At 43.7% G+C, this 55,020-nt stretch carries 44 protein-coding genes; 23 read left to right on the plus strand and 21 right to left on the minus strand.

The genetic code is table 11. The features are described from left to right. The coding region (locus BCU12_RS03185) for a HAMP domain-containing sensor histidine kinase (protein ID WP_133153803.1) at positions 1-800 on the plus strand (800 nt) is incomplete at its 5' end. A 45-nt stretch (positions 801-845) separates the two neighbouring features. Here BCU12_RS03185 and BCU12_RS03190 read toward each other — a convergent pair. Then, positions 846-2,390 (minus strand): DUF3369 domain-containing protein, encoded by a 1,545-nt coding sequence (locus tag BCU12_RS03190; protein ID WP_102402944.1) that lies wholly within the window; start codon positions 2,388-2,390, stop codon positions 846-848. A 281-nt stretch (positions 2,391-2,671) separates the two neighbouring features. On the opposite strand from BCU12_RS03190, the gene BCU12_RS03195 reads away from it, so the two are divergent. Continuing rightward, on the plus strand, positions 2,672-3,055 hold the full coding sequence (locus BCU12_RS03195) for a hypothetical protein (protein ID WP_102402945.1): 384 nt from the start codon (positions 2,672-2,674) through the stop codon (positions 3,053-3,055). Positions 3,056-3,324: 269 nt separating this feature from the next. Further along, positions 3,325-5,232, plus strand: coding sequence for a sensor domain-containing diguanylate cyclase (locus BCU12_RS03200; RefSeq protein ID WP_102402946.1), 1,908 nt, complete (start codon positions 3,325-3,327; stop codon positions 5,230-5,232). Between the two features lie 313 nt (positions 5,233-5,545). On the opposite strand, the gene BCU12_RS03205 is transcribed toward BCU12_RS03200, so the two are convergent. After that, positions 5,546-8,686, minus strand: coding sequence for a glycosyl hydrolase family 18 protein (locus BCU12_RS03205; protein ID WP_102402947.1), 3,141 nt, complete (start codon positions 8,684-8,686; stop codon positions 5,546-5,548). Positions 8,687-9,082: 396 nt separating this feature from the next. Between BCU12_RS03205 and BCU12_RS03210 the strand changes: the two genes are divergently transcribed. The 3 genes from BCU12_RS03210 (at position 9,083) to msrB (ending at position 13,032) form a co-directional block, all read left to right on the plus strand. Beyond that, a complete protein-coding gene (locus tag BCU12_RS03210) occupies positions 9,083-9,715 on the plus strand; it encodes a lysoplasmalogenase (protein WP_102402948.1) in 633 nt (210 codons plus the stop codon). A gap of 219 nt (positions 9,716-9,934) precedes the next feature. Next, complete coding sequence (locus tag BCU12_RS03215) at positions 9,935-11,683, plus strand: formate--tetrahydrofolate ligase (RefSeq protein ID WP_102402949.1); 1,749 nt, start codon at positions 9,935-9,937, stop codon at positions 11,681-11,683. Between the two features lie 284 nt (positions 11,684-11,967). Then, complete coding sequence (gene msrB, locus BCU12_RS03220) at positions 11,968-13,032, plus strand: peptide-methionine (R)-S-oxide reductase MsrB (protein WP_277871250.1); 1,065 nt, start codon at positions 11,968-11,970, stop codon at positions 13,030-13,032. Positions 13,033-13,143: 111 nt separating this feature from the next. Here the strand turns inward: msrB and dbpA are convergent, their stop codons facing one another. After that, the gene (gene dbpA, locus BCU12_RS03225; protein ID WP_102402951.1) at positions 13,144-14,523 is read right to left on the minus strand and encodes an ATP-dependent RNA helicase DbpA; all 1,380 of its coding nucleotides are present in this window, start codon (positions 14,521-14,523) and stop codon (positions 13,144-13,146) included. Positions 14,524-14,761: 238 nt separating this feature from the next. Further along, positions 14,762-15,415 carry a GTP cyclohydrolase I FolE gene (folE, locus tag BCU12_RS03230; RefSeq protein WP_102402952.1) on the minus strand — a complete coding sequence of 218 codons (654 nt, stop codon included), beginning with the start codon at positions 15,413-15,415 and terminating at the stop codon, positions 14,762-14,764. Between the two features lie 151 nt (positions 15,416-15,566). On the opposite strand from folE, the gene moeA reads away from it, so the two are divergent. The 4 genes from moeA (at position 15,567) to BCU12_RS03250 (ending at position 20,507) form a co-directional block, all read left to right on the plus strand. Beyond that, entirely contained in the window at positions 15,567-16,802 is a 1,236-nt protein-coding gene (moeA, locus tag BCU12_RS03235) for a molybdopterin molybdotransferase MoeA (protein ID WP_102402953.1), read from the plus strand. A gap of 9 nt (positions 16,803-16,811) precedes the next feature. Further along, entirely contained in the window at positions 16,812-17,564 is a 753-nt protein-coding gene (gene moeB / locus BCU12_RS03240) for a molybdopterin-synthase adenylyltransferase MoeB (protein ID WP_102402954.1), read from the plus strand. A 273-nt stretch (positions 17,565-17,837) separates the two neighbouring features. Next, complete coding sequence (locus BCU12_RS03245; RefSeq protein ID WP_102402955.1) at positions 17,838-19,949, plus strand: LruC domain-containing protein; 2,112 nt, start codon at positions 17,838-17,840, stop codon at positions 19,947-19,949. Between the two features lie 69 nt (positions 19,950-20,018). After that, complete coding sequence (locus BCU12_RS03250; protein ID WP_102402956.1) at positions 20,019-20,507, plus strand: hypothetical protein; 489 nt, start codon at positions 20,019-20,021, stop codon at positions 20,505-20,507. Positions 20,508-20,637: 130 nt separating this feature from the next. Here the strand turns inward: BCU12_RS03250 and BCU12_RS03255 are convergent, their stop codons facing one another. From BCU12_RS03255 to BCU12_RS03270, 4 genes are all read right to left on the minus strand, one after another. Then, on the minus strand, positions 20,638-20,889 hold the full coding sequence (locus BCU12_RS03255; protein ID WP_102402957.1) for a hypothetical protein: 252 nt from the start codon (positions 20,887-20,889) through the stop codon (positions 20,638-20,640). After that, on the minus strand, positions 20,873-22,591 hold the full coding sequence (locus tag BCU12_RS03260) for an SgrR family transcriptional regulator (protein WP_102402958.1): 1,719 nt from the start codon (positions 22,589-22,591) through the stop codon (positions 20,873-20,875). The genes BCU12_RS03255 and BCU12_RS03260 overlap by 17 nt, the downstream gene beginning before the upstream one ends. Before the next feature lie 65 nt (positions 22,592-22,656). Then, positions 22,657-22,893: a DUF3389 family protein gene (locus BCU12_RS03265; protein ID WP_102402959.1), complete on the minus strand. Its 237-nt coding sequence runs from the start codon at positions 22,891-22,893 to the stop codon at positions 22,657-22,659. 2 nt (positions 22,894-22,895) lie between these two features. Beyond that, a complete protein-coding gene (locus BCU12_RS03270) occupies positions 22,896-23,333 on the minus strand; it encodes a hotdog fold thioesterase (protein WP_102402960.1) in 438 nt (145 codons plus the stop codon). Between the two features lie 83 nt (positions 23,334-23,416). Here BCU12_RS03270 and BCU12_RS03275 point away from each other — a divergent pair, with 83 nt between their 5' ends. Next, the gene (locus BCU12_RS03275) at positions 23,417-24,205 is read left to right on the plus strand and encodes a M48 family metallopeptidase (protein ID WP_102402961.1); all 789 of its coding nucleotides are present in this window, start codon (positions 23,417-23,419) and stop codon (positions 24,203-24,205) included. Between the two features lie 132 nt (positions 24,206-24,337). Here BCU12_RS03275 and BCU12_RS03280 read toward each other — a convergent pair whose 3' ends face one another. Further along, positions 24,338-25,420, minus strand: a complete 1,083-nt coding sequence (locus tag BCU12_RS03280) for a site-2 protease family protein (protein ID WP_102402962.1) — start codon at positions 25,418-25,420, stop codon at positions 24,338-24,340. Positions 25,421-25,656: 236 nt separating this feature from the next. Here BCU12_RS03280 and BCU12_RS03285 point away from each other — a divergent pair, with 236 nt between their 5' ends. Both BCU12_RS03285 and BCU12_RS03290 read left to right on the plus strand, forming a co-directional pair. Beyond that, positions 25,657-26,214, plus strand: a complete 558-nt coding sequence (locus BCU12_RS03285) for a PhnA domain-containing protein (RefSeq protein WP_102402963.1) — start codon at positions 25,657-25,659, stop codon at positions 26,212-26,214. Between the two features lie 314 nt (positions 26,215-26,528). Further along, positions 26,529-27,125, plus strand: coding sequence for a hypothetical protein (locus tag BCU12_RS03290; RefSeq protein ID WP_102402964.1), 597 nt, complete (start codon positions 26,529-26,531; stop codon positions 27,123-27,125). Between the two features lie 108 nt (positions 27,126-27,233). Here BCU12_RS03290 and BCU12_RS03295 read toward each other — a convergent pair whose 3' ends face one another. Continuing rightward, the gene (locus BCU12_RS03295; RefSeq protein ID WP_102402965.1) at positions 27,234-28,337 is read right to left on the minus strand and encodes a 1-acyl-sn-glycerol-3-phosphate acyltransferase; all 1,104 of its coding nucleotides are present in this window, start codon (positions 28,335-28,337) and stop codon (positions 27,234-27,236) included. A gap of 191 nt (positions 28,338-28,528) precedes the next feature. Here BCU12_RS03295 and BCU12_RS03300 point away from each other — a divergent pair, with 191 nt between their 5' ends. Beyond that, complete coding sequence (locus BCU12_RS03300) at positions 28,529-29,140, plus strand: hypothetical protein (protein ID WP_102402966.1); 612 nt, start codon at positions 28,529-28,531, stop codon at positions 29,138-29,140. Between the two features lie 149 nt (positions 29,141-29,289). Here the strand turns inward: BCU12_RS03300 and BCU12_RS03305 are convergent, their stop codons facing one another. Further along, the gene (locus tag BCU12_RS03305) at positions 29,290-30,642 is read right to left on the minus strand and encodes an alpha-amylase family glycosyl hydrolase (RefSeq protein WP_102402967.1); all 1,353 of its coding nucleotides are present in this window, start codon (positions 30,640-30,642) and stop codon (positions 29,290-29,292) included. A gap of 358 nt (positions 30,643-31,000) precedes the next feature. Between BCU12_RS03305 and BCU12_RS03310 the strand changes: the two genes are divergently transcribed. Both BCU12_RS03310 and BCU12_RS03315 read left to right on the plus strand, forming a co-directional pair. Next, positions 31,001-31,636 (plus strand): DsbA family oxidoreductase, encoded by a 636-nt coding sequence (locus tag BCU12_RS03310; RefSeq protein ID WP_102402968.1) that lies wholly within the window; start codon positions 31,001-31,003, stop codon positions 31,634-31,636. A gap of 121 nt (positions 31,637-31,757) precedes the next feature. After that, positions 31,758-32,687: a M14 family metallocarboxypeptidase gene (locus BCU12_RS03315; protein WP_102402969.1), complete on the plus strand. Its 930-nt coding sequence runs from the start codon at positions 31,758-31,760 to the stop codon at positions 32,685-32,687. A 62-nt stretch (positions 32,688-32,749) separates the two neighbouring features. Here BCU12_RS03315 and BCU12_RS03320 read toward each other — a convergent pair whose 3' ends face one another. Together BCU12_RS03320 and BCU12_RS03325 are read right to left on the minus strand one after the other, a co-directional pair. Further along, entirely contained in the window at positions 32,750-33,178 is a 429-nt protein-coding gene (locus tag BCU12_RS03320) for a helix-turn-helix domain-containing protein (protein ID WP_102402970.1), read from the minus strand. A gap of 124 nt (positions 33,179-33,302) precedes the next feature. Then, positions 33,303-34,289 (minus strand): LD-carboxypeptidase, encoded by a 987-nt coding sequence (locus BCU12_RS03325; RefSeq protein ID WP_102402971.1) that lies wholly within the window; start codon positions 34,287-34,289, stop codon positions 33,303-33,305. Positions 34,290-34,455: 166 nt separating this feature from the next. On the opposite strand from BCU12_RS03325, the gene BCU12_RS03330 reads away from it, so the two are divergent. Beyond that, positions 34,456-34,761, plus strand: a complete 306-nt coding sequence (locus BCU12_RS03330) for a helix-turn-helix domain-containing protein (protein WP_241909735.1) — start codon at positions 34,456-34,458, stop codon at positions 34,759-34,761. Between the two features lie 244 nt (positions 34,762-35,005). On the opposite strand, the gene BCU12_RS03335 is transcribed toward BCU12_RS03330, so the two are convergent. Together BCU12_RS03335 and BCU12_RS03340 are read right to left on the minus strand one after the other, a co-directional pair. Next, positions 35,006-36,004 carry a 2-oxoacid:ferredoxin oxidoreductase subunit beta gene (locus BCU12_RS03335; RefSeq protein ID WP_102402972.1) on the minus strand — a complete coding sequence of 333 codons (999 nt, stop codon included), beginning with the start codon at positions 36,002-36,004 and terminating at the stop codon, positions 35,006-35,008. After that, positions 36,001-37,845, minus strand: coding sequence for a 2-oxoacid:acceptor oxidoreductase subunit alpha (locus BCU12_RS03340; protein WP_102402973.1), 1,845 nt, complete (start codon positions 37,843-37,845; stop codon positions 36,001-36,003). Before BCU12_RS03340 ends, BCU12_RS03335 begins: the two co-directional genes overlap by 4 nt. 168 nt (positions 37,846-38,013) lie before the next feature. Here BCU12_RS03340 and BCU12_RS03345 point away from each other — a divergent pair, with 168 nt between their 5' ends. After that, complete coding sequence (locus BCU12_RS03345; protein ID WP_102402974.1) at positions 38,014-38,949, plus strand: LysR family transcriptional regulator; 936 nt, start codon at positions 38,014-38,016, stop codon at positions 38,947-38,949. 326 nt (positions 38,950-39,275) lie between these two features. Here BCU12_RS03345 and fecE read toward each other — a convergent pair whose 3' ends face one another. The 6 genes from fecE to BCU12_RS03375 form a co-directional block, all read right to left on the minus strand. After that, positions 39,276-40,040, minus strand: a complete 765-nt coding sequence (gene fecE / locus BCU12_RS03350) for a Fe(3+) dicitrate ABC transporter ATP-binding protein FecE (RefSeq protein ID WP_102402975.1) — start codon at positions 40,038-40,040, stop codon at positions 39,276-39,278. 2 nt (positions 40,041-40,042) lie between these two features. Next, positions 40,043-41,014, minus strand: a complete 972-nt coding sequence (locus tag BCU12_RS03355; protein WP_102402976.1) for an iron chelate uptake ABC transporter family permease subunit — start codon at positions 41,012-41,014, stop codon at positions 40,043-40,045. Further along, positions 41,014-42,048, minus strand: a complete 1,035-nt coding sequence (locus BCU12_RS03360) for an iron chelate uptake ABC transporter family permease subunit (RefSeq protein WP_102402977.1) — start codon at positions 42,046-42,048, stop codon at positions 41,014-41,016. The genes BCU12_RS03355 and BCU12_RS03360 overlap by 1 nt, the downstream gene beginning before the upstream one ends. Next, complete coding sequence (locus BCU12_RS03365; RefSeq protein ID WP_102402978.1) at positions 42,045-42,968, minus strand: Fe(3+) dicitrate ABC transporter substrate-binding protein; 924 nt, start codon at positions 42,966-42,968, stop codon at positions 42,045-42,047. The genes BCU12_RS03360 and BCU12_RS03365 overlap by 4 nt, the downstream gene beginning before the upstream one ends. Positions 42,969-43,055: 87 nt before the next feature. Continuing rightward, positions 43,056-45,194: a TonB-dependent siderophore receptor gene (locus tag BCU12_RS03370; protein WP_102402979.1), complete on the minus strand. Its 2,139-nt coding sequence runs from the start codon at positions 45,192-45,194 to the stop codon at positions 43,056-43,058. Positions 45,195-45,314: 120 nt separating this feature from the next. Then, entirely contained in the window at positions 45,315-47,345 is a 2,031-nt protein-coding gene (locus BCU12_RS03375) for a TonB-dependent siderophore receptor (protein ID WP_102402980.1), read from the minus strand. Between the two features lie 267 nt (positions 47,346-47,612). Here BCU12_RS03375 and BCU12_RS03380 point away from each other — a divergent pair, with 267 nt between their 5' ends. Genes BCU12_RS03380 through BCU12_RS03400 form a run of 5 tightly spaced genes read left to right on the plus strand, consistent with a single transcriptional unit; the run spans position 47,613 to position 54,870 of the window. After that, positions 47,613-48,824 carry an ATP-grasp domain-containing protein gene (locus BCU12_RS03380; RefSeq protein ID WP_102402981.1) on the plus strand — a complete coding sequence of 404 codons (1,212 nt, stop codon included), beginning with the start codon at positions 47,613-47,615 and terminating at the stop codon, positions 48,822-48,824. Next, positions 48,821-50,632 carry an IucA/IucC family protein gene (locus tag BCU12_RS03385; RefSeq protein WP_102402982.1) on the plus strand — a complete coding sequence of 604 codons (1,812 nt, stop codon included), beginning with the start codon at positions 48,821-48,823 and terminating at the stop codon, positions 50,630-50,632. The genes BCU12_RS03380 and BCU12_RS03385 overlap by 4 nt, the downstream gene beginning before the upstream one ends. A 6-nt stretch (positions 50,633-50,638) precedes the next feature. Continuing rightward, positions 50,639-51,838 carry an MFS transporter gene (locus BCU12_RS03390; protein WP_102402983.1) on the plus strand — a complete coding sequence of 400 codons (1,200 nt, stop codon included), beginning with the start codon at positions 50,639-50,641 and terminating at the stop codon, positions 51,836-51,838. Further along, a complete protein-coding gene (locus tag BCU12_RS03395; RefSeq protein WP_102402984.1) occupies positions 51,810-53,675 on the plus strand; it encodes an IucA/IucC family protein in 1,866 nt (621 codons plus the stop codon). Before BCU12_RS03390 ends, BCU12_RS03395 begins: the two co-directional genes overlap by 29 nt. Then, complete coding sequence (locus BCU12_RS03400; protein WP_102402985.1) at positions 53,668-54,870, plus strand: type III PLP-dependent enzyme; 1,203 nt, start codon at positions 53,668-53,670, stop codon at positions 54,868-54,870. Before BCU12_RS03395 ends, BCU12_RS03400 begins: the two co-directional genes overlap by 8 nt. The last annotated feature ends 150 nt before the right edge of the window (positions 54,871-55,020 follow it).

The following is a 55,020-nucleotide window of genomic DNA, read 5'->3' on the forward strand; positions in this document are numbered from 1 at the left end:
TGCAAGAAACACAAGAACAGTTAATAGAGTCTGAAAAACTGGCCGCACTCGGTGGCCTTGTTGCGGGTGTCGCTCACGAAGTGAATACCCCACTAGGAATATCAGTGACCGCTGCGTCTGTTATACGAGATGTCACTGCAGAGCTTAATTCCGCATTTTCTAATCAAACCTTAACCAGCAAGCAATTTTCTGAACTCATGGCTCAGCTTGATGAAGGCAACAATATGCTTGAACATAATCTTTACCGGGCCGCGAAACTGGTTAAAGACTTTAAAAGAACAGCCGTGGATCAGGTGTCTGAAGCTCGGACTCAGTTTGAAGTTAAGCAAGTTTTGGAAGCATTGATTGCAAGCCTTCACCCTGAAACTCGGCGTGTACCCGTCACCCCAACGATTGAAGGTGATCCACTCATCTCAATGAATAGTTTGCCAGGCGTATTAACGCAGATTGTTTCTAACCTTGTGATGAACAGTATTAACCACGCGTTTGAAGATGTGGATGATGCGGCAATTTCGATTGCATTTTGTCTGGTTGATACAAACATAGTGTTGGAATACAAAGATAATGGGATTGGTGTCCCAAGCGAGCTACATCAAAAGATATTTGAACCTTTCTTTACGAGTAAGCGAGGGAAAGGAGGGAGTGGACTTGGGTTGAACTTGGTATTTAATCTCATTAAACAGAAGCTTAATGGTGATCTGGTGTTTGAATCTCAGCCTGGTGAGGGCGTAAAATTTGTCATTACGTTGCCACAAAATCTCTCAGTTTCGCAAGAGGTTCCGGCGATTAGTGACCTGTAAAGATCAAACTTTATCGATCAAACAAGTGCTTTCAACAATGATGTGTTAGTCAGGGAGACTATTTCTTATCTCTATGAAGTCTTCCCAATTGTCGATCATAATATCCACCAACGCAGGATCGAAGTGTTGACCTTTTTGAGTGAGTAATTCCCGCATGATTTCGCGATCCGGCCACGCTTCTTTATAAGATCGTTTTGAACCTAGCGCGTCAAACACGTCCGCTAACGCCACGATTCTTCCACTAATTGGAATGTCGGCGCCTTTCAAGCTATACGGGTAACCTGTACCGTCCCATTTCTCATGATGACTTTTTACTATCTCAGCGCCAACGACAATGAGGCGTCGTTTAGAGGAACTTAATATATCGACGCCGAACTCGACGTGTTTCTTCATGATCTCCCATTCTTCAGCGTCTAATTTTCCAGGCTTATGCAATATATTGTCAGGAATAGCGACTTTACCAATATCATGAAGTGGCGCGGCATCTTTAATCAGGGTGACAGTTGTCGCCGATAGTCCATATAGTTCGGCCAATCGCCCGCTGATCATAGAAACCCTTTGGACATGCGCGCCAGTCTCTTTACTTCGAGCTTCAACCGCATTCGCGAGGTTATGTACCAGTTCTTTAGACGTTTCGCGCAGGTCAATCAGCAAGTTGAGGTTCTCAAACGTTAAACTGATATTGCGCATGTAAATTTCTAGGAGGTGTTCGTCCAATTGGTTCAGTGTTCGGTTCAAGTTGACGTAAAGTAGACTGTCTGCGCCCTCGTCTGTTCGTGTGTAAAGGACAAACGCATCATCAAAATGTTCACTTTGTTTTGCATTAAGTACCTGGCGGCAACGGTCTGACACTAACGTAGGTAACTTTTCTAGGACACAATCGTAATAAAAATCAACGAACTCCCCTGTTGCGGCAAGTGTTAACGCTCTTGAGGCCTCAGTTTCTGGCCCCGGTTGGACAACACAGTAGAACGCGGATTTTTCCAATTTTAACAGTGAAGTTAACTGCCCTAAAACGGATGAAGCGTACTCTTTAAGGCTGCAGGTATTCTGTACCCGCGCAGATGCTTGAATGACATGTTGTAGACCGGCTTTTTGCTCTTCAATCAGGCACAGGTCACGATATGATCTGAGCATTGAGTAGAGCAATGTCTTTAGTTTTTGTGTGGTGAGTTCGGTTTTTTCTTTATAGTCATCGATTTCATACTCTTGAATGACTCTATCTTCAGGTGCTTGCCCTGCTTGCCCTGTTCTCAATACTAGGCGAATTAGGTGATTGTTATCGATTTCTCTAATATGTCTGACAAGATCAAGCCCCGCATGCTCTGTTTCCATCACCACATCAACCAGTGCTAGAGCAATCTCATCGTTACTGGCCAGTAGATCTTTCGCTTCTTTCGCTGATAAGGCCGACAGTATTTCTAAAGGTCTGTTTTGGAATTTGAATTGCTTTAAAGCCAAACGAGTAATTTGGTGCATTTGTTCGTCGTCATCGACAAGTAACACGCGCCACGGCGTTTCATTTTTCTCTTTTACTTCAGAGGAAATGTTGACTGCGTTTTCACTATTATCATCTGCAAACAATTGCATTGGTACCTCAATAACTCATTGCAAACACCTTTTAAGTACTAGCACAAAACAGGATCTTTTCCTGTATCAGAGATCCATACGAAACAAACAAATCACGATCTAAATCAACTATTGATAAACAATTTAGTAACATTATGCGTCTTTACGAGTAAGATCACCTTGTTGTTGGCTACACTAATAATTGTCACCAGACACAAAATAATAGTGAAAACAAATACAACGTTAGAGGCTTTATGAAAAACCTACTCTAGCGCTTCCCGCTTTATATGGTGGTATCCGTTATGGCGGGCGTTCCTCTTCTGATCGCCATTTCTATGTCAATTTCTCTCATACTTGATCGTAATCAGGTCGCTACGAATATGGCGGTTCAGAACATGAATCAGAGTAAAGAGGCGACGGACGAAACATTTAAATCTGTCGATGCGGTTAACAAAAGTATTATCGAACTTGAAACCGTCATTGAGCAAGTGAACGAGCACATTACGAGTATCGCAAACTCAACAACTGAACAATCCAATGCAAGTGAAGCGGTGGATAAAGATATCGACGTTTTATCTGAAATTGCTCAACGCACCGGAGAGCTAACCGATAGTATGAACCAGACTGTCTCGGACTATCAACGAGAGGTTGTGCAAATAGATGGGCAGCTAAGAGAATTTAACTGAGTTGATCGAAGCGAGTGTCTACCAAACAAGAAACAGTGCCGAATAGCACTGTTTCTTGTTTGGTGCGGCCTGCGATTTTCTGGCTTGAGTCGTGTTGTTTTTCATATTCTAAGTTCGCCAAAAAGATCAAACTAGGACGCTAATTGACCACTAAATTTCCTAAAACAATGAACTAGAGCAACATCTAACAATTCAATATGCCACAAGTGTCACCGAAAAGAATAATAGATTCAGCTAGTATTGCTGTACCTAATACATGATTGCTTAATATGATTGCCCAACTACATTCTCGCACTGTTTTATTCCCAGTCGTCTTCTTTATCTTAAGTCTTGTCCCAACATTGTTCATCGTTAATGAATGGCAGCGCGTAGAGCAAAGAGCCATCACTTTAGTAGAGCAAGAAACGCGGAATCAATTAGAGTTCAATCATCTGTCATTACAGGCCATTTTTTCCGATATAGAGACGTCTATCTCCCTTCTATCCAGTAATCGCTTATTGCATGCGGCTTTGCGCGAAAACAGCTCATTTGATTTAGGCGCTATTGAAGACCTATGGATACTCATTGCACAATCTAAAGGCTACTTTTCCAAGCTACGTTTCATCGACAATCAAGGTATGGAAGTGATTCGAATAAATAGTGTCGATAACTTCTTGGAAATCGTGGGTACAGAGTACTTACAAGACAAATCACAACGTGACTTCTTCCAGTATGCACAGCAATTGAAACCCAATCAGACGGGTACTTTTGGTATTGACGTAGAATACGAACATGGAAAGGTAGTCACGCCTATTACGCCTGCTTTTCGTCTCATCACTCCGGTTGATATTGACAACAAGCGGTATGGTTACTTTGTAGCCAATTTGAATTTCAGTGCTATTTACAATGCAATGAACAAAGGTATAGAAAGTCGAAACAAGCCAGATATTATTACGACAGATGGTTATTACCTACAAAGCGAGACCTTTAGTCAACTGCTCGGAAACATCATCAGCGAACATAAGAGATACAACGTTAAGAATCTTCTGCCCAAGGTTTGGAAGCACTCAACGAGCAATCAAACAGGAAGCGTATTTGATAAAGGATCTTGGTGGTCATATTCCAATGTGACTTTCTCTAACAGTTTGATTGGGGAAAACCTTTTATTCGTATTGAACGTGCCTGACGACAATATGCACCAGTTTATTGACGAGGAGTATCAAGATCTCTCATTTGTCGCTATCGCTATTTATACCATTATCCTCTTACTGACGATCATTTTTTGTACATGGTATTTAAGACATCAAACTCACTCGGTTGAAAGTAAAATAGCGCGAGCCGCTATGAATGGGATGTCCGCTGTACTCATTTCAGACCGCAACAATCGAATCATTTCGGTAAACCAAGAATTTACTCGATTGAGTGGCTATACGTTGGAGGATGTAAAAGGCAAAAGCCCTTCTATATTTGCATCAGGTAAACACCAGCAACAATTCTATATGAAAATGTGGCGCCATTTGCTTAGTGAAGGCATTTGGGAAGGAGAAGTGGTAAACCAACGAAAAGATGGGTCAAGAATAACCGAGATACTGAGAATACAAACGGTGAATGATCGTAATGGCGATATTCTGTTTTATGTCGGTTCATTTGTTGACATAACTCAGCGTAAAGAGCTCGAAAACCGCCTGAGAGAGCTCAGTGAAAAAGATGCACTCAGTGGTCTTTGGAACCGACGTAAATTCGACAAGCAGATGCTCCGTGAAACGCGACGCGCACGTCGATATCCAGACAAATACCACTCTTGCCTGGCCATTATTGATATCGATGACTTTAAAAAGATAAACGATGAGCTCGGACATGACGAAGGTGATCGAGTCATTAAAAAAGTGGCTGACAAGTTGCTCGAACAGATCAGAGATACGGATTTCTTGGCACGTATTGGCGGAGAAGAATTTGGTCTAATCATGCCTCATACCCAGCTCGATGAAGCGGAAAGAGTGCTAAATAGGCTAAGAGAAGCGGTGAGTTTAATGAGTGAATATGAGATCACCGTGAGCGGTGGTGTGAGTGACATTGATAATAGTGTACCGGGTACCTATAAACGATCGGATGTCGCCCTTTATCGTTCAAAAACATCGGGTAAAAACCTGATATCGGTCATGACAAAAACCAAAGAAACTGAAAGCCAAACAGCTTAGCTGTTGTACTCAATGTCCTGATACAACTCGTTATTTGATAAAGCTAATCTACGAAATGCTCGTGAGGTTTTTATCCAATAGACGATACGTCAGCGTTAGTAAAAATAGGCCTTTAGAGAGGTCAGTGGTGCCCTTCTCTCTTCTTATTAAATATCTATTTTGATGGCCACCAAGCCTAATTGGCCCATCATCATTTAATGAAGAAATAGATGTAGACATAAGCATAAAAAAATAGCCTTAATCATTCGATTAAGGCTATAAAAGATTCTTCACTTGGTAAACCAGTCACCAGTAATGAATGTTATTTAACAAGTTATGGACAAGTTACCTCATCCCAGAACCAATTTGATGTTGTCGGCGTTTCCCAACTTCCAGGGTTATTTTTTGCTGTAAAGCATTTACCTGCATTGGAATAGGTCGATCCGTTGACTGCTTGAGTAGAACCTGCCGCCCATGGCGTAACGGAACCCGGTGTTGTATTACCTCCACCATTATCTCCGCCTCCGTTTCCTCCATCACCATTACTTATGTCACCTAAAGGCAGCTCTGGTTGTTCGAAGCTAAAGGCATAGTCAACGCCATTGACGCTCACGGTATAATTTGAAGGGCCAGATATTGGTAGGTAATACACCATATCTAACTCATAAGTACCACCAGCAGGCAGATCTTTCCAATTCGGCAGTGAGAATGATGCGCGATGCATTGGTCCGTCTAAACCACCAATGTTGTTTGCACGAGTATGCCCTGACGCAATGACACTCAAGCCGCCACCAGACTGGTCCTTCGCGTTATCTGGCGCAGACACCGGAATATCAAATTGGAATTCCGTGCCACCAGGGAGTGATTGACCTGTATTGTTGGTGAACGTGACTTTCGGGTTTATTGGGTAGTTTTGATCGCCCACTTTAAAACCGCCGACACTGACAGAAACATCGAGTGCTTCAGTTGGAACCGGCGACGTGGCGACTTTATTACCATATGGCGTTGCTGCTTTGAATTTCTCGTAAATGGCCTTTGTCATAGTGTTACCCATGTGGTATTCACCATTACCAGACACACAAGCTTGCTCTGTCGTATCAACAGCCGCTCTATTCCCGTTAGCGTCTAATGTGTAACAGTTATAGTCGCCTGCTAGCTCCCAGAACATGATACCGCCAATTTCTTTATCAATGACGTAGTCCGCTTTAATATTGATTGAGCCTTTGTCTTCTGTAGATAAGAACACGGATTTCTCAGCATTCCACAGCCACGGTGAGACAGCGACACTATCAAAGTGGCGTGTATAGGAACCCACGATAGGATGTGTTGTTGGATCAAGATTGTATGCGGCTGCATAAGAACCCCAAATACCTTTCTCTAGGTTCTTCGCATGCCACATAGGGTTTGAACCCGCGCCCATTTCGACACCTTTAGGATCGGTATCATGCCACATGTTATCTATGCCTGTTGCACCGTAACCACAGTTGTTTTTCTCACCTTCACCTGTACCCGGTTGACACTGTGACTGGTTAGGCAGTGCTGCTCTACCCCATAAGCCATTTTCCCCACCAGTAACGCCTTGCCAGCCACGAGTGTAGTAAGGGACACCGATATTGATGCGACCAGCCGGCATAGAGCCACGGAAATAATGATAAGCCCAGTCAGTGTTTAGGTATCCAATACCGCCATAAGCAGCAGTACCGTACACGTTCCAAGCAGCCAACTCCGAATCTTTTCCTGTATCGAATAGGGCCGCGTTATGGCCGACGTGGTCATTCCATGCACCGTGCAAGTCATACGACATGATGTTCACGTAATCTAGGTATTGGGTAACGTCGAAGGTTTCCATACCACGAAGTAAATAACCTGAAGATGGCGCTGCAATGGTTAACATGTAGTGCTGACCGTCTTTTGCAGATTCGGCGTCCAGTTTTTCACGCAGTACTTTCATTAACACTTGGTAAGAAGCCCACAAATATTGACGACGCGGTTCCATGAAATCTTTATCGTAAGGGTTCCCTGCCCCTGCCATTGACGTTGGGTACTCATAATCGATATCAAGACCATCAAATTTATACTTCTTCATCATCTCGACGGCTGATGTAGCAAACGTTTCAATACCCTGATGATTGATCGATCCATCTGCATTGGTTGTCATGGTGTAGAAACCACCATCCGCTATTCGACTTCCGTCGGTTGCAAAATGGCCACCTGTTTCTGCCCATCCGCCAATAGAAATGAGCGTTTTAACGCCGTGCTTTTCTTTAGCTGTTGCTAAGGCTCCAAAGTGTCCTTTAAACCCTAAAGTTGGATCGATTTCGACCCCTTCCCACTCCATACCGACTGCGGCATTGGTTGGGTCGTTGACATCGCCAATGTTCGTTTTCCCGTCGGAACCAATACTGACAAACGCATAGTTGATGTGTGTAAGCTGATCCCATGGAATATCTTTAACCAAATAAGCTGACTGAGGATCGTTTCCTGCGCGCCAACTCGTAAAGTAACCGATAACACGTCTTGGGTGATCCGCTCCCATCAGCTCACGACCTTGTTCATCGTAAGTTGTGCAATAAGGGACATTAATTCCTTCTGTTTGATACAAACCATCAGGGCGACATGTACTCACGGTTGGCAATCCGTTGACGGTGAGCGTTTGAAGAGCCGAATCAGTGGTTGCGCCTTGATTATCGGTTGCTTTCGCATAAACGGCTAAGGAACCCGCTTGTGTGGTGGTGTAATCTAGAGAATAGGGTTCGTTAACCACTGTTCCGATAAGCGCGCCAGCAACGTAAAAATCAACTTTATCGATGGTTCCATCTGCATCAGTGGCATTCGCAGAGACTGTCACTACTGTTCCTATATCGACATTGTTTGTCGATAACGATGTGGATACCGTTGGAGCAACATTGCTCGGGCCATTCGATTCAATCGTTAACGTAACTGAACTCGCAGTGCTGGCTAAGTTTTTGTCGTCGTAAGCAATAACCGAAAACACGTGAGTCCCAGCGGTTGCTGTCCACGTTGTACTAAATGGTTCTGTTGTTACTTGTGAAACAACACTGCCATCGACTAAAAATTCTACAAGTGATATGGCACCATCTAAATCTGATGCGGTTGCTGCCAAATTAACCACATCACCTTCTGTTAGAATGTCAGAAGCCGTCGGTGAAGTGAGTGTTCCTACAGGTGCTTCATTGGTCGTGCCCCCACCCGACGTACAACTATCCGTTAACTTCCATTGAGAATAGTCACCTTCAAAATTCTTAGGGTTATTTCCCTGAGTCCAATAATTGGCTTTATAGGCACTTCCGTCGTGTTGGACTTGATCTCCTCCGGTATAAACCGTCGAAGAATCCCAAATGTCGAGTGCACTACAATCAACCGCAGCATAACTATTTGTTGCTAATAGACATGATGCAGCGAGTGTACTGAGCGTTAATACTCGCTTTTGTACACCTTTGTTCGCTTTACGCATAATTATTTATCCTTAAGTAATTGTTTAAACGCGTTAAGCCAGCTAGTACTTCAATCCGCTGTCTAATTTTTTTACGCAAAACAACACTAGAATAAATTCAAAATCACACGGCCACTTTACGGTCAATATGCACAATTACTCGCAATAAATATTCACAATGTTGCAACGAAGCGACACTTATTTTGCACCAATAACCAATTATAAATGCTTATATAGAACGTTATTCTGGTCTGGGATGATTGTGTAATAAATAGCGCCATGGAAGAGTTGCATTGAAGAAATGCTGATTCATTAGGCTGCACCCTTTTAATGTGTTTTCTTTGTCAATTTATACACATGGAGGAAATAAAAAATGTTAGCATCTCTGTCTCGTTTTTAAGAAGTTTCGAATGAACAATGATGATTTGGTTTTTGATTGTTTTACTCGCTATCGTTCATGTTTGTTCGATCAACAAGTCTTGCCGCTGGCTTTTTTACGTCTCGAAACTCGCGCCCATTGTTCTGGTCATTGTGTCTCTGCTTCTCGCTGATAAAGCATCTGTAGACTATGTTCAGTTGGTGATATTGGGGCTTTGTTGCTCTGTCATTGGTGATGTATGTTTAATGCTACCCAAAGAACGATTTAGGCTTGGACTTGCGTTCTTTGGGCTGGCACATGCTCTTTACTTTACGGCTTTCTGGGGACAAATAACGCCAGTATTTTCACCGCTGTTGATTGCCATCTTAATATTGTCCGGACTCGGTTTTTATTCTCTTATTTGCAATAACCTTAAACGAGATAAGCTTCCCGTTGCCATTTACATCGCTTTAATCCTGATAGTGACTTGGGCAGCGGTCGAATACCGTGTTTTAGGGTATAGGCAATCGTCCGCGTTTGCGTTGACAGGTACTGTCCTCTTCGTACTATCGGGTATGGTCTTCGCGATTGACCGTTTTCGTATGTCTTCGTTGTACAGCCGACAAGTCGTCATGATTACCTACTTTACGGCGCAAATATTTATAGGCTTATCTGCGTACACCTACGTTTAATTGCATCAGGCTAATCCAAATTCACGTATCACTTTCAACATTTACTCACAATCATTAACCTCTCGTTTGCCTTCCATTCACTTTCGTTTTGCCCTGAGTTAACGTGTTACAATGGCAAACTATTATTTGGTGATATTGCGCTTTACAAAGAATTAATTAACGCTATCATCCTGACGCAAACGTTTACTTAACTTAAACTTATCTTATTCTGAGGGTTTTATGCTGTCTGATATTCAAATTTGTCGTGAGGCAAAACTACAACCAATTTCCACTGTAGCATCGTCTATGGGGTTGCTTAGCGACGAGTTTCAATCTCAGGGTAAGTACAAAGCAAAAGTATCGCTATCTAGCCTAAAACGTTTAGAAGAGAACGTGTCCGGTAAGCTTGTTGTTGTTACCGCAATAACGCCTACTCCTTTGGGTGAAGGCAAAACAGTGACAACGATTGGGTTGTCTCAAGGGCTCAAACAGTTAAATCGTTCAGTGGTTGCCTGCATACGCCAACCCTCTATGGGGCCTGTGTTTGGAGTAAAAGGTGGCGCTGCTGGTGGTGGTTTCTCCCAAGTTGCGCCTATGGATGAACTCAATTTACATCTTACCGGCGATATTCACGCCGTCACCGCTGCGCACAATCTGGCGGCAGCGGCTATCGATGCGCGCATTTACCATGAACAAAGAAAGGGTTACAACGATTTCGAAAGCCGAACTGGACTCAAAGCCTTAAAAATCGATTCTAAAAACGTTGTTTGGAAACGCGTCTTAGACCACAACGATCGCGCGTTGAGAATGGTAACAGTCGGTAAGAATGAGGTGAACAAAACCGTTAATGGTTTTGAGCGCGAAGACGGCTTTGATATTTCCGCAGCCTCTGAACTCATGGCGATCCTTGCATTAGCAAACAACCTTAAAGATTTGCGTGCACGTATTGGTCAGATCGTTGTCGCTTACAACATACACGGTGACCCTGTCACAGCAGAAGATTTACAGGTCGCTGGTGCCATGGCGGTCAGTATGAAAGACGCTATAGAACCCACGCTAATGCAGACATTAGAAGGGGTTCCTACTCTTATTCATGCGGGGCCTTTTGCTAATATTGCCCACGGTAACTCGTCGATCATTGCGGATAACATCGCTAACAAGCTAGCAGAGTTTACGGTTACAGAAGGCGGATTTGGTTCCGACATGGGTTTCGAAAAAGCCTGTAATATTAAAGCTCAAACATCTGGAAAAGCGCCCGATTGCGCAGTCATTGTAGCCACACTGCGTGGCCTAAAAGCGAACTCTGGCCATTATGATTTGAAGCCTGGCCAACCTATTCCAGAGACTATCTTTGACGAGGACTTGAAAGCACTGGAAGCGGGGTTTGAAAACCTAAAATGGCACATTAACAATGTAAGCAAATACGGCGTTCCTGCTGTTGTCGCGATCAATCGATTCCCTCAAGACAGTGACCAAGAGCTGCAACAGTTGAAGCAGATGGTTCAAGCGCTGCCAAACAATGTTGAAGTTGAAATCAGCGAAGGATTCTCACTCGGTGGAAAAGGCACATTGGCGCTTGCCGAAAAAGTGGCGAAGCAATGTGAAAGCGATACTACGTTTTCACCACTCTATTCATTACAGCAGACGCTTGAAGAAAAATTGATGACCGTTGCTGAAGTCGGTTATGGAGCCAAAGGCTTAACACTAAGCTATAAAGCGACACAACAGCTCGCACAGTTTAAGAAAGACGGTTATGACAACCTAGCCGTTTGCTTAGCAAAATCTCCCCTATCCATATCCACTGATGGCTCAATTAAGGGTGCACCAAGCGGTTTTGATGTTCCTATTAGAGAGCTGAAGCTCTGTGCTGGCGCAGGCTTTGTATACGCGCTTTGTGGGAATGTGATGACCATGCCTGGCCTACCAGACAAGCCAGCGTTTATGAATCTCGACCTTGATGATGAAGGCAACATTGTTGGATTAAGCTAACGAGCGACACACCCTTTAAGAAAAACCCATCCGCTTGATCTTTTGATGGGTGCTTTCTATAAGTAGTGCATTGCGGACGGCACTCATTCTATTGATAACTTAAAAGCGAAACATTGTTTTCGCTTTTTTGTCACTGTAAGCCAACTAAATTGAAATATTTTCTCTACCTATCAGTTCTATTCTATTGATATCCATTTTGAGGAAATACTATGCGTAAACGATCTCGTTATACACTCATACTCGCGACTTTGGGCCTATTAGCGATGTCTGCTTTCATTCCCGTCATGTCTTCGACTAGCACAGGCAGTAACGGTGCGGATAATGTAAAAGTGGCGACGTTGGCCGGCGGTTGTTTTTGGTGTACAGAGTCTGATTTGGAAGCATTGGATGGCGTGGTTGACGTTGTATCCGGTTATTCCGGCGGGACACTGGAAAATCCAACGTACAAACAAATTTCTTCAGGTAAAACGGGCCATATAGAAAGTATCTCTGTTACCTATGACGCAGATAAAGTGACTTACGAAGAGATTCTCGACCAGTTGCTTCGCCACATTGATCCAACAGATGACCAAGGTTCGTTTGTGGATAGAGGCCGCCATTATCGCCCTGCTATCTTCTATCATAATGACGAACAAAAAACCGTCGCAGAGAACTTCCTGCAGCAAGTAGAAGAATTGAACATTTTCAAAGAGCCATTAAAGGTCGAGCTTATTGAGTTTGAAAAATTCTGGCCCGCTGAAAACTACCACCAAGATTACTACAAGCGAAATAAAATACGTTACAAATACTATCGCTATAACTCCGGTCGTGATCAATATTTAGATAAGATTTTCGGTGATGATCGCTTGGAAATGCCCGTAACGCTTCGAATGATGATCGATGATAAAGCACGAATGGCATCGCTAAAAGCTTATGACAAGCCGTCTGATAAAGAGATTAAAAATCGTTTGTCTGACATCCAGTATTATGTGACCCAAGAGGATGGTACTGAGCGAGCATTCAATAACGAGTACTGGGACAATAAACAAGCGGGAATTTATGTTGATGTTGTCACGGGTGAACCATTATTCTCTTCAACGGACAAGTATAAATCTGGAACGGGTTGGCCCAGCTTCACGCAACCGATTAATGAAGGCTACATTGCTGAACACACGGATTACAAATTGGTGTATTCAAGAACGGAAGTGAGAAGCCGTTTTGCTGACTCGCACCTAGGTCATGTGTTCAAAGATGGACCAGCGCCAACGGGTCTGCGTTACTGCATTAACTCAGCAGCCCTTCGATTTGTACCAGTAGAAGAGATGAGTAAAGAAGGCTACGACGAATATCTTCACCTCTTTAATGGGTAAACTCTAATCGGTCCAAGCACCTAAACGATTCGCTTGCGCCACGAAACAAAAAGCCGATCTATTTCTAGATCGGCTTTCTTGTATTTTAAACCAAGAGTTTATCGCGGAGGCTTATTTCATGATGCGCGCTTTAAATTGGCGCCCTTTCATTTTACCCGCTTGAATTTGTTTAAGCGCAACCTTCGCTACGGCTTTATCGACAGCCACGTAAGAAACCATCGCAAGCGTGTTGATCTTGCCAATTTTCTTGCCATCAATTCCAGCTTGCTTCGTCAAAGCGCCGAGAATATCGCCAGGGCGAAGTTTCATCTTCTTACCGCCAAGGATTTGAATTGTTGTCATTGGTGCATCAAACGGTTGTTGATTGCCCTTTTCAGGAAGTGCTGATGCAGAGATCTCAATGTCCATGTATTCATCGATTTGCGCGACGCGATACATTTCTTTGTCACTGAAGAAGCTAAACGCATTGCCTTTACTGCCAGCGCGACCAGTACGGCCAATTCTGTGCACATGAACTTCTGGATCACGTGACAGTTCAAAGTTGAAAACCGCATCTAGGTTATCAACATCAAGACCACGTGCGGCAACATCCGTCGCGACAAGAATGGAAATGCTCTTGTTTGCAAACATGGTAAGCGCTTGATCGCGTTCTCTTTGCTCCATATCGCCATGAAGCTCAGTCACACTAAAGCCACGATGTTGGAGTTCATCCGTGACATTTTGAACCTCTTTCTTAGTGTTACAGAACACCACTGAAGACTCTGGTTGGTAGTGCAGTAACAGAGTTTCAAGCGCGTCATCACGAGCTTCTTGCCCCGCCACTTTAAAGAAGTGTTGTTTGATTGTTGACGTTTGATGCGTTGACTCAACTTTGACTAATTGCGGCTTATCCATAATACGCTGCGCAATGCTTTCAATCTCTTTAGGGAAAGTGGCACTAAAAAGCAACGTCTGACGTTGTTTCGGCGCTTGGTCAATAATAGCGTCTAAGGCGTCTTGGAAACCCATATCTAGCATGCGATCCGCTTCGTCAAGAACCAGCGTATTCAATTCATCTAGGTTAATACGATCTCTCGACAAATGATCTAGAATTCGGCCTGGCGTGCCGACAAGTATGTGCGCGCCATGCTCAAGTGAACCAATTTGCGGTCCCATTGGCGTGCCGCCACATAAGGTCAGAACTTTGATGTTGTGAATGCCACGAGCAAGAGTACGAATCTCTTTCGCCACCTGATCAGCAAGCTCACGTGTCGGACACAATACCAATGATTGAACACGAAAACGCTTAACATTTAGGTTGCTCAATAGGCCAAGAGAAAATGCCGCTGTTTTACCAGAACCAGTTTTACCTTGTGCAATAACATCTTTGCCCTCAAGTACGCTCGGTAAGCTCTGTTGTTGAATAGGCGTCATCTCGGTATAACCCAGAGTATCGAGAGTTTGTAGTAGTTCGGGTTTTAACGACAGTGTCGAAAAAGAAGTTGTTGTCACGGTAGTATCCTGTGAGGCGCTTGTTTAGGAGGCGTATTATGCCAACTTAACAAAAAAATGCCTGTTTAAATTGCGGTATATGAAAATTTAGTCACTGCCTGCACTTTACCTGTTTCAGTGCGCTGACCGTTTTCTACTTAATAAGTGCTTTGTTTCGCTTTCAATGAGCACGTTTATTGGCTCATTCATGCTAAAAAAAACGCCTCTAAACAGAGGCGATTTGATTCTTTCTATTGGACTATCTTAGTCCATGCAAAAATTCGTGTCGCGTTGCGGGGATAGATTTGAAAATTCCCCCAAGTGCGGTTGTGGTGGTTTCGCTGGTTGCGTCCATCACGCCACGAGATTTCACGCAGTAGTGAACGGCATCCATAGTGACCGCGACATCTTCTGACTCGAGTAAGGTTTGCAGCGCCACAAGAATCTGCTGAGTCATTCGCTCTTGAACCTGAGGACGCTGTGCAAAGAATCGCACGATACGGTTGATCTTTGACAGACCAATGATCTTTCCTCTCGGAATATAGGCAACAGCTGCTTTACCATCGATAGTCACCAAGTGATGCTCACAAGTGCTGGTGACCGTAATGTCTTTTACACGAACCATTTCACTGACATTCATTTTGTTTTCAATGACGGTGATCTTCGGGAAGTTCGCATAATCAAGGCCCGAGAAAACTTCGTCTACGTACATTTTGGCAATACGATGCGGTGTCTCTTCAAGACTGTCATCAGTTAAATCGAGTTCTAATAAAGACAAGATTTCACGCATGTGGTGCTCAATCTTCTCTTTCTTTTCTTCACGACTAACCTGATTTGGGCGCATTGGCGTTTCCAAACCACGGCTTTCTAGCGCATCTTTTACTAACTTTGCGGATTCGCTAAGAGCTGACATTCTCATTCCTCTTGAATTACCCCTTTTGGATGGATGACAAGGATACGCGGAATTAGAAATAATGACTACTCATAATTTGTCGCTAGCCGTTATAGCTACTGACAATTCTATGATAAGGTTGCCAACAAACAATAAGATATAGGATACCTAGATGGGCTGCTGTGACGCACCAGGCTTAATGCCTCTTGAAGATGCCATGGATAAGATGCTTTCACGCATTAAACCAATTAAAACCACCCAACGTTTACCCCTTGCTGATGCACTCGGTTATGTACTTGCTGAAGATGTACTCTCCCCTATTTTTGTACCACCATTTGATAACTCTGCAATGGACGGTTACGCGCTTCGCCTCTCCGATCTTGATGATTCTAAAACTCTGCCGTTAGTCGGTAAATCCTTTGCGGGACAACCTTTTGAAGGCGACTGGCCAGAGAAAACGTGCATTCGAATTATGACTGGGGCGAAAATACCGTCGGGTTGCGATGCGGTTGTTATGCAGGAAAATACCAACGTTACAGATGACGGCATAGTGTTCAACCAAACAGACATTGCCCCTCAAAACAACATACGACCATTAGGAGACGATATTAGTCAAGGTGACATAGTACTCGAACAAGGCGCACGTCTGACGCCTCGAGACATTCCAATGATCGCTTCACTCGGCATCAGTCATGTCATGGTTCTGCGTAAACCTATCGTCGCATTCTTCTCTACAGGTGATGAGCTTAAATCACTTGGTGAGCCGTTGTCTGATGGCCAAATATACGACAGCAACCGTTACGGTATTAAGCCGTTAATAGAGAACTTTGGCTGCGAAGCTATCGATCTGGGTATCATTCCAGATTGCCAAGAAGAACTGAAAGCAACGTTTGATAAAGCGCAGGCGCTGGCTGATGTGGTTGTGACTTCGGGCGGGGTGAGCGTGGGTGAAGCCGACTACACAAAAGACATACTGGAAGAGCTTGGTGAGATCGGCTTTTGGAAGCTTGCCATTAAACCAGGGAAACCTTTTGCTTTTGGTTCACTAGACAGCGCTTGGTTCTGTGGATTACCGGGAAATCCTGTTTCTGCTATGTTGACGATGTATGTCCTCGTTCAGCCTATGCTCGCTAAACTTGCTGGGCACTCACAATGGAAAACACCTGAATCTATTCCTGCTATTACTAAAACCGCATTCAAGAAAGGCCCAGGTCGTACCGATTATCAACGTGGAATCTACAGCCTAGAAAATGGTCAGTTTGTTGTGGAAACGACAGGTAATCAAAGTTCCGGTGCATTTCGTTCTGTGAGCTTATCTAACTGTTTTGTTGTGCTTGAACGAGAGCGTGGACATGTTGAAGTGGGTGAAACCGTGCAGATTCAATTGTTCAATTCAACGCTGTATTAGGATGTGAAATTGGATATTTTGTCTGATGCAGAAATGCTTCGTTATAACCGCCAAATTATACTTAAACAGTTCGACTTCGACGGTCAAGAAGCGTTAAAACAGTGTTCAATTTTAATATTGGGCGCTGGAGGTCTAGGCTGCGCGGCTAGCCAATATCTTGCAACAGCTGGTGTTGGGAGCATCACCTTAATAGACGATGATCATGTTGAGCTCTCTAACCTTCAACGACAGGTACTCCACACTGACGAGGATATCGGTGTTGCTAAAGTCGAGTCAGCAAAAAATACGCTGACCCAGCTTAACCCTCATCTAGACGTTACTACGGTCGATAGACGCTTATCCGATGACGAGCTTGAGGCGTTGATTGAACAACATTCTCTTGTGCTTGATGCGTGCGACAATGTTGATACACGTAATCAGCTGAACCGCTTGTGTTTCAAAACGAAAACACCACTGGTTTCTGGGGCTGCGATTCGAATGGAAGGCCAAGTAAGCGTCTTTACCTACACAGATGATTCGCAGCCATGTTATCAATGTTTGAGTGCTTTATTTGGTAGCAACGCTCTGTCTTGTGTCGAAGCAGGGGTGATGGCGCCTGTTGTGGGGATTATCGGCGCTATGCAGGCTATGGAAGCGATTAAAGTTATCGCAAATTACGGTACTCCTTTGGTCGGCAAAATTCTCATTTTGGATGCACTCAGTATGAGTTGGAGAGAAATGAAACTGTCTAAACTGCCAAACTGCCCCGTCTGTGGTCATTAACAGGCCACTATAATCAAAACAATCAAGAAACAGCTTCGCTTCGATATTGAAACATGCCCAGCTTTCTATATTCAAAAGGCAATGAATGACATTTCATTGCCTTTTTCGTGTCTATGCAACGTCTTTCTCAGTTCGACATATCGTTCAATCACATTGATTTTCAAAATGAGAATAAGCAAACACTTAAAATTTAAGTGCATAAAATCAACAAGTTAAAATTGGCATGTTAGTTGTAATGTTCTTACTTATACAACGTTCAGTAAGGATGCCAAGATGAAAATTCACCTAATAACCGCCCTACTTCTTCTTTTCACCACTTCCTCTATTGCAGGGCCGTTTGGGACTTGCCCGAGTAAAGCGTATTTATTTCAGTCCAGCCCTGTTCAGGTCTATGGCGTTAATCTCGTGACAGGTACAACAAAGCTTCTACAGGGTGACACTGGGATGGATGTGAACATCAACGGTGTGGGTTTTGATTTCGATGATAATTACATCTATGGCTACGATACGAGCAATAAACGAATCGTTCGTCTTGGTGAAGATTTTCAGGCCGAGGTAGTCAATACGTCGAACCTGCCAACCGATCATACTTTTTATGTCGGCGACGTGTACAACCATGTGTATTACCTTTACCGCACAGGAAAGGGGCTATTCAAGATTGATCTATCTCCGCTAGATAGTGATCCAAATGCTGTTCTTCCTGTCGTTAAAATTACGGGCACTGCAAACGTAAGTTTAACTGACTTCGCATTTCACCCTGGTACCGACAATTTATACGGTGTAGATAACAACTCTGGAATTCTCTATGAATTCGATCCAACAGATGGTTCGACTACAGTGATTGGTGACACAGGTGAGACCGGAACATTCGGTGCTGGATACTTTGATGTTAATGGCTACTACTACCTGGCTCGAAACCAAGACGGAAAGATTTATCGTATCGATCTTTCGACTCAAGAGATCATCGACAGTGGTGATGTGCCTGCCATTTTGTTTGCTCAAGGCCCTTCTTCTGGTCAAAACGATGGTGCGCGTTGTGCCATTGCGCCGGTTATCGATGAAGACTCTAATATCGACTTTGGTGATGCCCCTGACACTTACTCGACACTCCTTTCTAGCAATGGCCCACGTCATGAAATTGATGGGTTAACCTGGTTAGGTAGCGCCGAAACTGACGGAGAGCAAGATGGGCTTATTTCTCCTCTTAGCGACGACACAACGTCATCTAACGATGAAGATGGTGTCGGTTTCGTAACAGCCGTGGAAGCTGGGCTCGATGCCATTGTCGTTGTTAATGCATCGACAAGCGGATATTTAACAGGGTGGATCGATTGGAACCAAGACGGTGATTTTGCAGACGCCGGTGAAAAGATCTTTGATGATGAACTGTTAGACGCGGGTTCTAATACCTTGTTTTTTAGTGCTGATATCGCTGCTGTTGCAGGTACCACGTGGAGTCGATTCCGCTTTAGCCAACAAACAGGTCTCGATTACTTTGGCGGCGCCACATCCGGTGAAGTAGAGGATCATCAATTAACAGTCATAAGTGAAGGTATTACGGTTCGCCACTTCCCGAATGAATCTGGTTTTGCAACTGTCGCATACGAGGATAACTGGCCATATACCGCAGACTACGACATGAACGATGTCGTTATCCATTACCGAGTAACCGAAATCTTGAAATACGGAGAAGTTGTTAAATCAACCATTACTGGTCGACTCGGTGCGTACGGTGCTGATTATAGAAATGGGTTTGCGTTGAGATTAAAAGGTCTACAACGAACCGATGTCGATACTTTACTTACTCGCCAAATACATAATGACGTGTTGCAAGAAGACAGCGGTTTAGAAGCCGATAGTAACGAAGCGATATTCATCATTTCAAATGATCTTTCTACGAAAGTTGGTGGCGAATGTTCATTCTTTAGAACAGAGCAAAGCTGTAAAGAGGATGAGTCATTTACGTTTGAACTGAGAATATCATTGGTAGATGGTGCAGATGTTAGCTCTCTAATGCCTCTGCCGTATGACCCATTCATTTTTGCAGCGCCTGGTTATTACCACGGTGAAGCCCTGCCCCTACATCCTGGACGTAGTTGGGAAGTTCACTTGGCCGATTACGAGCCAACAGAGAAATTCGATGGCGATAGTATGCGTGGACTAGGAGAAGATGCTTCTGATCCAAATACTGGTACTTATTACAAAACGTCTCAAAACCATCCTTGGGCGCTAATGATGACATCAGAATGGCGCTGGCCTAGAGAACGTGTCGATATCGTCAATGCATACCCTGAGTTCGCAACGTACGCAGAGAGTGCTGGTGAGAATGCCACTAACTGGCACACAAACGGAAACTCGATTAGCAGCAAAGTGTATAGAGACTAAACACCTAAGCTGCCATCCCCATATATGCAGGGATTGTAGAGAAACTTATCAATATTTTGGAGTCAAATTATGAATAACTTAAACTCAGTTCTAATTAGCGCTTTGGTTCTCTCTCTCGTTGGGTGTGGTGGTGGAGGCGGTGGTGAGGGTAGTTCAACAGCGACGCCTGCAGCAGCCTCACCAGCTTCTTCTGAAACCGCCGCGAGTGAATCTTTCGTAGAAACCGTTGTTCAGCGTTCAATGAGTGAGTTGTCGATACCAGACGGGTTCAGCTTCAACCCGATTAAAGATCATTCATTCGATGTCGATATCAGCAACTTCTCGACTCAACGGGCGTACGTATCCGTATATGGTGAATACTCGGAAGACAGTGACGGAACCATCCAAGCAAACTACTCGTCTCGTATCGCCTCTTCCGCACTCTCTTCAGGTGTCGCAGAGCTTAATTTCTGTATTGCGGATTCGCAGCAGATGCTACTTGCAGAAATATGGTTTTATGACGGAACCGATCCGCTACAGGTGGTGATTCCAGCAAGCCAAACCGATTGGACGCTCTAAGTCTGAGTGAATAAGCACAGCACTAAACGTAGTGTTATTAATGCGAAATCAGTTCTGGGCAAGATAATGACTCTTAGTGACCGAATTAACTACGCTCGCTAAGAGTCATTGCAACACCTAAATCTGCACGTTATTTGAATGTGACTTTTCCACCGATTATCTTGTTCGCGGGCAAGCCACGTATCATGGTTTCTCTCGCGAATGTGGCCTGGCATTCTGGGCACTCTCCGAGTTTCGAAGTGTAGTCAACGACAATGCGTTCCTGAAAGCATTTTACCAGTGCCCCTTTGCCCCCTTTCCTGTATTTATACAAAGGCTGCTTGCACTTAGCGCAATAAACATCAACAGTTCGGGTTGGTTGCTTTTTATTTGGTTTGGCCATCGTTAGAGACCAGCTCTATGTTTGGTTTAACCCACGCACGACTGAAATCAAACCATCCTAGTGCGTTACATTTCGCGTTTTGTAATGAGCCACATTGATCCTGACTGACACCCAGCCAGCAGTGAAACAATGGAATAAGTTGTTGATTCTCAACAAGGGACTTTCCTATTCCCCGAGCAGGGAAAGCAATGGCGTTGTTCGCCCGCCAGTCATTGATCAGCGCTTGCCAAGTATCAAAGTGTGTGTCGGTACTCATCTTTTTAATGTCACTGTAATCAAGTAGCCAGCCCGCTAAAGCGTCATCTCGATTGTTGGTGATCCCCATAGGTTTAAGCCACAGGTCGATCTCTTCTGTGTTTGGGACGGTAATATCGTATTTGATGGTTTCTATTTTTAAACCATCGTCTTTGAGGATCTTTTCAATGGTTTTAGCCAATGTCGGAAACATCGGATGATGGGCGTGGTAAGCGATCTTAACCGTTTTTATTTCCGGTGGCGTTGCACTGTCATTAAGGCGACCCTGGTGAAACCAACCGGGTTTTAGGCCATGGGCTGGAAGTACACCAAGTTCAATTAGCTTGTTATCTGGAAGCTTACGAAACAAATTCATGGCGTGCAGTTTGCTGGTGAAATACGTCGCCCAATCTTCTGACGCGGCTAATCCATTACGTCTGTTTAACAATAAATAGGTACAACCTGGGTCTAGCTTAACTTCTTCGTTGCTGCCGCTCACTTCAGGTTTAATCGGTTTAGATAGACTTGGGAATATCATTGAAGAATGTGCTTCGTCAATCACCCAGACTTCTACTCGATCAATCAATGGTCGAAAACCAAAATATCCATCAAATGCTTGCAATATGAGACGCTTATCGTTGTTGATTGCAACCTGGTAAGGGCCCGTACCGATGGGCATCAGATCGAACTCATCAGATCTAAGTTCGTCTGGTAGTAATATCTTTGCTCTCGCCTCAGATAGAAGTAAAGGTAAGCGTTGGTCATCTTTTGTGAGATGAATATCGATGATCCAATCACTTGGAGAAGTCACATCTTGAATGTGTGAAAAAAGAGACACTGCTTTCAAAGAAAGAATGTTATCTATGATGTGCTGCGTGGATAGCACGGTGCCATTGTGGAAGCGAACCCGTGGACGAATGTAAAAGCGCCACTGTCTATTCGATAGCGCTTCCCAGCTGTGCGCGAGATCTGGCTGAAGTGTATCCGATTCATCAAGTCGAGTGAGGCCACTAAAGATTTGCTGTGCGATATGAAGCTCAGAACGACGCATGTTTTTATGCGTGTTAAGCATCGACAGTGCGCGATAGTAAGGAAGCCTTACAACTTGTTGCCCTTCTTGATGTTGTACACCAAGGTAACCATCAATCACTCTGGCCAATTTTGCACTGTCGTTATTTAGAACAGACAGCGCCTGCGATATTCGCCCTTCATCGAGGTATTGCCGAGCTAACGTCTCATTGACGTCGGTTCTGCTTCGTTTGAAGTTGAGTTGTGACAGCTTTCCTCGACCAGGCGCAGGATGCCACTCAATCCAACCTTCCTCTTCCATTTTATTCAGCACGATACGGGCATTACGCCGCGTGCAGAAAAGGATTTCGGTGATTTTTTCTAACTGAACGCCACAACTCTGGCCGTTGAAATGGTTGAAAAGGGTCTCAAATTGAACGCGAAGTCTCGGGCTACTCATAAAGGGGAAATCTCAATTTTTATAAAGACATTATTAGTTTCCCCTTTATAAATCTAATACGCAAGTTATTCAGTAATGGCACAGCCTAGTTGTTGACTTAATGACTCAAGTTGTTGTTGATTATCAAGTTTTACTGACCACTTACAACCACCTTCATTGGCAACAACGACATTAGCACCTTGTCCAATTAAAGTGACACTGTCGCGTTGGGCTTGCATGGAAGCGTGTGGAATGTCGTTGAATCTGACGATAATCTCATGGGCCGTTGCAATGATTTTTCCTGAACTCATTTCTATCATCACAATTAAGCACCCGCTTTAGCTTTTATTTTTTTTACCGCAATGGTGAGCCTGCTAGAGCATACTAAGCGTTGTTGTTCGTCGACGATATTGATTTGCCATACCTGGGTAGAGACGCCTATATGAATCGGTGTAGCCACACCTGTTACAACCCCTGACCTCATCGCTCGAATATGGTTGGCATTAATGTCTAAACCCACGCAGAAATGTTCATCGTCGACACACATGTTGGCGGCAACGGATCCGAGTGTTTCAGCTAAGACAACAGAAGCGCCACCATGCAACATACCTAATGGTTGATGTGTAATGGCACTCACGGGCATTGTGGCTGAAATACTATTATCACTAAATTCAGTGTATTCAATCTGTAAGTGCTCGATCAGCGTGTTTTTCGAAGTGGCGTTAAGTTGCTCTATATTTAAAGGCTTTTTCCAGATAGTCATTTAGCACTCATATGGTTTAAGTTATAGTTATTAGTCATGTCATCACAGCAAGACTAATTTGCCTTTCAATACGGAGATTGTAAATGCAAACAATGTTTAAATTATCGGTACTGTGCTCTGTTATCGCTTTATCAGCCTGCAGCGCTTCGCCTACTGGTCGTAATCAGTTGATTTTGTTCTCTGATCAAGAAATGAGTTCATTAGGGAGTCAATCTTTCGAACAAATGAAGAAAGAACAATCGATTAGTACGGACGAAAAAACCAACGCCTATGTCCAATGTGTGGCTGACGCAGTCTTAGCGCATGTGCCAAAACAAAGCAGTTTTGAAGAATGGGAAGTCGTTGTATTTGACAGCGATCAAGTGAACGCGTTTGCTCTCCCTGGTGGAAAAATTGGTGTTTACACTGGCCTTTTGAAAGTCGCCGTCAATCAAGATCAACTCGCCACTGTCATCGGCCATGAAATTGCCCACGTACTCGCTGATCATAGTAATGAGCGTTTATCGCAAGCTCAACTCGCCAATGCTGGCCTACAGGTAACAAACATTGCATTGGGTTCATCGGAATACGCTGAATACAAGTCAATGACAATGGCAGCACTAGGTGTAGGCGTGCAGTATGGCGTTATTTTACCTTATGGACGAACTCAAGAGTCTGAGGCCGATATTGTTGGTTTAGATTTCATGGCACAAGCCGGGTTCAATCCGAATCAAAGTGTTGATTTGTGGAAAAACATGGCAAAGGCATCGGGTGGAGCGCAACCACCTGAACTTCTTTCGACCCACCCTTCTCACGATACTCGTATCAATGATCTAAAGGTGAAGATCTCTACTTTGCCGAATCAAAATAGCAGTGCCCCTAACTGTTCTTAACTCGAAACAATGACCCAAAAAAAGGCGAATACCCACTGTGTTCGCCTTTTTCAATCTATCTCGTCTATAACCTACTTTAAGCCACTTTTTTACATGTCGAATATCTGCCGCTGCACATCGAAATGTGAGTCATTAGGTGCCTAAAATTTGGAGCGGAAGTTGTAACAAGGCATCTCCCGTTGAAGCGAAATACCAAATAATACTGATAAGAGCGAAGACTAAACCTAGGTACCACAGTGTCGATACAATCTGACCATATCGGTCTAACGGCAATAAGTGGCTATGGTGTCTTTGCTTCCACTCTAAAACGATTTCAATCGTACCCATTATAAGTAAGAAGCCAAACAGTGTGAGCCCCAAAGAGTAGCTAAGAATGACACCACCAATAGCGCCAGCAGCACAAAGGACAATGCCGGTTACGCTGTTCATAGAGAAGCTAATGCTTTTTAGCACGTGCCCGCCATCAAGTGGCAAGATAGGCAGTAGATTAAATAGGTTAAGGAACGCATTGAATACTGCAAGCCCGCCAAAAAACATGTTGTCGGTAATAAAGTATGCAATCAGTAGAACGATTGAGAGCAGTAGCCCAAAGAATGGCCCCATAATTGAAATGACCACATCTTGCCAGCGAGTGTTGATCTTTTCATCGCTAAGGGCCAATCCGCCTAAAAATGGGACAAGATAGATGCCTTTTGTTTTCATGCCAAAGTATTTCATAGCACGAACATGCCCGTATTCGTGAAAAACAAGACATGCAATGAGTGCTATCGCAAACTGAAACGAAAACAACCATGAATACGCAGCCAAGCTCGCAGAAGCCAATACCACTTTAATGAGCTTTGCGCTCTTAAGGGCTTTCATACCGAGTGAGAAAAGGCCTATAAGGCTAAAACGTCGCTCTGCTTTAGGCGGCGTAAAAGGCACCTGTTGTTCGATGTCTTTTTGATTTCGGCTTCCATCTTCAATGGGTTGCTCGTTTATTGAAAGCTTGTAGTCGATGTTGAATGGCTGCCAAACGAGCTCTATTTGCAACTTACAGTTGAGTCGGACTTCGCCTTGTAGAAGAGTAAAGGAATGGCTTGAGTAGCTTCCATCAGAGCTGGAAGCGTCTAACTGAGACACTAAAGTATTGTCCCAATACAGTTGCTGCCAACCGGCCATAGAGCCTTCGAGTCGAAGTGGTTTTCCGAGACATTCAGTCGCTAAAAGTTCCAAACTATTCCCTAATAATTAATGTGTATAACAGCGAGATTATGATGTGCCAGGCTTTGTACGTAAAGGCTTTACTTAAAGTTACGTTGTCGCTTTGTGCGGGCAAAGTTCAGACTCCACAATGACCATGAAATGATGCAAAGAGACTCTGCTATTCGTTAAGGTGAAATCCCCTTTCATTTCTATGGATAAAGTGGATAATATGCGCGTTATTTAACTTTACCGAATGTGAGTCTATTATGTCTTCTGAAGCAACTATGCTAGAACGCTGCCAATCAAAATGTGAACTGTGTGGAAGTGAATCATCTTTAACAGCATACGCTGTACCACCTCATAGCCACGTAACAGTCGATCACGGCATGATGCTTTGTGACAAATGTTTAAGTGAAATTGATGACCCGCAAGATATTAACCACTGGCGCTGCCTAAACGACAGTATGTGGAGCCAAGAGCCACCTGTACAAGTAATGGCATGGCGTCAACTGACCCGCTTGTCTGCGGAGTCTTGGGCTCAAGACTTGCTAGAAATGATGTACCTTGAAGAAGAAACGTCAGTTTGGGCTCAAATTGGTATGTCTGCAGATGACAAACCTTTGGACGTTAACGGCGTAGAGCTTAAGAAGGGCGACGACGTTACAGTGATTAAAGATCTTCCTGTAAAAGGAACGAACCAAGTGATCAAACAAGGAACCGTTATCCGTGGTATTAGCGTTGGCGACGACCCTAAACTGGTTTCAGGCAAGACAAACGGTGGTCAATCAATGTACGTGATCGCAGAATATTGTCGTAAAAAGTAATGATCTAAAATACCAAGTTTATTCTATTAAATTTATAGAGTTAAGCTTGGTCATTCCCTAGAGTTGAAGTCTTGTTTTTGCCATTCTTCGACTCTTGGTTACGTCCATCTTGTCATCCCTCTAGCCTTTGTCCGCTTCTTTTTCGTTTCTTTTTCGCTTCGTTTTTCAATTGGTTCTTCAACTCATTCTTCATCTAGATTTTTACTTAGCCGTTTGTTAGCTGAGTAAGTCTCACAGATTCTTCTTTAAAGATTGATTCATTTGCTCTTCCTTACGATACTAACCACTGCACCCTCAATAGCGAATTCCGTTTAATGAAAACCGTTTTATTTTCACTTGTGCTGCTATTCTCTGCCATTGTTCATGGTGAGCATCTCGACCATTATAAAATCCTGAACCATCTCGATAACTATGGAAACCTTGATCTAAGGAACAAGCCCTATACATCCCTACCCGATGGATTGGTCGTCAAAGGTAATCTCAATATCTCGAAAACTGCGATAACAAAACTTCCTAAGGGCATAGAGATTGGTGGCAGTTTAGAAGCCACCAATTGCGATTTAGCGCGACTTCAAAAAGGCACTTCCATTAAGGGCTATGCAAACCTGTTAGGGTCAAAACTTACACGCTGGCCTGGTGGCGTTAAAGTGGGTGGCTACATTAATCTTACGGATACTCAAGTGGCGTCTTTACCGCCTAGATTTAGGGTCAAAGGCGACCTGAGTGTTATCAGAACACCTTTAGAAGAATTGCCTGAAGGGCTTGTCGTAGAAGGCAGTTTATTTATTGGCGGTTCGAAGATCACGACTTTTCCAGACACCATGACCGTCAATGGGAATATATACCTTGGTGGGAATACGGTAACCAAATGGCCGAGCAATTTAACGCTCGGTGGCGCAGTCGCGAGATAACGCTATTTACTCACGATGTGTCGACAAGCACGGCGACGTTATTCACTAGATAGCAAAAGAGATGCATTTTCGCATCTCTTTTTATATGTGCTTGTGGTAAGAAACTGATTAGCTTTGATTTCTTACTGGGTTTGCGTAGCTATCAAGCAGATATTTGTGCGCGTCAAGCGGTAACTGTTCCAGCTTTTCCTGCAGACGCTGGCGTGTGCTTGTATCAATGTCACGCTCAGTATCCGCTGCAAGTTCATTGATTGGAAACAGTTTATAGTTATCGTGAATTTGACGATCGACTTCAGCTGCGAAGTCTTCAGGCGCTTCATATTCACCAGTGATCACATCACCAAACGCGACATGGATTCGTCCCTTGTCCCCTACTATGCCTTGAATAATACTTTCTATGTCTTCAAATTCACCTTTCTCGTACGCACCATGTGTTGCTTTTTCGTATAACTCGCGCGCTTTCGCAATATCACATGGATCATTTTCGTAAGAGATCGACACAGGCACAATTTTTAGCGATGTCATATAGTCTGCAAACTTTACTTTCTGCTTACGACCTTCAACGTGGAACATTTTTAAAATGGCAGGATCTGTAAAATCATTGCCATCTTTTGCTCGCCCTTCTTTCTGCGCAATCCAGATTGAATGACCAGTATCTAAAGAGTGTTTAATGTAGCTAGAGAGCGTACCCAACGCCTTCATCATTTCACGAGGCCCTTTCGCCGAACGCTTAACAATGAAACTCTTATTCAAACGCATTAGCTCAGTCGCACAAGGCTTCTTAAGTAAGTTGTCACCGATCGCGATGCGCATGGTTTGATGCCCACTTTCATGCAAGCCGTAGTTCACCACCGCTGGATCCATCGCAATATCGCGGTGGTTAGACACGAATAGATATGACGTCTTTTTATCTAACTTATCCAAACCGCTAAAAGTGACACCATTCGTTGTCGTTTTCAGGGTATTCGTCAGGTATTTTTTCACTTCTTTTTGAATCGCTTCAATGCTGTTCAGTTTCTTCCACTTGAATTTTAGGTACGTCTTTACAAACGGACTCATCACTGCCATAAACCAAGGGGCGTGGTTTGAAAAACGGTGGTGAAGGATCGCACTGATGAACTCTTCATCATTGATTAGTCGCTCAATAGCGGCAGGGATCTCTTCATCGTTGTAAGGACGAATATCTATGTATGGATCGGTATTAGAAGTCATTAGTTACTACGTATTAAAAAAAACTCGCTTATTCTACGCATAGTTCCCCTTATTAGCAGCAATAGAGTTCTCATAACAACCAAGGTCTGACCAGATAAATGTGATTATCATTCAGTTCTATTGGCATTTGTTGGTAGAAGAGGTAATCTTGTCGCCCAAATCCTTGCCTAGCCTAGATTGAAACAAAGCTCATGAATTACGCGGTTCAACATCAAATTACTCATTACGACTTTTTAACTACGACACCTCGTAAAAAGGTAATCAAACACAGTTTAATTCGAGTTCTAGAAGGCTTAGCGCTTGTTCGCTTAGGTAAGAGTGAATATGCGATTCATAAAGGCGAATCCATCTGGATTCCACTCGATTGTTTGTGCAGCATTACCTTCTTCCCCGCGAGCACAATTCAAACCATCGATTTCTCATCAAGGTTGACGCTCAATTTCCCAGCGAGTTCTGGTCAGATTAAGCCTGGCGAACTGCTTGCCGCGCTGTTGAACCAATTGGCTATTAAGGAAGAAGACAGCGATGATCATACACATGCCATGCTTTCATTGTTGAAACTAGAGGCAACCAAGCTTTCACCGAAATTGAAACTCGATCGATTTAGCCAAGCGGTTTCATCGTGGCAGCCGCTTCAGACCAGCTCATTAGATGCTCAAGTACAGTTAGCGTTGCTTATTCGTGAAGCAAAAAAGCGTGCGCTCTCGGGCCAAAAGAAACCGCTGATTGCAGAGCAGCTATTTGCTGGTAATGAGAAAGAGTGTGATCAAGTGGCCACATTGATTTTAGGTCAGCAACTTTAAAACTCAGTAACGTCTTAAGTACAGCATCATACAAACAAATAAGCACTGAACGAATCGATCAGTGCTTATAGTCATTGAGTCACCTACACATTAAAACGCAGCGTTAACTCATCTTCTCGGTCTTATGTAGCTGTATATGGCTTGGTGTATTACTGTTTCACCAACATAAGGCTGCTTTTGGCTTCTACTTTAATGTCGACTAAGCCTGCACTAGCTTCAAAATCCAATCCGGTCAGGTAGTCACACCACACGCCATCGGCTTTCAGCTCTACGTTGGAGGCCCTAGATGACTTGTTCAATATCACGATCCCCGCTTCACCACGTTCAAAAATCAGCAAGTCTTCACTGGCTTCGACTATCGTCATTGGCAGACCATGCATCTCATTGTAAAAGCGGACTCTACTTTGGATGCGCTTATCATCCCAAGCACTCATCCAACGAGGTTCCCCTGAAGAATCTTTCACTCCGCTTGGATTTAAGTCGCTATAAATCAAAGGGGCGCCGCCATCTCTGCCAAGAATGTAACTATAGGCAAGCCACTCACTGTTCTCATCCATCACAAGGTTATTAAACACATCGTTGTTGGGAATATCGTGAGTAATGGCGAATGTGATCGCTCGACCTTTCGACAGCGCTTGTCCAAAGCAATAAGGGTTGACCAAAGACTTTAAACTGCCTTTAGGTGCTAAAGCGTCATAGATAGTTTGAAATAGTGGGAAATCGTAGGCCCCTAGACGCGTTTCTTTTAAATAGGGCTGCAAGAATAGCTCATACTCTTCCTTCGTTGCGCCGCCATCAGTAATGATTTCCCCAAAAATATGCACATCATGAGTAATATCTTTACTCCATACCTTTTGCAATTGCTTTAAGGTGATGTGTTTAGCCGCATCGATTCTAAACCCTTTCACGCCAAGCTTTTTCAACGACGTAAGATACGCACGCTGCTGTTCAATAACGTAGTCACTGTCTCTTAGCGTCGGTAGACCAGGATCTTGCGGGCCGCCGGTGATTCGTCCATTTTGAACCTCCCACTTATCTTTCCAGTCTTTTATCCCAAACGCTTCCACGAAGTCATCTTCTGTAAAAAGCGGTTTGGTGAGATCACCAAATAGTCTCTGTGATTGATAGAACTCTGAATTGGAATGATACTCGTCCAAATCTTCTTGACTTGGGTACTGGAGATCGTTACGAATCGAAGACTCATTCGCCATGTGGTTGAATACCACATCAACATAGACAGAGATGTTATAAGCCGCGAGGCTTTCGATCATCTCGATGAATCTTTCTGTATTGCCCAGCTGATTATCGATCACTCGATAGTCTTGGGGTTGATAGCGCTGCCACCATTGAGTCCCATTAGGGTGAGTCAATGACTTCATTGGTGGTGACACAAGTACAGACTTATAGCCGGCGCTCGCGATAGCATTTGCACGTTCAGTTACTAATGCATATGGCCAATCAAATGCGTGCAAGATAACGTTGGCATAGTTCACGTTTTCCATACGTATCTAATTCCTTAAATAGTGTTTTGTAACTTTCAATATCGGCATTATATAAATAAATAGAATCAAAATAGTCCCCCTTAGCAGCAATAAACTCGTATGAGTAGAAGGGCGTAGTTGTCTCACCCTCCCCTATTTCTATCCACCTGAAAGGAGATTTCCGCTTGGGCTGCAACAGAAGACAGCACTTCTATATTTAACTCACTACTGACGCTTTTAGTAGGCAAACACAATAATTCGATTCATCAAATTGAGGCGGTTCGTAGAAAGGTGATCGAGTTCAAAGTTAAAGTACTATTGGTGACTGTAGTCTCTTAGGTACTGTCATTTTTAAAGATAGCGGTTAAAGGAGATCATAATGGCGTTTCGTGTCGATATTGTTTCAGATGTGGTCTGCCCCTGGTGTGTCATTGGCTATTTACGTCTAGAACGTGTCATCGACCGATTGTCGTTAAAAGAACCTGTCGAGATACACTGGCACCCATTTGAACTTAACCCCACCATGCCTCAGCAAGGGATGGATTTGTACCAACATACCTTCGAAAAATACGCCGCGACAAGCGACGCGAGTGAACGTGCGCGCTCATCCATGGCTACGCTTGGTAAAGAACTGAATTTCTTTTTCAACTTTTCTACCAGCATGAAGATATACAACACTCGTAAAGCTCACCAGTTACTTATGTGGTCAGCGCAATTTGGTCTTCAGTACAGCCTTAAAATGGCTTTGTTTCGGGCTTATTTTACCCAATCTACAGACGTGAGTTCGATTGAAAATTTACGAGAGATTGCCAGAACCGTTGGGCTAAATCCTGAGGTTGCTACTCAGGTAATGCAAGATGAAACGTGGGAAAATGCTGTTGCGGTAACCGAGCAGCAGTGGGTAGAAGCTGGTATTAACGCCGTACCGGCATTTATCTTTAATCAAAAACAAGTCCTTATCGGTGCACAAACAGAATCCACACTGACTGACGTAATAAGCACAATAAATATGTGATTCAACTCGCGTGTAGTCAATACAACTGCTGACAAACATATTTATAACGAATAATCATTGCTCTCTTATTCTTGCCATCATAAGCTCGGTTAAAATCAATAAGAAACGGTAAAGTAAAGTCATGAAAAGCGCATTTGTATACCCTATTGGTGAACAAGGTAAACCGTGGGGAGAGAAAGAACGGTCTGAATGGAGAGAACAAACTCAGGTTAAACGCGAATACAACGTAGAAGTTGTGCCAAAGATTAAAGATCTGGGTAAAGACTTCGATGTTGAGCAATATGGTTCTTTGTCATACGACCCTGCTCGTTTTCCACTTTATTGTTTAAAAAGCCGCAACTGGACAGAAGATAAGCCAACGATTCTTGTCACTGGTGGTGTACATGGTTACGAGACAAGTGGCGTTCACGGCGCGCTCAAGTTTATTGAAACTCAAGGCAAACTATATAGCCAGTATTTCAATATTGTGGTTGCTCCGTGTGTGAGCCCTTGGGGTTACGAAACCATTAACCGATGGAACCCGAATGCGGTCGATCCTAACCGATCTTTTTACCAAGATTCTCCAGCAGAAGAGTCGGCCAAATTGATGGCGATGGTGAACAGTTTAAACACCGACATATTCATTCATGTTGACTTACACGAAACCACTGACAGCGACGAAACTGAGTTCCGCCCTGCTCTAGCTGCACGTGATGGTAAAGAGTTAATTGAAGGTATGGTACCGGATGGTTTTTACACGGTAGGCGATACAGAAAACCCACAGCCAGAATTTCAGCGTGCGGTGATTGAGTCAGTGAAACAGGTGACGCATATCGCTCCGGCCGATGCCAACAATAAAATCATTGGCTCGGATGTTGTTCAACACGGCGTGATTAACTACCCATTAAAAGAGCTGTCGCTTTGCGGTGGACTCAGTAATTGTCAATTTGGCACGACGACGGAAGTGTACCCAGATAGCCCGAAAGTGACGGATGAAGAATGCAACCACGCTCAAGTTGCGGCGATTATCGGTGCGCTTGATTTTGGTCTCGCATATCTAAACAAGAAGTAACTGGCTATACAGTTGAGAGCACAATGAGTGTAAATTCCTCATGTGCTCTCGTTAAATCGGTTTTACACATCTTTAAGTTGGGTTGGTGATAGACCGGTGGTGTTTTTTACTGCCCGACTCAATTTTGCCGGATCGGAGTAGTTGAGAATGACAGACACCTCTTCAACCGATAGCCCTTGGGCCATGAGCGCTTTGGTTTTTTGCGCTTTTTGTCGGTTTATATAATCTCTGAAGCTGTCATTTTCTTGTATAAATAAACGCTGAATGGTTCGTTCCGATACACCGAATAACGATGATAGATAATCCATTCCGAAATTCTCATGAAGCAAAACCGAATCAGTGACAATTTTCACCTGTTCAAGCTTGTCTAACGAGTTGAGTTTTGAATTGGTCATAGAGTCTTGAGATAGCTCTGCGATGGTATTACCAAAGGGAATGAAGCTTAATTTTTTTCCCGCATTTACAATGCCAGTTACCGTCTGATCAGTCATTACTTTTGTGGGAATAAAATGAGGTTCAAAGTCTAAATATTCAGGCTTCCAACCCTCTTTGTAAGTGCTTATAAAACGACTCTGGAGCGATTGAGGGCTTCTCTCTGGTGAGGAATACTCACTCTCACTTTTGACTAAGGTTACAGTACCCTACTTTTTCATCATCACAGGTGATTGTGACTTTTTCACCAAGTATAACGGGATTATTTAATCTACCGTGTCCTATGAAAGGGTAGTAATACACGGGTTTTCCCCAATTATCTGCGAATCTTTGAATGACAGACTTGTAAATCAATCTCTGTTCATCTGTCGGATCCAGTGGGTAAAATTGACCAAAAACAATCGCATTTACATCTATCTTATTCATGAATAGGATTTGTTGTAGGCTACGGTCTAACTGACGAAAAGAAGTACCGACATCTTCCAACAATAGAACCTTATCGGTAAATTTTGGTTCAAATTTTGTAGCAAAACTAGCTGCAACCAACGTCAGGTTACCTCCTCTCAATTCTCCCGTAACGCCTTTATTGGCGATGTCGTTAAGGGGGATAACATCGTTATAAGAGATTCCAGACTTTAATATATTCGCAATATTTGGTAGTGGCTCCAAATCATTAGTCGATATCGCAATGTCATCTGGGTCTTTCATATCCTTATTGTAACTAGCTACAACAGAGTGTAATGAGTCCCATTTTAGGTATTCGTTGACGAAAGAATGGATTGCGGTTACGTCACTAAAACCAATTAGTACTTTAGGTTTAGCAGACTTCAATCTTTCCACCTCTTTGTAAAGGTAGGGAATTAAGTTAAATCCACCACCACCACCGCGAACAAACCAAATCACTTCGACATCGTCATCTAACAAAGCATTGATAAGGTTTTTTGCTCGAGAATAATCATTGTCAACATAACCCAAATCAGAAACGACTTGATGTAAGTATTGATCCGTTACTTTATAGCCAACCTTTTCTAATTTGCTTTTTATTTTGTCTAATTTCTGTTCGTCATACTGAGTTGACACCGATACAAGGGCAACGTTTTCGAAATTAGATGCATTAGCAAGGAGAGGTAATAAGAGGCATACTAAAAAAATACAAACCTTAATCTTCATAACAATTCCCACATTACTTTACTCTTCATGACAATTCCCACATTACCTTACTCTTCATGGCCATTCCTACATTAGAAGTTTAAATTCTGAACGGGGATAATAAAATTTATATGCACCTGATTTAACTTGATGGCACTTAATCCGCCCCTTGTATCTTGACCAGCCTATGACTCATCCCGCTCTCAGCGGTGACTTAGAAAATTCGATGATTTCAAAAGTGCTGACTGAATTCATGATTGATCTCGCTGCGGCAATGGCCAGGGATGATTATGAAACCCGACGTAAAAGACAGGCACAAGGAATACAGAAAGCTAAGGCTTTAGGTAAATATCAAGGAAGAAAACCAGATCTCCAACTGAGAGAAAATGTGGCGCTTTTACTTAGTGAGGGTAAAAGCTGGTCTCAGATTCAACACCTTTTAGGCTGTAGCCGGTCAACTATCGAAAAGGTCAAAAAATCTGGAGCAGTCTGATAAAGGCTTTACTTTGTAATGAAGAATAAAATGAATTGGATTCCCCTTAAAAATAATGGGTTACGCTCTTATCGTACAATGTTTTCCGAATCGTCAAGTGACCCCTACTACAGCAATCGGAAGTTGTAGTAGATAGGAAAGAAAAGATGATTTCGATGTATGCAAACGCCCAGAACATAGAATGCCAAAGTATATCCAGTGATCTGTCTACTTTGTTCAAAAAACATCCTGATTATTTGGCTTACTATCCTAATCGAAAGTAGCTACCTTGTTGCAATACACTGTTTAAATCTCTGTTCCCTTTCTTTTCTGTCGCATGCTTTTGTTGCATCGTTAATTCTTGGTCGAAGGTAGGTCGCTGAATCTGTCGAAAAATACCAACTGGTACTGGGAATTCTGGATAGCTCAATTGAGCCAAAGAAAACGCATAAATAGAGTCTTGTGTGTCTGTTGAATGTTTGATGGTAGAAGGGTCACCCGCTTTTTTTAGACTGAATCCAAAACCACTGTTTATAAGGGCGTTATTCTTATCTTTGCCAAAAAGTAGCGGCTGTTTGTCTTCCAAATACAATAAGTTTTCTTCTCGATTCGCTGGCGCATTGTATCGGTCGTGTACTTTGTCATTGAATATCACACAATTTTGTAATATCTCGACGACAGCCGTTCCTTTATGTTCAGCCGCTGCCTCAAGCACCATGGCCATATGAGCGGGATCGTTATCTGAAGTGCGGGCCAAAAATGTTGCATCAGCTGACGCTGCAAGTGCCAAGGGGCGTAATGGACGGTCAGGCGATCCAGACGGGCTAGATTTTGAGACCCAACCTTTATCGCTCGTGGGTGAAAACTGCCCTTTCGTCAGACCGTAAACGGCATTGTTAAACAACAATATCTTTATATCCTGGTTACGACGAATGGCGTGTATAAAATGATTACCACCAATACTCAATGCATCACCATCACCGGTGATGACCCACACCTCTAGATTTGGGTTTGTTTCTTTCACGCCAGTGGCAATGGCAGGCGCACGTCCGTGAATGGTGTGGAAACCGTATGTTTCAAGATAGTATGGAAAGCGAGACGAACAACCTATCCCTGAAATGAATACAGTATCTTCTCTCGTACGCCCTGTTTTTGCCAGCATTCCTTGCATAGTTTTAAGTACATTGAAATCACCGCATCCTCGGCACCACTTAACAGAAGAAGATGAAACAAAGTCTTTTCTATTTAATGTTTCAACACTCATAAGATATTGTCCTCAATGTATTGGGTTATCATCTCAGAAACATCCTTTACCTTGAACGGTAAACCGGTTACCTGAGTAGCACTTTGTGCTGGGACAGCAAACTCTGATCGGATGAGTTTTACTAACTGTTTATCATTGAGTTCGAATACAAGGATATGGTTGAATTCAGCGATTATGCTTGCCAAGTTAAGTGGAAATGGATAAATAAATCGTAAGTGGATATGAGCGACTGATTTCCCTTTCTCCCTCAATTGTTTAACTGAGGATGTAACGGATCCAAAAGTACTTCCCCAACTGATCACTAGCAACTGATCGTCACAAGCTCCTGTTATTGACTGCTTTGGTATGAACTCACTAATACCGGCTATTTTTTCGGCTCGCTCGTTTGTCATCGTTTGATGATTCTCTGGATCGTGGCTTGGTTCGCCGGTGACAGATTGTTTTTCCAAACCTCCTATACGGTGTATCTTTCCTTTTGTTCCAGGTGTTACCCACTCACGACTTCTAGTCATAGAGTCTCGTTCATAAGGAAAATACGGTTCTTCTTTCCCACCTTTACTTGAGGTGTGTATAGGGGAGAGAGCAATATCCTCTAAGTTAGGTACTTTCCAAGACTCGGTTCCATTCGCTAAGTAACCATCGCTTAAAAGGATTACGGGAGTCATAAATGTCGTAGCTATGCGACTCGCTTCCAATGCCATATCAAAACAGTCAGCAGACGAAGCCGCGGCTAAAACGGGTATAGGAGAGTCACCATTACGCCCATACATCGCAAATAACAAATCAGACTGTTCTGTTTTAGTCGGTAATCCCGTTGATGGACCACCGCGTTGGACATTGATGACCACCAAAGGCAATTCGGCCATCACTGCAAGGTTCAACGTTTCAGCTTTTAAACACAGCCCAGGGCCAGATGTTGCGGTTATTCCCAACGCACCCGCATAAGATGCGCCTAATGCTGCACAAGCCGCCGCTATTTCGTCCTCTGCTTGGAAGGTTTTAACGCCTAAATCTTGGTAGTTTGACAGTGTATGCAATATCTCTGAGGCAGGTGTAATGGGATACGAACCAAGAAACAGAGGACGCTCTAGTTTTTCTGCCGCGCAGATAAACCCAAGTGATAGAGCCTCGTTCCCTGAAATATTCCGGTATAGCCCTTCTTTTTGAGGTGCTGCTTGTATTTGGTAAGTGTCACTGAAGATTTCTGTAGTATCCGCATAATTGTACCCCGCTTGTAGTGCTAACGTATTGGCTTCCAACACTGCTGGTCTACTTGAGAACGTATCGTTCAACCACTCTTCTGTTTCATTTAACGAACGGCTATAAACCCACAGAACAATACCGAGTACGAAGAAATTCTTACTCTGTTTGAGTTGTTTTGAAGGCAAGTCCAACTCGTTTAACGACTGAACCGTTAACTTCGTGAAATTGTCTGCAATCAGTCTGAACTCTGACAAACTACCATCACTCAACGGATCTGATGAATAGCCAGCTAGGGTTATATTCTTTTTAGTAAAGCCATCTAGGTCTGCCAATATCAGCCCACCACTTATCAAATCAACCACTTTACTTTTTAGCGCTGCCGCGTTCATTGCGACTAAAACGCCAAATGCATCGCCAGCGGTATGAATCTCACCAGACGAAAATTGTAATTGAAACGCTGAAACGCCAGATACTGTGCCAGCAGGCGCTCTGATCTCGGCAGGGTAATCAGGCAAAGTAACAACATCATTCCCAAAAACAGATGCATTACTTGCAAAACGACTTCCCGCTAGCTGAATCCCATCTCCTGAATCTCCAGCGAAACAGAGCACTTCGTGCCCACGTTGATTAACGATCATTTACGCCCCTAAAAAGTAACAAATGTCTTCTGTCTAATCTAAGCTTTCAAATCTCTAATAATCAGAGAGCTAGCAATAGTTTTAGCCATCATAGTTAGGATTAGTGGGTGTTGAAATAGTCGTTCGGTCACTTTACTATTGAAGATTATTCACCAATTGAAGTCTGAAATGGATAAATTAAATCTATTGCAACTCTTCGTTTCACTTGTCGAAAATGGCAGCTTTGTTGGCGTTGCAAATCAGTCGGGCCAATCCCCTTCGACTGTCAGTAAAGCCATTGCTCGGTTAGAAAAAGACTTAGGCGTTCGGCTTCTACACAGAACGACACGGCAGCTACAATTAACCGAAGCTGGTAGCCATTACCTTCAGACCGCTCGTGACGTTCTTTCACTAATTGACAGTAGTGAGCGAGAATTGGCGCAAAGCTCTCTTTCTCCTTCTGGAACACTGAAAGTCAGTTTGCCTCTATCGTTTGGGAAGCTTTACGTTGTTCCTTTGATTCCCGACTTCTGCGATAAGTATCCAGATATTAATATCGAACTGAGCTTTTCAGATGAATATACAAACATAGTTGATAGCGGAACCGATATAGCAATTCGCAGCGGAAGGCTCGATGACAGTAACTTAATTGCGAGACAGCTGTGCCCTATCGATATGGGCATATTTGCTAGCCCTTCTTACCTAGAACAATTTGGTACGCCAATATCTGCAGAGCAACTCGCTAGCCATCGCTGGATCGTATACCGATTCAGGCAATCAGGTCGCCTACTTGAAATATGCAGCTCAAAAGATGAGGAAATATTTAGTGTCGATCCTGATTATCAAATCATTGTAGATAATGGAGATGCCATGGCAAGGCTTGCCTGCCAAGGAGCTGGACTTGCATTTATGCCCCATTTTATTGCACGAGATCTTGTCCAAAATGGAGAACTAACGCTAATTTCACCGCCCCAGCGTAAATCAGAACAAGCTGTTTATCTGTACTATCTGAGTCGTGACTATATGCCTGCCAAGGTGAGAGTATTTATTGAATACATTGTTGAACAACTAGAAAAACAGGGAGAGACAGCGTACAAGACTTGGATGAGTAATGGCGCAGAGTAATACAGACGTATTCGTTGTTTAACGGTACATCAATAATTTCAAAGTAAGTCTATTTCGTAGTGATAGAAATCGCCTATTGGCAAGCGTAGTGCTATCAATGCACTGGTAGCGTTTAATCAAAGAGGATCTGTGCTTGGTAGCAAGTAGAAAAAGCATAGATTATTTTATTATTTTATTATTTTGCTATCTTCGAGAACTGCTCAATCGAAGATAGCTTGAAATTTTAATGCTCTACATCGCACTGACCTTTGTCCCCCGCCAATGACAAATACGTTCGTTATTGTCAGAAAAACGATTTGTCATCGCTTTGATAAAAAGAGGCAAGATTAAAATGCTACACACATAGGTGTATTGGCGATTGGATCTCGGAACACATTCGCTTTCAAGTCGAAAACACGATTAAGTAGCTGTTCAGTCATGACTTCGTCTGGCGAACCTTCGGTTACTTTGCATCCTCTGTCTAAAACAATCAGATGATCGCAATAACGACATGCTTGGTTAAGATCATGCAACACCACCACGACCGTTTTCCCATTATTATTCATCTGCTGCATCAGGTTCATAAGTTCGACTTGGTGTGACATATCAAGATACGTTGTTGGCTCATCAAGCAGCACTATATCTGTATCTTGTGCGATAACCATCGCGATCCAAGCTCTTTGCCGTTGACCACCAGATAAAGATTCAACGGGTTTATCGGCATAGGCGAGTATACCAGTATCTTGCATTGCTTGTTCGACAATGTTTTTGTCTTCTTGCCCCAACCGTCCCCAATGTGACACATAAGGAGAGCGACCGTATTCAACTAGCTTTCTTACCGTGATGCCTTCCGGGTTAACTAGGATTTGAGGTAACAGAGACAACGAACGTGCAAGTGTTTTGTCGCCATAATTTGACAGTGGTTTCCCTTTAAATAATACCTTACCAGATGAGGGTTTGTTGATTCTGACAAGCGTTTTTAACAGCGTGGATTTGCCACATCCATTTGGCCCAATTAGCGCCGTTATTTTCCCTTTGGGAATTGACACAGACAGGTTTGGTATGATTGTTTGTTTACCATACGCTACGGAAAGGTTTTGTGTTTGAAGCATGGTTACCAACCTCGATAACGATAAAGAAGGAAAATGAAATAGGGCGCGCCGATAACAGAAGTAAGCACCCCGGCGGGTAACTCGATAGGGGGTTGTAGACCTCTAGCCAGCGCGTCGGCACAGGTCACCAAGATAGCACCGAGTATCGCCGCCGATGGAATCAGCAACTTATGATTATGACCGAACAACAAACGAGCCAAGTGCGGCGCCAATAGACCAACAAAACTAATGGTTCCAGCCACTGAAACACTGATGCTAGCCAGTAATACTGAGGCAAGTAATGCGAAAATTTGAATCTGTTTTGGCTTAGTGCCTAGAGTTGTTGCGCTTTCTTCGCCGAGCCCTAATACATCTAAACGCCACGCAAGCCAAAATGCTACGGGTAGCAATATAAGTAATGAACACCAAATAAGTGGCACTTGATCCCAGTTTCGCCCCCATAAGCTGCCCGTTAACCAAACCATGGCCGTGTTTATTTCGATAGGATTTGTCACAAGCAAAAAGTCGATACCGCTGGCTAAAAATGCACTCACAGCGATACCAATTAGCGCCAATTTCGCTGGTGTTGGTTTTGACCACCATGCGAGTAATGAAATCAATCCGGCTGCGAATAATCCTCCCAACATAGCAGCTAACGGGAGGATAGAAACGGGTGCGTTAGGAAATAAAACCAAGCTTGTTGTTGCGGCTAGCCCTGCTCCAGCGCTGATTCCCATAAGGTCAGGAGACGCGAGTGGATTTCGAATTACCCCTTGGACTAAAATGCCAGAAAGCCCTAACCCTGCCCCAACGCTAATGGCGAGTAACATTCGCGGTAACCGATACTGATAAACAATAAAATCGTCGCTGGAGAACGCGATGAGGTGCGAGATTACTTGTGATGGAGAAAGCGATGCTGCGCCAACAAACAGTCCGGTTGATGAGACGGTTGCTAGTACTCCAAATAACATGAACATCTTTAGATGAGGATGCATCACGATCTCCTCGTTGCAATTAGAATAAAGCAAGGTGTACCGAGTAGCGCTGTAATGACACCAACGGGTGTTTCCGTCGGGAAAGCAATCGCCCTTGATAGCGCATCAGACCACCCTACCAATGCCGCACCTGCCAATGCAGAAATAGGTATGAGTAAATGGTAATTTTGACCAACGATCGGCCTAATCAGATGAGGGACTAACAAACCAACAAAGCCAATAGGCCCAGCGATGGCAACACTGGCGCCAGCCAGCAAGACGATGGTTAACCCACTCACCCATCGAGTCAGCCTTATATTAATTCCTAACCCAACGGCCACTTCTTCACCAAGCGTCAGCAAATTAAGATTTCGTGCCAAGCTCATTGCCAATATTAAACCAACTAGTATCGGCGGCCACAGCTGTTCCCACTGTTCTGCGTCGACACTTGAAAGAGATCCAGTAAGCCATTGGAGTACACTGTACGCCATGTCATCGGCGAGGATCAACGCGGCGCGTGTCAAACCAATAAGTAATGCGCTTATCGCGATACCAGCAAGAACCAAACGAAGAGGATGAGAACGCTCAGAAAAAAATCCGCCAAGAAGCATCACAGCCATTCCGCTAAGCATCGCGCCAATAACGGCATTGAGTATTGGATTTATCGCACTGACCAGAGGCACGCCAACCGCGGCTAACGCCATAAAGCAGGAAGCACCAGCGTTAATGCCAAGTATAGAAGGAGACGCCAGTGGATTTCTTGTTAGCCCTTGCATTAGTACGCCAGATACCGCCAAACTTGCGCCAATAAGTAGCCCAGAATACGCTCTTGGTGCTCTTAACGTCGCGAGTATTTGATGGTTCATGTTCGTTTCATCAAAAGAAAACCAGTATTGAAACAAGTCATTGAACGTTATCGTAAAGTTTGACCAACCCAGCATGGAGGCCATGTAGCCGGACATTGTTAAACTCGACACCAACGTTATAAACAACACAACCCGCCAATGAATCAAAGGCAGGCAGTGTTTGTTTTTTGAGAGCAACAAAGTGCTCATGATGGATCTATGATCTTCTCAAGGTTCTCGGCCATTTGCTCGGCGGCTAACATTCCTCGATTGAGCGACCAAAGTTCAGGAGATACGTCCACAATTTGTTCTTGTTTTGCCGATGTTAGCGCATTAAATAACGGGGTTTCTTGCCAGTTATTGATTACGTTTGGATCGGAGTAAGCGCCAAGAAGTAACCAGTCTGGATTGGTCTTTAAAAGATACTCAAAACTCGTAGGTAGGTACGCTTTCTCTGTGGGTTCCTCTATCGGGCTCGCAATTCCTAGTGTGGTCAGTACACCACCAGCATAAGAAGCAGGGCTATGTAACCACATGCCTTTGTCTGTCACAACGGCGAACTGAACGGTTTGCTTGATCGAAAAATGGCTCTTAAATTCAGACATAACGGCCTGATGTTTTTTTATACGTTTCTCCATGGCGGACTGTTGGTTTACAGCAATACCAATTTTAAGAGAAGACTGTAAGTTCTCTTGATACGTTTCCCCGCGACTTTTCAGCAGTAACGTCGGCGCTATTCGTTGAAGATCCTCGTAGACCGTACGATGGCGTTCTGCATCAGCGATGATCAGATCGGGCTTGAGTACCGCAATGGCTTCTAGACTAGGTTGAGAACGCATACCGACGGACTCCCAGGGCTGAACGAGTTCTCGTACCGCAGGGATCACTCGTGTGGCATCGTTATCGTCTGCAACCCCCACTGGTGAAACACCAACGGCAGCTAATGCGTCCACGAACGAAAACTCCAATACGACGATACGCTGGGGCGTGGTAGAAATTTCAAACTGCCCCTGTTCATCTTGTATCGTTCTTGTTTGGGCTGAGAGCGAGAAAGAAACGAGACCAAGCGCGAATATGGCAAGGGTGGTGGCGAATCTGTTCGTTAACAGTGCTCGACAAAGGTTATTCATCATTATATTCCTTCAAAATAAAACGGTTCGCTGTCACCAACGACCATTGGTGACAGGTTTTGTTGCATAATTTCAGTTGCTTGAGCGTTAAAATTGATAATTAAGATCCAACGTGTACGAGCGCCCAGGCGCTGGATAACGCCCAACTGGGCTAGTATCGATACCGCGGAAGTAATATTCCTCGTTGAGAAGGTTATTTACCGCTACGTTCATGCGTAACTTGCTCTTCTCATCCTTATACAGGTCAGTCCCTAGATTAAAGTTCCAAACCATGTAGGCAGGGACTTTCCCTTTTGCCCCAGTTGCATCCTCTTCACTGGTGTTCGCATTGTCAGAAAATGAATCACTAAAATAGTAACCAGACAATGTGGTGTCTAAGCCCGTAAACGCGTAGGTCGCGTCCCAACTCAGCTGATGCTCAGAAGTGTAAGGAAGCTGATTACCCTTGTTGTCGCCTTCTTCTTCTATGGTTGCATCTAAGTAGTTATAACCAGCCCCCAAGCTCAATGCCTGGAGGGCTTGCGGAACATAACGCGCCGATAGTTCAATCCCCTGATGCAGTGTCTTCCCTATATTTTCGAAGGTTTGTGTTGCACTTTGCCATTGAAGTTGGTCTTTAAAATCAATGCGATAGAGAGCGGCGTTAAAACTCGTTGTTTCTTGGGTGTAACGTGCGCCCAACTCGTAGTTCCATGCAAGCTCACTGCCCTCTTCACCTAAGCCTCGAATGTAAGCGATTTGTGGTGCACGCAAAGATTTCTGTGCGTTGGTGTAACCGACCCATTGCTCTGTTACGTGGTACGCTACGGTTAACCCTGGCAACCATTCTGTTACTTTATTGTCCGTCTTCTGCGACTTACCCAGGTCGTCAAATGTCATATCGATGGATTCATAACGTAAACCAGGCGTTAGCTTTAACACGTCATTAAACAGTCCGATTTCATTACTGATGTACCCAGCAAACGCATTGGTATCTAAATGCCAATCACGAGGCGTTTTTGTTTCTCCGCCTGCTATTTGTGTTTGAGTCAATTTGTAGTCTATGTCCTCATTCACATAACGAGCACCGACGATCCAGTTCTGTGTAACGGACTTTCCTTCACCAAAATACATGGCTAACTTAGGCTCAATGCCATAAACAGTAAACTCTCGTGGTGAAGTACGAACATCCGTTGAGGCGATTGATGGATCCGCCCAATGACCGTCACCAGAATTGAAGCCCCATTGGAAGAAACGCTCTGAACGATGACCAAATGTCAGCACTTCGAATTCTGAGCTGTCGGCTATATTCAAATCTTGGATATATTTCAAGCTCCAGCGTGTCGACGTCCCTTGATATTCGTCATAAGGTCGTTTTGATTGAGACCGATCATTCTCATAGTCTTGGGGAGACAAAGCACCAGGCATTTGCGTGTTGGCATCATAACGTTGAACGAACGCTTGTAATTCTTGAGTTTCGCTCATTAGCCATTGAGTCTTAACCTGAAAGTTTTTCACATCGGTATCTGAGTGTTCTCGGAAACTTTCACCTTTTAAGAAGTTACCCTCTAACTGAAGTGCAAACGTATCGGTTAACCACCCACCTGTGCGCAAGTAGAAATCGTTAAGTGGAGAGTTACCCTCTTCAAATACAGTAAAGCGATTACTGATTTCTGTTTGCCAAGCGTTGGGGATTGGCTTTGTGACTAAGTTAATGACACCACCTACGTTGTTTGGACCATACTGCACGGCAGCGCCGCCTCGAACGATGTCAATTCGGTCAAGCATGGATAGCGTAGCGGGAAAAATGGATTGCCCTGTGTGGCCATAAGGTGCAAGTGTAAGCGGTACACCGTCCATTAGAAATTGCGCATGGCCACTGCGGCTTGCTTTTAAACCCCTGACTGAGATGTTAGGTAATACGCCAGTGCCCGTTTCGTCTTGTACCTTAATACCAGGCACGCTTTGAAAGGCTGAATCGATTGAAAGAGCGCCCGTTTTCTTTATTTGTTCGTTAGTGAGAACTGTACGTGCGCCAGGGTATTCTTTAACGTCGTCCACTTCTGAACGACCAATTAAGCTAGCAGTAACAACGACCGTTTCCATCGTCGTTGTTTGATGCTCATCGGAAGCGAATGTATTGAAGGAGGTCACTGAAGCGATTGCTGTAGCAAGTAGACTTAAGCGTAAGTGCGCATGTTTCAGTATCTGCGTTTGATGTTTACCATCCAAATTCTGGTAGAGCATGAGAAGTCCTATAAAGGTATACAGTGAGCAACATTTGTCTTGTTACTTTGTTCTTGTGGGATAGATGGCCTCGTTAAGAGGCCAGTAATTCACATTTATTGAGTGAATGATTCCAAAATCTTAGAGTTGGTATCCGTAGCTAAGCATGAATTCTGCAGGCGCTCCGTAACCAATTTGGTTTAAACCAGATTTGCCATTCGTTGCGCCTAGAATGTATTTCTCATTCAGTACGTTGTAGGCATTGGCTTGGATTTTGTGACGACCTGTCGTGTACGCTGCCATCAAATCAACGGTGGTGTAATCGCCAAGCGCGACAGCTTCATCATTACCCGAGTAACGGTCTCCGACATATTTCACACCGCCACCCAAACGCCAGTTATCGTCGAACTGGTAAGTGCTCCAAAGTGAGAATAAGTGATCAGACACATCATTCGGTTTCTTACCTGTCTCTTTGTCTTTAGCGTCTAAGTAGCTATACCCAATAGAGATATCCCATTCTTTTGTAAACTGCCCGCGAGCTTCCAGTTCAATCCCCTCATGGCGAGCTTCAATCTTGTTTATTACATCACCATCTGTATTGGTTTCAGGCTGCTCTTGATCGATTTGGAAGATGGCCGCATTAAGCATCAATGCGTTATCCAACAAGTATGCTTTAGCGCCAATCTCTTTCAGGTCAGTATGGAAAAACTCAGCCAATTTCGGATTGATATAAATACCCGAATAAGGCAACTGCCAAGAACGAGCAAGGCTGGCATAGACCGACATATCTTCGTTAAGGCGGTAAACAAGACCTGTTCTGTAACTGACTTTGTTGTCGTCTAAGTTCTCTTTGTCTGCCCCTGTTTTTTGCTGTTCAAGTTTCATTGAGTCGTAACGTACGTTACCTATCAAAGAAAGATCACCCAAGGTGTAGACATCTTGAATGTAGATGCCAGCCGTTGTTGTGGTGTTGTCTCGAAACGGTTTAAAGCCGGGATCAGGCGTTGGGGCTGCGACAGGATCATAGATATTTTTTGCGGGTATTGTTTTGTCACCCGCCAACGTTAAGTCGATATTGATTTGATTGTAATCAGCACCGATTAGCATTTGATTCGATGCCGTTTCCCAAACTAACTCAGATTGTAATGTCGTTGTGGTTCTAGGGTCGTAACCGAAGTTGTTCACCGTTTGTGAAACTTCATCGCCAGTCACCGTCCCTTGTCGAGTTCCCTTCTGTTCAAGTTCAATATGGGTGTAAGCGGCACGGTTAGTCCAACTCCATTGTTCGTTCAATAGCCACTCGTAATTGACACCGAGTCTGACGCTATCCGACTTTTGATAATCGTTCGTACCACCGTAGAAAGTGGCTTCTGATACATCAACAGGCTGTCCATTTTTTGATGGAACACCACGGTATGGCACCAATTCTTGATGGGCGTATTCAACATCAAAGTCGATAGTATGCCCGTCGGCAGGCAAGACACGAATTGTAGGTGCAATGAAGAAATCATTCGAATCGATATGGTTTACATAGGAATCGGCTTGGCGATATTCCAAGTTAATCCGGCCATTCACATTTTCGGAAAACGACATTGAGCTGTCGATCTGGCCTACATATTGACTGTTACTGCCTACACTGCCGCTGACATGTGTAAAATCATCACCGTTAGCACGCTTGGTCACCAGGTTAATGATCCCACCTGCTGAACCTCGGCCATACAGTGCGCCTGCGGGACCTTTAACCACCTCTACACGTTCGATATTGGCCAAACTTCGGTAAGATTGCAGCGTACCATCGTCACGCATACCATCGCGGTACATGTCGTTAAGTGAGTCAAAACCACGAATAACAAATTGGTCTCGGCTTCCTTCGCCAAGAGTATTGTTAACACCTGCAACCCCATCAAGTGCGTCGACTAAGCGAACAGCTCCACGATCTTGCATTTCAGTTTTCGTCACAACTGACACCGACTGCGGCACATCGAGCCATTCAACGTCGGTCTTTGTACCTGACTGCGGCATATACTCGGCATATCCCTCGTACTGATACCCAACAACTTGCATTGTTTCGTTTACCGCTGTTTGTTCTGCAGCCGTTGCATTTGATGCACTTGCTACGGCAGTTAATACACCTCCAATAGCGAATGCGAGGGGCGATAGTGTTAATCTCATGTTCTATTCCTAATTCCGTTTTAGTTTATAAATTCACCTTGACGCGAATAAGAACAAATATCATTTGTATTTGCAATATAAATTTTATGTTCTATATTAGCCTGCCCTATGCAACAAATATAATAATAAAATAGTCAATAACAATAATTATAAAAATACCAATTAAAACAAAGCTATAAGTGCACTTTGCTCTAATTTCTCGACAGAGATTACTTGGAGAACGCTTGTGAGCAGGAATTACAACGTTTGGAAAACTAGGAAAGTCCCATGAAATCTACCATTATCATCGTCAGTCATGTTGTTAGTGATTCAGTCACCCATGGTTTCGTGCCCACCGCCAAAGCGATGGGTCATAACGTCATTTTGATCACGGACCAAAAGCTCAATCATCTAAAGGTAGCCAGTGATGACGCACTCTTTAACCCAGATACAATTCTTGAATGTGATGTCTTTAACCCCCTTTCGCTAATAGAGGCCATCACAGAACAAGATTTAAAACCTCAAGCAGTATTTAGCAATAGCGATCACCTACAAACTTCGACCGCTATCTGTGCTCAATTCTTTGGCGTCCCAGCGAAAGATTGGACAGTCACACTCAAAGCCAAAGATAAATACTTAACTCGCCAAGTTCTCAATGAAAAATGCTTGCCCAATACGCAGAGCGAGTTGGTAAGTAGAGATACGACTCAATCGTTCGATTTTAGTTTTCCTGTCGTTGCGAAACCCAAGGAAGGCGTTGCTAGTTTAGATGTGCAGCGATGCAATTCTAAAACTGAACTCGCTCGCTATTGTGAAGCGTTTTGGCAAAAGCACCCTGCCACTCCTGTATTGGTTGAGTCGTTTTTGCAAGGCCCACTTATCACGGTGGAAACTATTGGTGACCGTGATAATTTGATTGCACTCGGTGGGTTTGATGTAGAACTCTCTGAACCCCCATATTTCATCGAAACGTCGGCAACTTGGAATGGCTCGAACAGCGTGAAATACCGTGAGGAGTGTGTGCGTCAACTACAAGCATTTGGGGTGCGGTTTGGAGTTTGTCATAGCGAGTTCATCATCACTGAGTCTGGTCCTGTACTCGTCGAAATCAACTACCGAAGTATTGGTGATGGCCGAGAGTTTTTACTTAATAATCTCAGTGGCGATAAATGGTTTCGTACTATCTTAAACCTTCATCTAGGTAACGAACTAGACAATAAGTTTTGTATCAATGGTACCGCTCATGTGCATTACATGGTTGCGAAGCAGAGCGGCGTGATTGAAGGCACTTCAACGTCCTTCATCCATCATGATGAAGACATGGTTACACAACAGCAGGTGCTTAAAAGCAGTGGTGATGTTTTTCAACAAAGTTTCTCCAACAAGGACTACTTAGCTCGTATCTCAATTGCTTCCCCTGCAGGACAACCACTCGAACCCGCTCTCAAGAAAGCCATATCAAGCTTTGATCTGATGTCAATCAGTGAGGTAACAGCATGAACGACAATGCTTTGTATCTCACTCAACGTTTGATTGATACCTGTTTACGTGAAGATATGTTTGGATTGATTTCTCAAAGCCAGTTTACGACTCAACTTCCGAATACAATCAACATCTCATCTAATTCTCGAGAACAAATATGGGCTGTGTTATCTCGTTTTGATTTTACGCTTTACCTGCCTGTCACTCCGAGTTGTTACATGCAACGCTGGGTATACGGGCAAGAAAATGGTTCTGTGGGTAATGGTTGGTACACCCAGATAAATGGCGTTGTTGAAGCTCAGCAGCACTATCGTGATTGGATAGAGCTACTGAAAGCGATTGGGCACCAAAGTTCTCATTCATTGTTAGATGGCTATTTGCAAGAACTCGAATGTGCGGAGAAACACAAAGACTTATGTGATAGAGCGTTCTACCAACATTCAGAATCTCTGATGCAGCCGATTTCATCGTTAGACCGTTGGGAGCAAAAACTCTTACGCGCCGATCAAATCGCTTCATACCTGGACCACCCTTATTACCCGACAGCGCGTGCAAAGTTTGGTTTAAGCGACCGCGACGTCGAACAATATGCGCCAGAGTTTGCACAAAGCTTTTCACTTGGTTGGCTCGCGATAGAAAAATCGCTCGTTACGCTAACGAGCCCAAAGCCAGATTGTTGGCCGACGATGAATCAAGTGGGTTTGCCGGAAGACTTTTCCCTGAGTCATGAGCTGTTCCCCACTCATCCGCTAACACTGAGAAGTCTTGAAAGTCTTCCCGATGGCGTTATTGAAGCCCCTCTTTCGTACCTAGATGTCACTCCAACCCTATCGGTACGCACAGTCGTTGTGAATCATGCCCCGCATATTCATATCAAAGTACCGCTAATAATGCGTTCGTTAGGCACCAAAAATATTCGCTTGATCAAACCATCCACTCTTTATGATGGACACTGGTTTGAACGATTATTGACACATTTGGAACAAAGTGATCAAAACTTACATAGTCTGTTTTTCCATTGTAATGAGAAACATGGGGGCCACGTTGGGGATAACAAAACGTTCGCTTACATCGTTCGTGAATACACAATCGATCATTTTCAAGATAAAGCACTAGTACCTGTTGCTGCCTTAGCGAGCCCAATGCCTGATGAACGCTTGTTTTTAGAGCACCTTGCCGAACAGTATTATGATGAAGACACCCTTCAGTGGTTTAACGATTACGTTAACCTTTTGTGCAAAGTACATCTTACGCTGTGGATTCGTTACGGAATCGCTTTAGAGTCGAATCAACAAAACGCCATCATTGCATTCGATCAACAAGGCAAGATGACCTTAGCGATGAAAGATAACGATGCAGCACGTATTTGGCCAGAACGTTTTCAATCGTTTGAGAAACTCTCACCCGTCACATGTGAACAACTTATAGACGAACGGATCATCGTCGACAACGAGCTGGCACTTGGCCAGATGTTTACCACCATTACGTTACAATTGGATATTGCAGCGATTGTGGATGCAATGTCAGCGCAAGGGATAGCCACTTCAGCTTCGTTGTATGCGATTGTCTCTGATAGCCTTTCGGAGCAGCTTAATCAGTTGAACGAACACGGCCTCAACACTGATCTTGCAAATGAACTGTTGTTTGGTTCTCCAAACTTGTACGCGAAGTACTTATTGAGCTCAGGCAGCTTACTATCAAAAGAAGCGTCTGGCGCAAGCGATATCAATAAGTTCTATGGATTGTCGGCACCGAACTTTTTGTTGCTAACAAGCGAACAAGCACAAACTGCTTACCTTGAAAACATCAAGCGTAGCGTGAGTTAAATCATCATGACCAAACTCATTTATTGTGTGTTATTGTGCCACTTTATTGCCGCATTTGCAGCCTTGGGTATGCCTATGTTTTTGCCGATGGTATTGCCAACCATTGGCGCACACATTGGTACGGATTGGGCTGGAGTATTGTTTATTCTCCCCACTTTTTGTACCGCTGTCGCGGCGCGTTTTTGGGGGCAATTTGCAGATCGTTATGGCAGGCGTCGCTCTTTGTTGCGAGCTCAACTCGGGCTTGCAGCAGGCTTCGCACTATGTGGCATAGCCGATAATCTTACAATGTTTGTGTTTGGTCTTATCGTTCAAGGAACCTTTGGCGGCACAATGGCCGCTTCAAACAGCTATTTATCAAGCCAAATCAACGATGCGAAAACGCTCGGTAAATCACTCAATAAGACTCAGCTTTCTGCTCGCCTTGCACTAATCATAGCGCCAATTGGGCTCGGTTGGGGCTTATCGGAAACGGAGCCGTTGAATGCATACCTTTGGTTGTCAGTTTTACCTTTGGTGGCACTAGCGATTACATTAACCCTGCCCGTTGATGAACTTAAGACATCTAAACACTCTGTAAAACGCCAAGCATCTAATAAACAATGCGACGAAACGAAGCCATTGAACACCTTATATTGGGTGTACGGGGCGCAGTTTGGCTTAGCGTTCTCTATCGTGGTGACATTTCCTTATTTCGCGCCATTTCTACAGCAATATGGAATGTCCAATCACGCTTGGATTGGCGTTTTGTACGCCCTACCACATGGTGTCTATTTACTCTTTGCTGGGAAAGTACATTTGTTCTCAGATTGGATTGAACGCCACCAAACACAGCGTACATTGTGGTTAGGCTTCAGCTTGCTTTCACTCAGTGCATTAATGCACCTCACTTCCTTTCAGACGGTGTTAATTATTGCTCGCATTGTGTTTGGCCTTGGCATGGTTTGTTGCTATCACGGCTTACATCAGGCGTTAGCGAATCAAGTCGATCGACATCAAAGCGGTAAAGTATTCTCTCGTTTTGATGCTATGTCTAAATGGGGTGGTGTTGCTGCCGGGCTGAGCGCTTCTTTCATATCAAGTTTTGGCTGGCTTGAGGTTCCTTTCATACTTTCTGCATTGGTCAGTTGCGTAACTGTTGCCACGCTGATCATTCACTCAAAATTTGGAAATCAACATGTTAAACATTCAATTATCTCCGACTGAGAATTTAAACAAAGACAAAGACAGACTGAGATTCAACGAAAAAGCGCTCAACCGTGAAAAAGCGAGCCTGAATACCATTATGGGTGTTGTGAACTGTTATCTACGAGAATATGCGATACCCAATAAGCAAGTGGATTGGTGTTTTAGTTCTTCGTCTCTTCCTCAAACTATAAAAAGAAACTATGGTGCGAATCAGCGCGTGGCTATTCACCTACGTCACCAAAATCAAGCTCAAATGAATAGCTTGATCGTTTTGCCCGTTGAGTACGTCAGTAATTTGGGTAAAGTAAAACTTAGTGATGCGCCGTGGGCCAAAGTGCCTAATGCTGGATGGTGTAAGCTGGACTCAACGAAAACGCTAACGCTTTTACTCAATTACTTAAAACAAGTGCTGAGCATTCCATTTAATCACGAATTGGTCGAGCAAATGGAGAACAGTTTGTTGATCACCGAACAGTTCCTCAACTCAGACGTCTCTCCTCAACATCACAATACGTTTATCGAATCAGAGCAATCGTTAATTTGGGGACACAGTTTCCATCCGACACCGAAGAGTCGTTCAGGAGTCAGCATCGATGATCTGTTAGCATGCTCACCTGAGGTAGGAGCTAAGGTTCCTCTATACTGGTTTGAGGTTAATTCAGCATTATTTGATGTACTCAGTTCAGATAAACGAAATACACCGCAAACGATGCTTGAGAAACTCGCACCGAGCGCAAGCCGCTCTAAAACAATGTTACTTTATCCATGCCACCCTTGGGAAAGTTACACCATTCTGAAAAACCCCGTGGTCCAAAAAGCTATTGAACAAGGCAAAATAATCCCGCATGGTTTAGATGGTGAAAAACTTTTGCCAACTTCGTCGGTACGCACTCTCTATCACCCAGATATGGAATGGTTCGCTAAGTTCTCTATCAATGTACGTTTGACCAATTGTGTACGAAAAAACGCTTGGTATGAGCTCGATAGTGCCGTTCAGCTAACTTCAATTCTGCACCCGATCAAAGAGAGTGAGCAGTTACGTAATCCAGTATTCAAGGTAATGACCGAGCCTTACGCGACTACTTTAAATCTTGAGTCCGTTGCTAATAATCAACATGTCGATGTGATTAAGGCTCGTGAATCATTTGGCATTTTATATCGCCAGAATTTCTCTCTAAGTGAAACCGACATATTACAACCGACTTTAGCAGGAGCGCTTTTTGCTTACGACAGAGACGGAAACAGTTGCATCGCTACTCAACTTAGAAAAAAAGCGAAAGCGACACAAAGCCAATATCAACATGTCGCCACTTTGTGGTTTGAACGTTATTTGCATTGTTTGATACCGGGTATCTTTAACTACTATTTCAAACATGGCGTCGCGTTTGAACCTCATCTACAAAATACATTAATTGGTTTTGAAAAAGGAATGCCATGCTGTGTTTGGATTCGGGACTTAGAAGGCACCAAGTTGCTACGTGAGTTTTGGCCATCAGAAACACTGCAAAATCTGTCTGAGCGTGCACGCCAATCGGTGTATTACACCCGAGAACAGGGCTGGAATCGTATAGGTTATTGCACCTTCATCAACAATATCAGTGAAGCCATTTTCTTTATTGCGGAAGGAAACTCAAAGCTAGAGCAAACATTATGGAACGCATTGAAAGACGCCATTTCTCGCTGGCAGTCAATTAATGGCAAACAACCAGAATTGGTTTCACTCGTTAATGGTGGGTATTTCCCTAGCAAAAACAACTTTACCACCCGTTTAATGCAAAATGCCGATAAAGAATCTGGCTATACCCAGGTCGCTGCACCTTGGGCGACGCAAAGCAATGGAGGTTTACATGACTAATTTACAACAAGTTCCTACCCACATTGAACAAGAAATAAAGAAACTGGCTAAGCAGAAAAATGAACCATTGTGCGCTTATCTTTATGATCTCAGTTCACTTGAGCAACACATTAAGCACATGCGTAACGCGCTACCAAGAAACGTAGAACTATTTTATGCTGCGAAAGCAAACCCATCTGCACCAATACTGCTCACATTAGCACCTTATGTTGATGGCTTTGAAGCTGCGTCAGGTGGGGAGCTTTGTCATTTACACGAGCAACAGCTGGACAAACCCCTTATCTTTGGTGGCCCAGGTAAACTGCCAAGTGAATTGGAACAAGCGATTCAACTCGATGTTGATGCAATTCATGTAGAAAGCCTGACAGAACTGCAACGCATTGGTACTTTGACACAAAAATTCAATAGACCCGCTTCAATCTTCCTGCGCATGAACATCGACATCGGTGACATCACGCTGAGTAAATTAGCCATGGGTGGAAAACCAACGCCGTTTGGTTTGGATGAAATTGATCTCAATGACGCTTTAATGTTTCTACGAGACTTCCCGTTGATTGAACTGAAAGGTTTTCATTTCCATTTAATGTCGCATCAGCTTAACGTTGAACGCCATCTTAAACTCATGAAACGGTATTTCACTGTCGTTAAAGCATGGCAGAAAAAGTTTTCGCTCGGTGAGCTTTCTATCAACCTTGGAGGTGGTGTTGGAATTAATTACCAAGATCCTCAGCAACATTTTCCTTGGATCGTGTTTTGCGAAAAACTCGAACAGCTTATAGTTGAAGAGCAACTAGGAGATTGGAAATTTCGTTTTGAGTGCGGGCGCTACATCTCAGCAGCTTGTGGTTACTACGTTATGGAAGTCTTAGATATTAAGCAAAATCTTGGCGAAAATTTTGTCATTTCCCGTGGTGGTACACATCATTTTCGGACTCCTTCAGCGCAAGATCATGATCATCCATTTGAGATCGTACATAGCGAACAGCCTTCATCTATCTCAAACCCTATTAATCATTCTGCTGCCACTTTGGTCGGTCAGTTATGTACCCCAAAAGATGTGCTCGCTAGAAATCAAAATATTGAACACATCGACATCGGTGACTATCTAGTATTCACTCTGGCAGGCGCTTATGCGTGGAATATATCGCATCAGAACTTCTTGATGCATGAACCCCCTACGTTCCACTATTTCTAATCCGACGTTTTGGTGGAAGTCTTTCAATGACACGTTGTCGGAGGAAATTAGAAAGTAGACTCTAATAAAAGGTGGTTCACCATTGGAGCCACCCTTTTCATCTCTTCCCTTATGGGTAGAAAGTACAAATCTACAACAATCGATTCTTAT

The sequence above is a fragment of the Vibrio sp. 10N.261.55.A7 genome, assembly GCF_002877365.1.
Classification (GTDB): domain Bacteria; phylum Pseudomonadota; class Gammaproteobacteria; order Enterobacterales; family Vibrionaceae; genus Vibrio.

Excerpts from the sequence above, each read along its gene's own strand:
- BCU12_RS03355 (WP_102402976.1), bottom strand. The coding sequence starts at position 41,014 with ATGCATCCTCATCTAAAGATGTTCATGTTATTTGGAGTACTAGCAACC.
- BCU12_RS03295 (WP_102402965.1), bottom strand. The coding sequence starts at position 28,337 with ATGACTTCTAATACCGATCCATACATAGATATTCGTCCTTACAACGAT.
- BCU12_RS03310 (WP_102402968.1), top strand. The coding sequence starts at position 31,001 with ATGGCGTTTCGTGTCGATATTGTTTCAGATGTGGTCTGCCCCTGGTGT.
- BCU12_RS03270 (WP_102402960.1), bottom strand. The coding sequence starts at position 23,333 with ATGACTATCTGGAAAAAGCCTTTAAATATAGAGCAACTTAACGCCACT.
- BCU12_RS03375 (WP_102402980.1), bottom strand. The coding sequence starts at position 47,345 with ATGAGATTAACACTATCGCCCCTCGCATTCGCTATTGGAGGTGTATTA.
- BCU12_RS03255 (WP_102402957.1), bottom strand. The coding sequence starts at position 20,889 with ATGGCCAAACCAAATAAAAAGCAACCAACCCGAACTGTTGATGTTTAT.
- BCU12_RS03200 (WP_102402946.1), top strand. The coding sequence starts at position 3,325 with ATGATTGCCCAACTACATTCTCGCACTGTTTTATTCCCAGTCGTCTTC.
- BCU12_RS03275 (WP_102402961.1), top strand. The coding sequence starts at position 23,417 with ATGCAAACAATGTTTAAATTATCGGTACTGTGCTCTGTTATCGCTTTA.
- BCU12_RS03260 (WP_102402958.1), bottom strand. The coding sequence starts at position 22,591 with ATGAGTAGCCCGAGACTTCGCGTTCAATTTGAGACCCTTTTCAACCAT.
- BCU12_RS03370 (WP_102402979.1), bottom strand. The coding sequence starts at position 45,194 with ATGCTCTACCAGAATTTGGATGGTAAACATCAAACGCAGATACTGAAA.
- BCU12_RS03400 (WP_102402985.1), top strand. The coding sequence starts at position 53,668 with ATGACTAATTTACAACAAGTTCCTACCCACATTGAACAAGAAATAAAG.
- BCU12_RS03365 (WP_102402978.1), bottom strand. The coding sequence starts at position 42,968 with ATGAATAACCTTTGTCGAGCACTGTTAACGAACAGATTCGCCACCACC.
- BCU12_RS03315 (WP_102402969.1), top strand. The coding sequence starts at position 31,758 with ATGAAAAGCGCATTTGTATACCCTATTGGTGAACAAGGTAAACCGTGG.
- BCU12_RS03395 (WP_102402984.1), top strand. The coding sequence starts at position 51,810 with ATGTTAAACATTCAATTATCTCCGACTGAGAATTTAAACAAAGACAAA.
- BCU12_RS03305 (WP_102402967.1), bottom strand. The coding sequence starts at position 30,642 with ATGGAAAACGTGAACTATGCCAACGTTATCTTGCACGCATTTGATTGG.
- fecE (WP_102402975.1), bottom strand. The coding sequence starts at position 40,040 with ATGCTTCAAACACAAAACCTTTCCGTAGCGTATGGTAAACAAACAATC.
- BCU12_RS03330 (WP_241909735.1), top strand. The coding sequence starts at position 34,456 with ATGACTCATCCCGCTCTCAGCGGTGACTTAGAAAATTCGATGATTTCA.
- BCU12_RS03210 (WP_102402948.1), top strand. The coding sequence starts at position 9,083 with ATGATGATTTGGTTTTTGATTGTTTTACTCGCTATCGTTCATGTTTGT.
- BCU12_RS03195 (WP_102402945.1), top strand. The coding sequence starts at position 2,672 with ATGGCGGGCGTTCCTCTTCTGATCGCCATTTCTATGTCAATTTCTCTC.
- msrB (WP_277871250.1), top strand. The coding sequence starts at position 11,968 with ATGTCTTCGACTAGCACAGGCAGTAACGGTGCGGATAATGTAAAAGTG.
- BCU12_RS03325 (WP_102402971.1), bottom strand. The coding sequence starts at position 34,289 with ATGAAGATTAAGGTTTGTATTTTTTTAGTATGCCTCTTATTACCTCTC.
- BCU12_RS03190 (WP_102402944.1), bottom strand. The coding sequence starts at position 2,390 with ATGCAATTGTTTGCAGATGATAATAGTGAAAACGCAGTCAACATTTCC.
- BCU12_RS03345 (WP_102402974.1), top strand. The coding sequence starts at position 38,014 with ATGGATAAATTAAATCTATTGCAACTCTTCGTTTCACTTGTCGAAAAT.
- BCU12_RS03385 (WP_102402982.1), top strand. The coding sequence starts at position 48,821 with ATGAACGACAATGCTTTGTATCTCACTCAACGTTTGATTGATACCTGT.
- BCU12_RS03215 (WP_102402949.1), top strand. The coding sequence starts at position 9,935 with ATGCTGTCTGATATTCAAATTTGTCGTGAGGCAAAACTACAACCAATT.
- BCU12_RS03390 (WP_102402983.1), top strand. The coding sequence starts at position 50,639 with ATGACCAAACTCATTTATTGTGTGTTATTGTGCCACTTTATTGCCGCA.
- BCU12_RS03290 (WP_102402964.1), top strand. The coding sequence starts at position 26,529 with ATGAAAACCGTTTTATTTTCACTTGTGCTGCTATTCTCTGCCATTGTT.
- BCU12_RS03205 (WP_102402947.1), bottom strand. The coding sequence starts at position 8,686 with ATGCGTAAAGCGAACAAAGGTGTACAAAAGCGAGTATTAACGCTCAGT.
- BCU12_RS03285 (WP_102402963.1), top strand. The coding sequence starts at position 25,657 with ATGTCTTCTGAAGCAACTATGCTAGAACGCTGCCAATCAAAATGTGAA.
- BCU12_RS03335 (WP_102402972.1), bottom strand. The coding sequence starts at position 36,004 with ATGAGTGTTGAAACATTAAATAGAAAAGACTTTGTTTCATCTTCTTCT.
- BCU12_RS03300 (WP_102402966.1), top strand. The coding sequence starts at position 28,529 with ATGAATTACGCGGTTCAACATCAAATTACTCATTACGACTTTTTAACT.
- BCU12_RS03360 (WP_102402977.1), bottom strand. The coding sequence starts at position 42,048 with ATGAGCACTTTGTTGCTCTCAAAAAACAAACACTGCCTGCCTTTGATT.
- BCU12_RS03320 (WP_102402970.1), bottom strand. The coding sequence starts at position 33,178 with ATGACTGATCAGACGGTAACTGGCATTGTAAATGCGGGAAAAAAATTA.
- folE (WP_102402952.1), bottom strand. The coding sequence starts at position 15,415 with ATGTCAGCTCTTAGCGAATCCGCAAAGTTAGTAAAAGATGCGCTAGAA.
- moeA (WP_102402953.1), top strand. The coding sequence starts at position 15,567 with ATGGGCTGCTGTGACGCACCAGGCTTAATGCCTCTTGAAGATGCCATG.
- BCU12_RS03250 (WP_102402956.1), top strand. The coding sequence starts at position 20,019 with ATGAATAACTTAAACTCAGTTCTAATTAGCGCTTTGGTTCTCTCTCTC.
- BCU12_RS03340 (WP_102402973.1), bottom strand. The coding sequence starts at position 37,845 with ATGATCGTTAATCAACGTGGGCACGAAGTGCTCTGTTTCGCTGGAGAT.
- BCU12_RS03380 (WP_102402981.1), top strand. The coding sequence starts at position 47,613 with ATGAAATCTACCATTATCATCGTCAGTCATGTTGTTAGTGATTCAGTC.
- BCU12_RS03245 (WP_102402955.1), top strand. The coding sequence starts at position 17,838 with ATGAAAATTCACCTAATAACCGCCCTACTTCTTCTTTTCACCACTTCC.